Here is a 54942-nt window from a genome sequence, read left to right on the forward strand (position 1 = left end):
CCCGTCGTGCGCCACGAACTCCTCGTCCACCTCACGGACACCCTCTTCGACGCCGACCGCGCCTACAGCGAGGGCGAGGTCAACGACGCGTTCCGCACCGTCCACGACGACACGGCGGCGCTGCGCAGGTACTGCGTCACCGACGGCCTCCTCGTCCGCGAACAGGACGGCAGCAGCTACCGGCGCGTCCTCGTCGACGCCTGAGGGCCCCGCACCGACCGGTGCGGGGCCCTCAGGGTCGTAGCGCGGCGGACCGCCGGGACCGCTACGCGACGGCCGGCGGATACAGCTCCGGCGGGAGCTGGGAGGCCGCCGCGGCGTCCAGGAGCCACAGCGTCCGGGAGCGGCCGTAGGCACCGGCCGCGGGGGCCTGCACCTCGCCGGCGCCGGACAGGGCGATCGCCGCGGCGTTCGCCTTGTCCTCGCCCGCAGCGAGCAGCCACACCTCGCGGGCCGCCCGGATCGCCGGGAGCGTGAGCGTGACGCGGGTCGGCGGGGGCTTCGGCGCGCCGTGCACACCGACCACCGAGCGCTCCGTCTCACGCACCGCGGGAAGCTCCGGGAAGAGCGACGCGACGTGCGTGTCCGGGCCGACGCCGAGCATCAGGACGTCGAACGTCGGCACCGGGCCGTGGTCCTCGGGGCCCGCGGCCGCGGTGAGCTCGGCGGCGTAGATCTCCGCCGCCGCGTCCACCTCGTACGCACCGTCCGAGGCCGGCATCGGGTGCACCCGGGCCGGGTTGAGGGGCACCGAGTCGAGCAGTGCCTCCTTGGCCTGGGTGTAGTTGCGCTCCGGGTCGCCGTCGGGCAGGAAGCGCTCGTCGCCCCACCACAGGTCCAGACGCGACCAGTCGATCGCGTCCTTCGCGGGGGACGCGGCGAGCGCCGCCAGTACGCCGTTTCCGTTGCGGCCGCCGGTGAGGACCACCGACGCGTGGCCGCGGGCGGCCTGCGCGTCGACGATCTTCGTGATGAGGCGGGCCGCCGCGGCCTGCGCCATCAGCTCCTTGTCGCGGTGGACGACGAGCTGCGGGGCCGCGGTCACTTGGCCGCCGCCTTCTTCGCGGCGGTCTTCTTGGCCGGGGCCTTCTTCGGCTCGGGAGCGGCCGTGGAGTCACCGGATTCGCCGGAGTCACCGGAGTTCCGGGGGGCCTCGTCGGCCGTCTCGGTCACCCGCCCGGTGGGCGTCTGCGCCAGCCGGTCCACGCCGTACTTCAGCGCCGACGCGTAGGTGTCGTCCGGGTCGAGGCGACGCAGCTCCTCCGCGATCAGCTCCGCCGTCTCGCGGCGCTTGAGCGCCACGGCCCGGTTGGGCTGGCCCTCGATGTGGAGCGTGGCGAGCGAGCCGTCGGCCCGGTCGAGCACGATGGGGCCGCAGTCGGTCTCCATGCGCACACCGGTCAGGCCGGGGCCGGGCGACAGCGCCCGCTTCACCGGGACGTCGAGCCGGTCCGCGAGCCACATGGCGAGCAGCTCGCAGCTCGGATTGAACTCCTCGCCGTCCACCTGCACCGACTGCACCTTGCAGGCGATCTGGTCCAGGGCCGCGGCCAGCATCGAGCGCCACGGCGTGATGCGGGTCCACGACAGGTCCGTGTCGCCGGGGTGGTAGGCCTCGGCGCGCGCGGTCAGCTCGCCGATCGGGTCCTCGGCCGCGTACGTGTCCGTGACACGCCGCTGGGCCAGGGCGCCGAGCGGGTCGTTGGCCGGGTCCAGCGGGGCGTTGACCGGCCACCAGACGACCACGGGGGCGTCGGGGAGCAGCAGCGGCAGCACGACCGACTGGGCGTGGTCGATGACCTCGCCGTACAGCCGCAGGACCACCGTCTCGCCGGTGCCCGCCTCCACGCCGACCCGTACCTCGGCGTCCAGGCGCGAGGTGGTGCGGTCACGGGGCGAGCGGGCGGCCCGCTTGATGACCACGAGGGTGCGCGAGGGGTGCTCGCGGGACGCGTCGTTGGCGGCCTTCAGGGAGTCGTAGGCGTTTTCCTCGTCGGTGACGATGACGAGGGTGAGGACCATGCCCACGGCCGGAGTGCCGATCGCGCGGCGGCCCTGCACCAGCGCCTTGTTGATCTTGCTGGACGTGGTGTCCGTAAGGTCGATCTTCATGGCCGACGCCAGCTCCGTCCGTCTCGTGCGAGCATTTCGTCCGCCTCGGTCGGGCCCCAGGTGCCGGCCGGGTACTGCGCGGGCTTGCCGTGCTTGTCCCAGTACTCCTCGATCGGGTCGAGGATGTTCCAGGACAGCTCGACCTCCTCCGTGCGCGGGAAGAGGTTGGCGTCGCCGAGCAGGACGTCCAGGATCAGACGCTCGTACGCCTCCGGGCTGGACTCGGTGAAGGACTCGCCGTACGCGAAGTCCATCGAGACGTCCCGGATCTCCATGGAGGTGCCGGGCACCTTGGAGCCGAACCGGACCGTGATGCCCTCGTCGGGCTGGACGCGGATGACGATCGCGTTCTGCCCGAGCTCCTCGGTGGCGGTGTGGTCGAAGGGGGAGTGGGGCGCGCGCTGGAAGACGACCGCGATCTCCGTGACGCGGCGGCCCAGGCGCTTGCCGGTGCGCAGGTAGAAGGGCACGCCCGCCCAGCGGCGGTTGTCCACCTCCAGCTTGATCGCGGCGTAGGTGTCGGTCTTCGACTTGGCGTCGATGCCGTCTTCCTGGAGGTAGCCGACGGCCTTCTCGCCGCCCTGCCAGCCCGCGGCGTACTGGCCGCGGACCGTGTTCCTGCCGAGGTCCTTCGGCAGCCGGACGGCGCCGAGCACCTTCGCCTTCTCGGCGACCAGCGCGTCGGCGTCGAAGGAGGCGGGCTCCTCCATCGCGGTCAGCGCCATCAGCTGGAGCAGGTGGTTCTGGATGACGTCACGGGCGGCACCGATGCCGTCGTAGTAGCCCGCGCGGCCGCCGATGCCGATGTCCTCGGCCATCGTGATCTGGACGTGGTCGACGTACGACCGGTTCCAGATCGGCTCGAACATCTGGTTGGCGAAGCGGAGCGCCAGGATGTTCTGGACGGTCTCCTTGCCGAGGTAGTGGTCGATCCGGAACACCTGGTCCGGGGCGAACACCTCGTGCACGATCGCGTTGAGGTCCTGGGCCGACGCCAGGTCGTGCCCGAACGGCTTCTCGATGACCGCACGGCGCCAGCAGCCCTTCGGGGCGTCCGCGAGCTCGTGCTTCTTCAGCTGCTGGACGACCTGCGGGAAGAACTTCGGCGGCACCGAGAGGTAGAACGCGAAGTTGCCGCCGGTGCCCTGCGCCTTGTCCAGCTCCTGGATGGTCGCCTTGAGCTGCTCGAAGGCGTCGTCGTCGTCGAAGTTGCCCTGGACGAAGCGCATGCCCTGGATGAGCTGCTGCCAGACCTCCTCGCGGAACGGCGTCCGCGAGTGCTGCTTGACCGCGTCGTGGACGACCTGGGCGAAGTCCTCGTCCTCCCAGTCGCGGCGGGCGAAGCCGATGAGCGAGAAACCTGGTGGCAGCAGACCCCGGTTGGCGAGGTCGTAGACAGCAGGCATCAACTTTTTACGGGACAAATCGCCCGTGACACCAAAAATGACCAGGCCCGACGGCCCCGCGATACGCGGGAGCCGTCGGTCTGCGGCGTCACGCAGCGGATTGCTGCTTGACAAAGTGGGTCAGCCCTTCGCGGGAGCGAGGCGCTGGAGCTCGGCCTCGGTGGACTTGAGCAGGTCGGTCCAGGACGCCTCGAACTTCTCGACGCCCTCGTCCTCCAGGAGCTGCACGACTTCGTCGTAGCCGATGCCGAGCTTCTCCACGGCGGCGATCTCGGCACGCGCCTGGTCGTACGTGCCCGCGACGGTGTTGCCCGTGATCTGACCGTGGTCGGCCGTGGCCTCCAGGGTCGCCTCCGGCATCGTGTTCACGGTGTTGGGCGCGACGAGGTCGTCGACGTACAGGGTGTCCTTGTACGCCGGGTCCTTGACGCCGGTCGAGGCCCACAGCGGACGCTGCTTGTTGGCCTGCGCCTTGTCCAGGGCGGCCCAGCGGTCCGAGGAGAAGACCTCCTCGTACGCCTCGTACGCCAGGCGGGCGTTGGCGAGGGCGGCCTTGCCCTTGAGCGACTTGGCCTCGTCCGTGCCGATGCCGTCCAGGCGCTTGTCGATCTCGGTGTCCACGCGGGACACGAAGAAGGACGCCACTGAGTGGATCTTGGAGAGATCCAGGCCGCGCTCCTTGGCCTTCTCCAGGCCCGCGAGGTACGCGTCCATGACCAGGCGGTAACGCTCCAGGGAGAAGATCAGCGTGACGTTGACGCTGATGCCGAGGCCGATGACCTCGGTGATCGCGGGCAGGCCCGCCTTCGTCGCGGGAATCTTGATGAGCGTGTTCGGGCGGTCCACCAGCCACGCGAGCTGCTTGGCCTCGGCGACCGTCGACTTGGTGTTGTGGGCGAGCCGCGGGTCGACCTCGATCGACACCCGGCCGTCCTGGCCACCGGTGGCGTCGAAGACCGGGCGCAGGATGTCGGCGGCGTCACGGACGTCCGCCGTCGTGATCATGCGGATGGCCTCTTCGACGCTGACCCCGCGGGCGGCGAGGTCCGAGAGCTGCTGGTCGTAACCGTCGCCCTGCGAGATCGCCTTCTGGAAGATCGAGGGGTTGGTCGTGACGCCCACGACGTGCTGCTGGTCGATCAGCTCGGCGAGGTTGCCGGACGTGATCCGCTTGCGCGACAGGTCGTCCAGCCAGATCGCGACGCCTTCTTCTGAAAGGCGCTTGAGTGCGTCTGTCATGGAATTACATCTCCTACTTGGTCGTATATGGGCGTCAGCGCTGAGCGGCGGCGATCGATTCCCGCGCCGCCTCGGCCACCGCGTCAGCGGTGAAACCGAACTCGCGGAAGAGCACCTTGGCGTCCGCGGAAGCACCGAAGTGCTCCAGCGAGACGATGCGTCCGGCGTCACCCACGAAGCGGTGCCAGGTCAGGCCGATGCCCGCCTCGACCGCCACGCGCGCCTTCACCGACGGCGGCAGCACCGAGTCCCGGTACCCCTGGTCCTGCTCCTCGAACCACTCGACCGACGGCATCGAGACGACGCGCGTCGGGACACCCGCGGCCTGCAGCTGCTCGCGCGCCTCGACGGCGAGCTGGACCTCGGAGCCGGTGCCGATCAGCACGACCTCGGGCGAGCCGCCCTCGGCCTCGAACAGGACGTAGCCACCCTTGGCGGCGTCCTCGTTGCGCTCGTACGTCGGCACGCCCTGGCGGGTCAGCGCGAGGCCGTGCGGGGCGCCCTTGCCGAACTCCTTGGTGTAGCGCTTGAGGATCTCGCGCCACGCGATGGCGGTCTCGTTCGCGTCGGCCGGGCGCACGACGTTCAGGCCCGGGATGGCGCGCAGCGAGGCCAGGTGCTCGACCGGCTGGTGGGTCGGGCCGTCCTCGCCGAGGCCGATGGAGTCGTGCGTCCACACGTACGTCACCGGCAGGTGCATCAGTGCGGACAGACGCACGGCGTTGCGCATGTAGTCGGAGAACACCAGGAAGGTGCCGCCGTAGATGCGCGTGTTGCCGTGCAGCGCGATGCCGTTCATCTCCGCGGCCATGGAGTGCTCGCGGATGCCGAAGTGGATCGTGCGGCCGTACGGGTCGGCTCCCGGCAGCGGGTTGCCCTTCGGCAGGAACGAGGAGTTCTTGTCGATGGTGGTGTTGTTCGAGCCCGCCAGGTCGGCGGAGCCGCCCCACAGCTCGGGGATGACCGCGCCGAGCGCCTGCAGGACCTTGCCGGACGCGGCACGCGTGGCGACGCCCTTGCCGGTCTCGAACTCCGGGAGCTTCTCCTCCCAGCCCTCGGGCAGCTCGCCCGCGGTGATGCGGTCGAACTCGGCCGCGCGCGCGGAGTCACCGCTGCGCCACGAGGCGAAGCTCTTCTCCCACTCGGCCTTGGCCTCGCGGCCGCGGTCGAGCGCCTTGCGGGTGTGCGCGAGGACCTCGTCGGAGACCTCGAAGGTCTGCTCCGGGTCGAAGCCGAGGACGCGCTTGGTGGCGGCCACTTCCTCGTCGCCGAGCGCCGAGCCGTGTGCGGCCTCGGTGTTCTGCGCGTTCGGGGCGGGCCAGGCGATGATCGAGCGCATCGCGATGAAGGAGGGGCGCTCGGTCTCGGCCTTGGCGGCCTGGATCGCGGCGTAGAGCGCGGCGGGGTCGAGGTCGCCGTCCTCCTTGGGCGCCACACGCTGGACGTGCCAGCCGTACGCCTCGTACCGCTTGAGGGTGTCCTCGGAAACGGCGGTCTCGGTGTCGCCCTCGATCGAGATGTGGTTGTCGTCCCACAGCAGGATCAGGTTGCCGAGCTTCTGGTGTCCGGCCAGCGACGAGGCCTCGCCGGAGATGCCTTCCTGGAGGCAGCCGTCACCGGCGATGGCGTACACGTAGTGGTCGAACGGGGACGAGCCGTCGGTCGTCTCCGGGTCGAACAGACCGCGCTCGTAGCGGGCGGCCATCGCCATGCCCACGGCGTTGGCAACGCCCTGGCCCAGCGGGCCCGTGGTCGTCTCCACGCCCACCGTGTGGCCGTACTCCGGGTGGCCCGGGGTCTTCGAGCCCCAGGTGCGGAAGGCCTTCAGGTCATCCAGCTCCAGGCCGAAACCGGCCAGGTACAGCTGGATGTAGAGGGTCAGGGACGAGTGGCCCGCAGAGAGGACGAACCGGTCGCGGCCGGTCCAGTCGGCGTCCGCCGGGTCGTGGCGCATCACCTTCTGGAAAAGGGTGTACGCGGCGGGCGCGAGGCTCATGGCCGTACCGGGATGGCCGTTGCCGACCTTCTGTACGGAATCCATGGCCAGGACGCGGGCGGTGTCAACGGCCCGCTGGTCCAGTTCGGTCCACTCGAGGTCTGTGGTGGTCGGCTTGGTGCTCACCCTGAGTCAGGGCTCCTCTCCACATGTCGAATGCCGGCGGCGTAGATCCCACCGGCCGTTGTCGAGCCTACCGCTGCTAGAACGCTCATTTTTTCGAGTCATTCCAGACTGCCGCGACATGCGGGGATGCGCCTCCCGAAAAGAAAGTGAAGACATTCCGCAAGTGAATACGGGCTCGCTCATATGTCCGCTCAAAAGGCCACGGGTATCGCCCATTTGTCCGCTCAATGAACGCACGGTTCCGCTCATGTGGCGACCCGGGCCGCCCGGGACGCCGTTGGGCCCCGCGGTCCAACACGACCCCACCCCCGCGAAGGGCGAGGTATGGGCAACGTCTACAGTGGCGTGGTACGCGCGGGCTTTACCGGATCTTCATGTCAGAAGGTGCTGGTCGGCCTGCTGGGATGTCTCTGTCAGGGGTGTGCGTGACGGCCGTTGAATCCCGTCCAGCGGGGGTTTCCGGGACGGACCTTAGCCCGAGCCATCGGCCGTTCGGGGCTCGTGTCAAGGCGTTCGTGGCGCTGACCAAGCCGCGGATCATCGAGCTTCTGCTCATCACCACCGTTCCGGTGATGTTCCTCGCCGAGCAAGGGGTGCCCGACCTGTGGCTGGTCTTCGTGACCTGCCTGGGCGGCTACCTCTCCGCGGGGGGCGCGAACGCCCTCAACATGTACATCGACCGCGACATCGACGCGCTGATGGACCGCACGTCGCAGCGGCCGCTCGTGACCGGCATGGTCAGCCCCCGCGAGTGCCTCGTCTTCGGCATCACCCTGGCGGTCGTCTCGACGCTGCTGTTCGGCTACGCCGTGAACTGGCTCTCCGCCTGGCTCTCGCTCGGCGCCCTGCTCTTCTACGTGGTCGTCTACACGATGATCCTGAAGCGCCGGACCTCGCAGAACATCGTCTGGGGCGGCATCGCCGGCTGCCTGCCGGTCCTCATCGGCTGGTCCTCGGTCACCAACTCCATGTCGTGGGCGCCGATCGTCCTCTTCCTGGTGATGTTCTTCTGGACGCCCCCGCACTACTGGCCGCTCTCCATGAAGGTCAAGGACGACTACGCGCGCGTCGGCGTGCCGATGCTGCCGGTCATCGCCTCCAACAAGGTGGTCGCCCGCCAGATCGTCCTCTACAGCTGGGTCATGGTCGCCGTCTCGCTGCTGCTCCAGCCCCTCGGCTACACCGGCTGGTTCTACACCGCGGTGGCGCTGGTGACCGGCGGCTGGTGGCTGTGGGAGGCGCACGGGCTCCAGAACCGCGCCAAGGCCGAGGTGACGGGCGGCAAGCTCAAGGAGATGCGGCTCTTCCACTGGTCGATCACGTACGTGTCGCTGCTCTTCGTGGCCGTGGCGGTGGACCCCTTCCTGCGCTAGTCGCTCCGCGGTGAGGCGCCTTACGGGGCATGCCCAGCGCGTGGCAGATGCCACGTCGTCCGTCTGTCGCCAAGTGGGCTACCCGTCGGTAGCATCCTGCCCATGGCAGAGATCCAGCAGGTTGAGGACAGCAAGCAGGCCGCTCGTGCCGAGCGGAAGGCCGCCCGGCTCGCCAAGGAGATCGGTGCCTTCGCGCAGGCCCACGGCGGCGCCGAGGGGCAGATCGCGTACATCGGGCACGAGGGCACCCGGATCGTCCTCGTGGGCGCGGACGGCGGCTGGGGCGACCTGGTCGCGCCCACCTACGCCGTCGCGCAGAGCGCCGTGGAGAAGGCCGGAATCACCGTCCACGAGGAGTTCGCGGGGGAATTCGCCGCCAAGGTGAAGACCGGCCCCTACGAGTGGAAGCGGATGGCGGGCATCCAGATCGGCGGCCCGAGCAACGGCTGAGGCCGATGAAGGCCGAAAGCAACACCTGACACCCGGGTCACCCGTTAGGACCGTAGAAGCCAGGTCCACCGATCGGGAGTCCGGATGATCGAAACGCCGTCCCTGGTGGATCAGTACTGCCATGGCGTCCTCCGCACGGAGCTGGGCCTCGGCACCTTCGAGGCCCACCTCGGCCGGGGCGGGGGACCGCCCGCCCCCGGCACCACCTTCTTCGACACCCAGACCGGTTTCGCGGTGCGCCGCTGGTGCCCGCCGCTGCTCGGCATCGAGCCGCACTGCCCGCCGGCCCGCTATCTCGCCCGCCGCCGCGAACTGGGCGTCCTGGAGTCGGGGCGGCGCCTGCTGCGCGGCAGCGGCATCACCACGTACCTCGTCGACACGGGCCTTCCCGGGGACCTGACGGGCCCCGGCGAGATGGCCTCCACCGGCGACGCCGACGCCCGCGAGATCGTCCGCCTGGAATTACTGGCCGAGCAGGTCGCGGACACCTCGGGCACCGCCGACACGTTCCTCGCCAACCTCGCCGAATCCGTGCACGCGGCCGCCGCCGGAGCCGTCGCCTTCACCTCGGTCGCGGGCGTACGGCACCCGCTGGCCCTCGCCCCGGAACCGCCCGGACCCGGCGAGGTGCGGGGCGCGGTGGGGCGCTGGCTGGCGGACCGGCAGGTCGGCGGGGCGCTCGCCGATCCCGTACTGCTGCGGCACCTGCTGTGGATCGCGGTGGCCTCGGGGCGGCCGCTCCAACTGCATGCGGGGGCCGGGGACCCGCAGACGTACTTCGGCGAGTTCGCGCGGGCCACCGCGGGGCTCGGCACGGATCTGGTGCTGCTGCACGGCTATCCGTACCACCGCAGCGCCGCGCACCTGGCGGCCGTCTTCCCGCACGTGTACGCGGATCTGGGCCCCGCGCTGGTGCGCACCGGGGCCCGCGCGGCCGCCGTGCTCGCCGAGATCCTGGAACTCGCGCCCTTCGGCAAGCTGCTGTTCTCCAGCGGCGCCCACGGGCTGCCCGAGCTGCACGTCGTCGGGGCACATCTGTTCAGGGAGGCCCTCGGCCGGGTGCTGGGCACCTGGGTCGCGGAGGGCGCCTGGTCGCTCACCGACGCGCAGCGCGTGGCGGGTCTCATCGCCGCGGGCAACGCGCGGCGGGTGTACGGGCTGCCGGACGGGTTCTCAGACGGCCGAGAGCCGTGAGTCGTCGGCCTGGGCGGGCAGATCGGCCGTGGTGAGCGGACGCTCCCGCAGCGAGAGCAGGACGCGGATCACGGCGATCCACACCACGCACGAGCCGAGCATGTGCAGGCCGACGAGGAGCTCCGGCAGGTCCGTGAAGTACTGGACGTAACCGATCGCGCCCTGCGACAGCAGGATCAGGAACAGCTGGCGGGTGCGGGTCAGCGGGCCCCGGGGCGCGTCGACGGCCTTCAGGACGAACCACAGGGCGAACGTCAGCGTCACCACGACCCACGCGATGACGGCGTGCAGCTTGCTGACCGCCTCCCAGTCGACGCCCATCCGCGGCACGTCACTGGAGTCGCCCGCGTGCGGCCCCGCGCCCGTCACGACGGTGCCCGCCACGATCAGCACGGCGGAGACCGCGACCAGGACCCACACGAGCTGCGTTACGGGCTTGCCGACCAGCGGGCGCGGTTCGGCGTCGCCCTCCTGGACCCGCTGCCACATGACGACGGCGACCGCGATCAGGGCGGAGGAGAGCAGGAAGTGTGCCGCGACCGTGTACGGGTTCAGGCCGACGAGTACGACGATGCCGCCGAGCACCGCGTTGCCCATGACCAGCCAGAACTGGATCCAGCCGAGCCGGGTGAGGCTGCGCCGCATCGGCTTCTGCGAGCGGGCCGCGATGATCGCCCAGCCGACGGCCGCGCACAGCACGTACGTCAGCATGCGGTTGCCGAACTCGACGACTCCGTGGAAGCCCATCTCGTGGGTCGCGGTCAGCGAGTCGTCCGTGCACTTGGGCCAGGTCGGGCAGCCGAGGCCCGAGCCGGTCAGGCGGACGGCGCCACCCGTCACCACGATGAGGACCGTCATGACGAGGGAGATCAGGGCCGCCTGCTGGACGGTCCGCTGCGTGGGGGTCCAGCGCTCGGCGATGAAGGCGAGCGGGTTCCGCACGGCTTGAGCGATGTCGGCTCGGGTCACGTTTGGCACGCGCCCCATCGTAGGGGGCCGCTTGTGCACGGCTTCACGAGGGGGACGTTTCCACGCCGGCCTACTCCCAGCGGAAGAACTTCGCCGCCGCGCCGAGCCCGAGCACCGCCCACACCGCGAGGATCCCGAGGTCCCCCCACGGCATGGCCGCGCCGTGCTGCAGGACGTCGCGCAGGCCGTCCGAGAGCGCCGAGATGGGAAGCAGCCCGAGCAGCGTCCGCGCCGCGTCGGGGAACTTGTCGAGGGGGACGATCACGCCGCCGCCCATGAGCAGGAGCAGGAAGACCAGGTTCGCGGCGGCCAGGGTCGCCTCCGCCTTGAGCGTGCCCGCCATCAGCAGGCCGAGCCCGGAGAACGCCGCCGTGCCGAGCACGAGGAGCAGCAGGACGGCGAACGGGTTGCCGTGCGGCGACCAGCCGAGCGCGAACGCGATGACCGTGACGAGGACGACCTGCAGGACCTCGGTGACCAGCACCGAGAGCGTCTTCGCCGTCATCAGCCCCCAGCGCGGCAGCGGCGAGGCGCCGAGCCGCTTGAGCACCCCGTAGCGGCGCTCGAAGCCCGTCGCGATGGCCTGCCCGGTGAACGCCGTCGACATCACGGCGAGCGCGAGGATGCCGGGCGCGAGGAAGTCGACGGCCTCGCCCTTGCCCGTGTCGACGATGTCGACCGCGCTGAACAGCACCAGGAGCAGGGTCGGAATGATGACCGTGAGGAGCAGCTGCTCGCCGTTGCGCAGCAGCATCTTCGTCTCAAGAACCGCCTGCGCCGCGATCATGCGGGAGAGCGGGGCGGCGCCCGGCTTCGGCGTGTACGTACCGGCGGCGCTCATCCGCGCAGCTCCTTACCCGTGAGCTCGAGGAAGACGTCTTCCAGGGTGTGGCGTTCGACCGAGATGCGGTCCGGCATGACTCCGTGCTGGGCGCACCACGAGGTGACCGTGGCGAGCAGCTGCGGGTCGACCGTGCCGCTCACGCGGTAGGAGCCGGGGGTGAGTTCGGCGGCGGCGGAGTCCGGGGGCAGGGCCTTGAGGAGCGAGCCGACGTCGAGGCCGGGGCGGCCGGTGAAGCGCAGGGTGTTCTCGGCGCCGCCGCGGCACAGCTCGTCCGGGCTGCCCTGGGCGATGACCTTGCCCGCGTCGACGATGGCGACGTCGTCGGAGAGCTCCTCGGCCTCGTCCATGTGGTGTGTCGTGAGGATGACGGAGACCCCGTCGCGGCGCAGGTCGCGCACGAGCTCCCAGGTCGCCCGGCGGGCCTGTGGGTCGAGGCCCGCGGTCGGCTCGTCGAGGAAGACCAGCTCGGGCCTGCCGACTACGGCCATGGCGAGCGCCAGACGCTGCTGCTGGCCGCCGGAGAGGCGCCGGTAGGTGGTGCGGCCGCAGGTGCCGAGGCCGAGCCGCTCGATCAGCGCGTCGACGTCCAGCGGGTGGGCGTGGAGCTTGGCCACGTGGCGGAGCATCTCGTCGGCGCGGGCGCCGGAGTAGACGCCGCCGGACTGGAGCATCACGCCGACGCGGGGCCGCAGCGCGTCCGCCTCGCGGACCGGGTCGAGGCCGAGGACGCGGACGGTGCCGGAGTCCGGCTTCCGGTAGCCCTCGCACGTCTCGATCGTGGTGGTCTTGCCCGCGCCGTTGGGGCCGAGAACGGCGGTGATGCCGGCCTCCGCCGTCAGGTCGAGACCGTCCACCGCGGTCTTGGGGCCGTACCGTTTGACCAGATTTTCGACCTGTACGACAGGCTCGTTTCGCATGGTGAGCCAGTCTAGGGACGGACCGGAGGTCCTGGCTGCGCGGGGCGGTTCGTCGCCATCCACCGCTCCGCGTACGCCACGGCGTCCGCCACCGGGAAGAGCCGTGACTCGGCGGCGCCGACGAAGCCGCGTACGACCTCGGTGTCCTGCTCGAAGGCTTCGCCGAGCTCGGCGAAGTCCCCCTCGTCGATCGACCGCTCCCGCACGGTCTTCCAGACGCGCCCCCGGGATGTCATCGCGGCGAACGAGGTCTCCTCCTCGGGGCCGGGGACGCGGTACTCGGCCAGGTGGAACGAGGTGCACGAGCCGTAGCCCGCGCCGAGGAGGAGGACGCGGGCGCCCGCCTTCTCCAGGCGGGCCAGGGGGCTGCGCTCGCCGAGCCGGCAGTCGCGTGCGTGCCCGGCGGTGATCGTGGCGGCGGCGGGGCCGAGCGCCGCGAACGACGTCTGCGGGTGGGCGCTGCGCAGGGCGCCGGGCCAGGTGCGGACGGTCTCCGGGACGACGCCGACGCCGTAGCTGGCGGAGGTCAGCGGGTCGTACGCCGGGATCGACGCGCGGAGCTCCGGCCACCACTCCTCGGGCACGGGAGGGTTCTGCCACACCGAGGGCTCGGAGTTGTCGCCGGTGTGCGTGGGGACCACGAGCGTGCCGTCGGGGCCCAGGGCGTCCAGGAGCGCCTGGACGAGGGCGACGGCTCCGCCGCTCACCCAGCCGAGCGCGCTGAGCGAGGTGTGGGCGAGGAGGGTCTCGCCGGGGCGCACGCCGAGCCGGAGCAGCTCGCGCGCGAGGGACTCGCGCGTGCACAAAGGGCCGGTGGGAGGGGGTGTCGGCATGGTCAGGCAGTCTCCTGGACCGACCGGCCGAGCGCCACCCAATTGATCGATCAGTGATCGTTTCCGCAGGTCAGCTTAGGTTTACCTAAGTGATGCAGCGCACCGTCCGGTGATCAGGACGCGGGTTGTCAGGCTCTGAGGAATTACGCAACAATGGCGTTGTGAAAAACGTTGGCGAGGCTCCGCAGGAGGAACTCGCGACAGGTGAGCGTTCGACGCGCAACCGTGTCGCGCGGTCCATCCTGGACCACGGCCCGTCCACCGTCGCCGATCTCGCGAAGCGCCTCGGCCTCACCCAGGCGGCCGTCCGCAGGCACCTGGACGCCCTCGCCCACGAGAACGTGGTCGAGCCCCGCGAACAGCGGGTCTACGGCGCCAGAACCCGGGGCCGTCCCGCCAAGGTCTTCGCGCTGACCGACTGCGGGCGCGACGCCTTCGACCAGTCGTACGACAAGCTGGCCGCGGAAGCGCTCCGGTGGATCACCGAGCACCACGGTGAAGAGGCCGTCGTCGCGTTCGCCCGGGCGAGGATCACCGCCCAGGCCGAGACGTACAGGCAGGCGATCGACGCCGCGCCCCCCGAACAGCGCACCGAGGCTCTGGCGAAGGCGTTGACCGCCGACGGGTACGCTGCTACGGCGCGCAGCGCACCGGTCGGCGAACAGCTCTGCCAGCACCACTGCCCGGTCGCCCATGTCGCCGAACAGTTTCCGCAGCTCTGCGAGGCCGAGACGGAGATGTTCTCCGAACTCCTCGGCACGCATGTGCAGCGCCTCGCCACCATCGCCCACGGAGACGGCGTCTGCACGACGTTCATTCCGCGCAGCGGCGGCAGCGGCAGCACCACCACCAGGCAGACCACCACACCAGCATCAGCAAGCACGGCCGGGAGGAACCCCGCATGACGCTCCCCACCACGGAGACTGCCCACCCCGAACTCGAGGGTCTGGGCAACTACGAATACGGCTGGGCCGACTCCGACGTCGCCGGTGCCTCTGCCAAGCGCGGCATCAACGAGGACGTCGTCCGCGACATCTCCGCGAAGAAGAACGAGCCGGAGTGGATGACCAAGCTCCGCCTCAAGGGCCTGCGCCTCTTCGACAAGAAGCCCATGCCCAACTGGGGCTCGGACCTCTCCGGCATCGACTTCGACAACATCAAGTACTTCGTGCGCTCCACGGAGAAGCAGGCGGAGTCCTGGGAGGACCTGCCCGAGGACATCAAGAACACGTACGACAAGCTCGGCATCCCCGAGGCGGAGAAGCAGCGCCTCGTCGCCGGTGTCGCGGCCCAGTACGAGTCCGAGGTCGTCTACCACCAGATCCGCGAGGACCTGGAGGAGCAGGGCGTCATCTTCCTGGACACCGACACGGCGCTGAAGGAGCACCCGGAGCTCTTCAAGGAGTACTTCGGCACCGTCATCCCCGTCGGTGACAACAAGTTCGCCTCGTTGAACAGCGCCGTATGGTCCGGTGGCTCGTTCATCTACGTCCCCAAGGGCGTGCACGTCGAGATCCCGCTCCAGGCCTACTTCCGCATCAACACGGAGAACATGGGCCAGTTCGAGCGGACCCTGATCATCGTCGACGAGGACGCGTACGTTCACTACGTCGAGGGCTGCACCGCGCCGATCTACAAGTCGGACTCGCTGCACTCCGCCGTCGTCGAGATCATCGTCAAGAAGGGCGGCCGCTGCCGCTACACGACGATCCAGAACTGGTCGAACAACGTCTACAACCTGGTCACCAAGCGCGCCGTGGCGTACGAGGGCGCGACCATGGAGTGGATCGACGGCAACATCGGCTCCAAGGTGACGATGAAGTACCCCGCCGTCTACCTCATGGGCGAGCACGCCAAGGGCGAGACGCTGTCCATCGCCTTCGCGGGCGAGGGCCAGCACCAGGACGCCGGCTCCAAGATGGTCCACATGGCGCCGAACACGTCCTCCAACATCGTCTCCAAGTCGGTGGCGCGCGGCGGCGGTCGTACGTCGTACCGCGGCCTCGTCGAGATCGGTGAGGGCGCCGCCGGATCGAAGTCGAACGTGCTCTGCGACGCACTGCTCGTCGACACGATCTCGCGCTCGGACACCTACCCCTACGTCGACGTCCGCGAGGACGACGTCTCCATGGGACACGAGGCCACCGTCTCCAAGGTCTCCGACGACCAGCTCTTCTACCTGATGAGCCGCGGCATGACGGAGTTCGAGGCCATGGCGATGATCGTGCGCGGCTTCGTCGAGCCGATCGCCAAGGAGCTGCCCATGGAGTACGCCCTGGAGCTGAACCGGCTGATCGAGCTGCAGATGGAGGGTTCGGTCGGTTAATTCCGGCGACCATCCTCCGCAGCGACTGACTTCTTACGCAGAGAGAGAGCACGACGACAGCCATGGCTGAGGCTCAGAACATCCCGGTCGGTTCGACGACCGCCGGATCCATCGCGGTGGCCGCCGAGTCCACCGTCGCCACCCGCATGAGCGCGCCCCCGTCCTACGACGTGGACAGCTTCCCGGTCCCGCACGGCCGCGAGGAGGAGTGGCGGTTCACGCCGCTGGAGCGCCTGCGCGGGCTGCACGACGGCACGGCGGTCGCCGACGGCGGGATCCGCGTCGAGGTGAGCGCCCCCGAGGGCGTCACCCAGGAGACCGTCGGCCGCGACGACGCCCGCGTCGGCAAGGCGGGCAAGCCCGTCGACCGCGTCGCCGCCCAGGCCTACTCGTCCTTCGAGAAGGCCTCGGTCGTGACCGTCCCCAAGGACACGGTGCTCACCGAGCCCATCCGCATCGCCGTGCACGGCGAGGGCGGCACCGCCTTCGCGCACCAGGTCGTCGAGCTCGGAGCGTTCGCCGAGGCCCTCGTCGTCATCGACCACACCGGTGACGCCGTGCTCGCCGCCAACGTCGACTTCGTCGTCGGCGACGGCGCCAAGCTCACCGTCGTCTCCGTCCAGGACTGGGACGACACCGCGGTGCACGTCGCCCAGCACAACGCGCTGGTCGGCCGTGACGCGTCCTTCAAGTCCGTGGTCGTCACCTTCGGCGGCGACCTGGTCCGCCTCCACCCTCGCGTGAACTACGCGGGCACCGGCGGCGAGGCCGAGCTCTTCGGTCTGTACATCACCGACGCCGGCCAGCACCAGGAGCACCGCCTCCTGGTCGACCACAACACCCCGCACTGCAAGTCGAACGTCGTCTACAAGGGCGCGCTCCAGGGCGACGACGCCCACGCGGTGTGGATCGGTGACGTCCTCATCGAGGCCGCGGCCGAGGGCACGGACACGTACGAGATGAACCGCAACCTGGTTCTGACCGACGGCGCCCGGGTCGACTCGGTGCCGAACCTCGAGATCGAGACCGGCGAGATCGTCGGCGCGGGCCACGCCTCCGCGACCGGCCGCTTCGACGACGAGCAGCTCTTCTACCTGCAGTCGCGCGGCATCCCGGAGGAGGAGGCGCGCCGCCTCGTCGTCCGCGGCTTCTTCGCCGAGCTGGTCCAGCAGATCGGCCTGCCCGACGTCGAAGAGCGCCTCATCGCGAAGATCGAAGAGGAGCTGGAGGCGTCGGTCGCATGAGTCTCGACCAAGCCCGCTTCGTTCGGGCCTGCGGACTGAGTGAGCTGGAAGAGGACACCCCGAAGCGGGTGGAACTCGACGGCACGCCGGTCTCGGTCGTCCACACCGAGGGCGAGGTGTACGCGATCCACGACATCTGCTCGCACGCGAACGTCTCCCTCTCCGAGGGCGAAGTGGAGGACTGCCAGATCGAGTGCTGGCTGCACGGCTCCAGCTTCGACCTCCGCACCGGCAAGCCGTCCGGCCTTCCCGCGACGCGCCCCGTCCCCGTATACCCCGTAAAGATCGAAGGGGGCGATGTACTCGTTGACGTACACGCCTCCCTTTCCCAGGAGTCCTGAGGCACCCATGGCAACGCTTGAAATCAAGGACCTGCACGTCACCGTCGAGGCCGACAACGCCACGAAGGAGATCCTCAAGGGCGTCGACCTGACCGTGAAGCAGGGCGAGACCCACGCCATCATGGGCCCGAACGGCTCCGGCAAGTCGACGCTCGCCTACTCGGTCGCGGGTCACCCCAAGTACACGATCACCCAGGGCAGCGTGACCCTCGACGGCGAGGACGTCCTCGAGATGTCCGTCGACGAGCGCGCCCGCGCCGGCATGTTCCTGGCCATGCAGTACCCGGTCGAGGTCCCCGGCGTCTCGGTCTCCAACTTCCTGCGCACGTCGGCGACGGCGATCCGCGGCGAGGCCCCCAAGCTGCGCACCTGGGTGAAGGAGGTCAAGTCCGCGATGGAGCAGCTCCAGATGGACCCGGCCTTCGCCGAGCGCAACGTGAACGAGGGCTTCTCCGGCGGTGAGAAGAAGCGCCACGAGATCCTCCAGATGGAGCTCCTCAAGCCGAAGATCGCGATCCTCGACGAGACGGACTCCGGCCTGGACGTCGACGCGCTGCGCCAGGTCTCGGACGGCGTCAACCGCGTCCGCGAGACCGGCGAGGTCGGCACCCTGCTGATCACGCACTACACGCGCATCCTGCGCTACATCAAGCCCGACTTCGTGCACGTCTTCGCCAACGGCCGCATCGCCGAGTCCGGCGGCGCCGAGCTCGCCGACAAGCTGGAGGCCGAGGGCTACGAGGCCTACACGAAGGGTGGCGCATCCGCGTGACACAGCTGCCGGGCCTCCTCGACACCGAGGCGATCCGCAAGGACTTCCCGATCCTGGATCGCACGATCCACGACGGCAAGAAGCTCGTGTACCTGGACAACGCGGCGACCTCGCAGACTCCGCGCCAGGTCCTCGACGTACTGAACGAGTACTACGAGCAGCACAACGCCAACGTTCACCGCGGCGTGCACGTCCTCGCCGAGGAGGCCACGGCGCTGTACGAGGGCGCCCGTGACAAGGTCGCGGAGTTCATCAACGCGCCGAGCCGGGACGAGGTGATCTTCACCAAGAACGCCTCGGAGTCGCTCAACCTCGTGGCCAACATGCTGGGCTGGGCCGACGAGCCCTACCGCGTGGACCACGAGACCGAGATCGTCATCACGGAGATGGAGCACCACTCCAACATCGTCCCGTGGCAGCTGCTCTCGCAGCGCACGGGCGCGAAGCTGAAGTGGTTCGGCCTCACCGACGACGGCCGCCTCGACCTCTCCAACATCGAAGAGGTCATCACCGAGAAGACGAAGATCGTCTCCTTCGTGCTCGTCTCGAACATCCTGGGCACGCACAACCCGGTCGAGGCCATCGTGCGCCGCGCCCAGGAGGTCGGCGCGCTCGTCCTCATCGACGCCTCGCAGGCCGCCCCGCACATGCCGCTGGACGTGCAGGCGCTGCAGGCCGACTTCGTGGCCTTCACCGGCCACAAGATGTGCGGCCCGACGGGCATCGGCGTGCTGTGGGGCCGCCAGGAGCTCCTGGAGGACCTGCCCCCGTTCCTCGGCGGCGGCGAGATGATCGAGACCGTGTCGATGAACTCGTCGACGTACGCGCCCGCGCCGCACAAGTTCGAGGCCGGCACGCCGCCGGTCTCCCAGGCCGTCGGCCTGGGCGCGGCCGTGGACTACCTCTCGGCCATCGGCATGGACAAGATCGCCGCGCACGAGCACGCGATCACCGAGTACGCGGTCAAGCGCCTCCTTGAGGTCCCCGACCTCCGGATCATCGGCCCGACGACGGCCGAGGAGCGCGGCGCCGCGATCTCCTTCACGCTCGGCGACATCCACCCGCACGACGTGGGCCAGGTCCTCGACGAGCAGGGCATCGCGGTGCGCGTGGGCCACCACTGCGCCCGTCCCGTCTGCCTCCGGTACGGAATTCCTGCGACCACGCGAGCGTCGTTCTATCTGTACTCCACGCCCGGCGAGATCGACGCTCTCGTAGACGGCCTGGAGCACGTACGGAACTTCTTCGGCTGAGGGGCTGGCTGGGAACGTGAAGCTGGATTCGATGTACCAGGAAGTCATCCTGGACCACTACAAGCACCCGCACGGGCGTGGTCTGCGCGATGGCGACGCCGAGGTGCACCACGTCAACCCGACGTGCGGCGACGAGATCACGCTGCGCGTCAAGTACGACGGGTCGACGATCGCCGACGTGTCGTACGAGGGCCAGGGCTGCTCCATCAGCCAGGCCAGCGCGTCCGTCCTGAACGACCTGCTGGTCGGCAAGGAGCTCGCCGAGGCGCGGCAGATCCAGGAGGTCTTCCTGGAACTGATGCAGTCCAAGGGCAAGCTGGAGCCGGACGACGCGATGGAGGAGGTCCTGGAGGACGCGGTCGCGTTCGCCGGGGTCTCCAAGTACCCGGCGCGCGTGAAGTGTGCTCTGCTGAGCTGGATGGCGTGGAAGGACGCGACGGCCCAGGCGCTGGGCACCGATGCCGCCGACGTCGCTGAGAGGAAGACCGCATGAGCGAGAACGAGACCCTGACCACGAAGCCCGCTTCCGAGGAAGAGGTCCGCGAGGCGCTGTACGACGTCGTCGACCCCGAACTGGGCATCGACGTCGTCAACCTCGGCCTGATCTACGGCGTGCACATCGACGACGCCAACATCGCCACGATCGACATGACGCTCACGTCCGCGGCCTGCCCGCTGACCGACGTCATCGAGGACCAGGCGAAGTCGGCGACGGAGGGCATCGTCAACGAGCTCCGGATCAACTGGGTCTGGATGCCGCCGTGGGGCCCCGACAAGATCACGGACGATGGGCGCGAGCAGCTTCGGGCGCTCGGGTTCAACGTCTGAGGTGGTCTGAGACCGCACTGTTTCGAGGCCCCCTGGAGGATTCTCCGGGGGGCCTCGGCACGTTCAGCGGCGCAGCGCACGGACGAACGTCCGGAAGGCGCTGATCCGTTCCTCGCCGCGCAGTCCCCGCAGCGCGGCGAGGAACCCGATGAGCACGGCGAGGACAAAGACGAGCGGGACGAGGACCATGAAGATCAGGTCGGTCGACGGCATGAGGGCCCTTTCGACGGCACTTGAGGACTGGACTGACGGCGTGCTGGCCTGTCGTGCCGATCGAAGCCCCGAGCGGTGCTGCGCGGTGTGGTTCCGCCCCCTCGGAACCTTCATCTGTGCAGGTCAAACTCCATGAACCGGAATTCCGGAGCGGTCCGGGTCAGCTCCGGAAGCCACGGTCGGCGGCGCGGGCCCGGTCCTCCCGGAAGGGCTTGAACCAGTCGTCGGGAGCGAGATTCGCCATCCCGAAGTGCTGGTTGACGTCGTCGTCGGGGTTCTCGATGCCTTCCATCCAGGGCTCATAGAGCATCAGTACGTCGTGATCCTCGAAGAGCGCGTCCTTGCACGTCCACCAGTCGTAGTCATCGGGGTGGGCCGGTAGTCCTTCGGCGCATTCCTCGGCGAGAGCCGGTGTGTCCTCGGTGATGGCCGACGCGTGCTCCAGTGCCAGATGCAGGGCCATCTGCTCGCCCGTACAACGCGGCAGAGGGAGACGGTTGCCGGTGATGTCGTCCGCGAGGTCGTCGAAGCAGCGGATCATCTCCCGGCGCCAATGGGTTCCCTGCTCCCAGGTCTGGGCCGGCAGTAGGTCGAAGCAGCCGATGAAGGATTCCTCGGCGGTGACCGGGCGGTCCTCGATCTGCTTCAGGCCGTCCCGGGCCATGTCCGCCTCGATCTCCAGTGCGGCTTTCAGCACGGCCAGTGTGCGTGGAGTCGGCTGCCAAGGGGTGCCGTCTTCGTACTCCTCGTCCGGGCGGTCCAGATGCCCCTCCGGCGGCTGGACGTCGGCGAGAACCGGCTGTCGGAAGTACGCGACGGAGAGCGGATCGCCGAGCTTCGCCGCCCGCCGGTAGCACTTGTGCGCCTTCTCGTACTTGTGGCAGCGCTGGTAGAGGTTTCCCAGCAGCCGGAGGGACAGCAGGTCGCCGTGGTCGGCGGCGCGGCGGTACCAGTGCTTGGCGGATTTGGCCTGTCCGTTCCACTTGCCCTCCTGTTCGGCCTCGTCGAACAGCTTCTGCAGCGAATCGGACACCCGGCGCATGCGGTCCTGCGGTGATTCATCCGGCGAGTAGAACTTGCCGCGCCATTCGTTGAGCAGCCCGAGGGCCCGCATGGCGACGAAGTCTCCGGCTTCCGCGGCGATGACGTAGAGCCTCTCGGCCTCCTCCCGGCGTCCTTGGGTGAAGAAGACCTGAGCGAGGTTCGTGGTCGCCTCCCGGTGCCCCTGCTCCGCCGCCTTGAGGTAGAGCCTCTCCGCCTCATCGAAGTCCTGTTCCTGGTACGCGAGCAAGCCGAAGCGGAAGAAGGCGTCCGGGACTTCCGCTTCGAGCGCCAGGGCCCAGAGCCGCTCGGCCTCGTCGTGCTCTCCGCGCCCCTCGCGCAGGCTCGCGAGTTTGGCGCCCGCCTCCGGGAAGCCTGCATCGAAGGCCCGGCGCCACCATTTCTCGGCCTTCTGCGAGCGGCCCCTCCGTGAGTACCGCACACCGAGGTTGAGCATGCCTTTGGCGTTGCCCGCCTTGGCGAGGCGCAGCCACCATGCCGCCGCGGCATCCTCCTTGCCCTGGTCCAGGAGGATCGAGCCGACGTACAGCATGGAGCCGTGGTGGCCGTCGTCCGCGGCCGTCAGGAAGGAACGCAGCGCGAGGTCGATCCGGTCGGCGCGGTAGCAGGAGACGCCCACGCTGTAGCGCTCCTCCTTGGACGAGGCATGGGCGACGGCCGCCTCTCTGACCTCGTCCGGCACCGCCGGGGCGGTATCGCTGAGGGAGAGCATGTCGACGAGGTAGTCGAAGGGCCGCCACAGCTCTTCCCCGACGGGCAGCAGGAGCCGACTGACGCCGATCGGGTCCTGGCTCGCCCAGGCCAGCGCTTCGTCGAGCGGCTCCGGTGCGAGCAGGGCGTCCGATTCCCCGGCGAGATATCCGGTGTGCAGCGATGTGATCAGGCCGGTCGGGAGCGGGCCGCCCAGACCCGACCGTGCGAGGTCGACAGCGGCGGACACGAGGGCGTGACCACGCGGATTGCCGCCGACGTAACGGGAGTTGCGCCAGCGGTCCCACAGGTGTGGGCCCGCCGACAGGTACTCGGCGATGCCGTGCCGTTCATGGTGGCGCAGGGCGTCGACCAGGCGCGGATCGGTCTGCTCCTGGGTGCGTTCCAGTTCCGGTGCGCTCCACACCCGGGGCAGACCGATCGTCTCGGCGGCCTTGAGGACGGGGTCGCCGAAGTCGAGCCGGGTGTAGGCGTCGCCGCCCTTGGCGGTACGGGTCGGGCGGGGCCTGCGGCTGTTGTACTCGGCGAGGCGCATGGTCGCCAGGAGGACGGACCGACAGTCGACGAGACGTCGCAGCACGTCGGCGTCGAGCCTGCCGGACCCCAGGAAGTGCTCCAGCTCGTCCAGCCAGATCACGCACTGTCCGCCCTGCTCGGCCAGGGTGCGGGCGGTCTCGACGCAGGCGTCGAAGGAGCTTTCCGGGGGTGGGCAGAGGAGAGGGAGGTCCGGTAATACGCGCTGCATGGCCTCGAAGGCCGTACGGGTCTTCCCCGCCGTCGAATCGCCCGTGAGCAGCACCATGCCTCCGGTGCGGGACGCCGCGCGCAGAGCGTTGTCCACGACCGGGTCGATGTCTCGCGCTACGTACGGGGGCACCGGGGCGAGCCCGTCGTTCTTCCGGGCCTGGCGGACGCCGAGCAGGATCGGGTCCGCGGCCCGGACGAGCCGTTCGTCCCGGGGTGCTGGGGCCGTCCTGCGGGCAGGCGGCGCCGTGGGTTCGCAGGCGCGGTACAGGGCCTCCCACCGGCGGGGGTCGATCTGGGTGCGCGAGGCATTCGACAGCTCGCCGACGATGCTCAGGAGCGTCTGCAGCGACGCCCAAGTGGCGGGCCGGGACCTGCCGTTCTGCCAGCTGCTCAGCACGGTCCGGGAGAGGGTGACGCGGTGCCGGGCGCGGCTGGCCGCCACGATGCGGTCGAGTGTCAGACCCGACTCGCGTATGAGCCGGCGGACTGCCGCTCCGAACTCCGGATGCTGCGCATGAGCCATGGAGGGGTCCCCACTTCGACGACGTGGTCCCCATTCTGCACCGGCTTTTGTGTACGAGTGTACGCATCGATATGTACACTCGTACGCATGGGATACGCACTGCTGGCCGCGGCCATCGCGGCGGAGGTGGCCGGGACCACGGCCATGAAGTACAGCGAGGGGTTCAGCAGGCTGGTTCCGTCGCTGATCACCGTCGCGGGGTACCTGCTTGCCTTCACGCTGCTCGCGCAGACCCTGAAGACCCTGTCCGTCGGCACGGCCTATGCGATCTGGGCCGGCATCGGGACCGCCGCGGTGGCCGCCATCGGCATGCTCTTCCTGGGGGAGTCGGCCAACCTGGTCAAGGTCGCGGGCATCGCGCTCGTCATCGCGGGCGTCGTCGTGCTCAATCTGGGCGGGGCCCACTGATGGGGCGTCGTTACGATCCCGAGCGGCGGCAGCGGATCATCGACGCCGCGATCCGCGTCGTCGGGGAGAAGGGGATCGGCGGGCTCAGTCACCGCTCGGTCGCCGCCGAGGCCGACGTGCCGCTCGGGTCGACCACGTACCACTTCAAGACGCTCGACGAGCTGCTCATAGCCGCGCTGCGGCAGAGCAACGAGGGCTTCGCGAAGGTGATGGCCGCCAGTGACGTGTTCGAGGATCCGGCGGCCGACCTCTCCGATCTCGCCCGCGGGCTCGCGCGGGTCCTCGGCGAGTGGTTCGCGGGGGAGCGGGCCGGGGTCGAGCTGGAGTACGAACTCTATCTCGCCGCCGTGCGACGGCCCGCGCTGCGGCCCGTGGCCGCCGAATGGTGCGCGGGGCTCACCGACGTCATCGAGCTCCGCACCGACCCGGTCACCGCGCGCGCCCTCGTCGCGCTGATGGACGGAATCAGTCTGCACGTGCTTCTCACGGGCGGCGAGTACGACGAGGAGTATGCGCGGCAGATGCTCGGGCGGCTGCTTGTGTAGATGCGTGAAGGAATCGCTATTTGCTGACAAAGATCATTGCGTGCGCCGAGTTCCCGCTGGTAGCGTCCCGCGTGCATTGACCAAGCAATTGCGAGAACTTGGGGGAACGAGTTCATGAGCATGCGTCATAAAGGTATTTCCGTCGTGATTGCCTGCGCCTTGACCGGGGTGGCGGGAAGTGCGGCGTACGCGGCTTCGGAGCCGGCGGAGGCGACGCAGCGGCAGGCCGTCGGCGCGGACGAGATCTGTGCCGTCCTCGGGATCGGCAGCGGGGCGGCAGGCCTTGCCAAAGCGCTGGCCAAGGGGGCATCGTGGGTAGGGATCGGAGCCAGCGTCGGTTGCTACGCGTACACGAAGGCCAAGGAAGCGACGCCTGCGCAGAAGCGTGCGGCCATGATCAAGTCGTACAAGAAGTACCAGGCGATGAGTGACCTGAAGAAGCTCGACGCCCTCGGCTATTACTGCCGGAAGCAGGGCGGCGGCGGTGGTGGCGGGACCGATGTCGCCCCGGTGAATTCCACGTCGACGGTGGGGGTGATGGCAGGATGGCGGACCATCAAAATGAAGGGCGTCAAGTACTCGTGCACCGCGACAAGGGACTGAAGGGACGTCGCACCCCTGGACGGACTCCGGGAAATGGCGAGCGCTTTCTGATCTCCCTGGCTTTGGTCGCCGTGAGCCTGCTCTGGATGACACGGGAAATGGCCCAGTGGGCCGTGGCGCTGTGTGCCGTCGGTGCCGTGGCCGGGGTGGCGGGAATGGTCTATTTCGGGCTGCGTTATATGCGGGAACGCACGCAGTCGGAATGAGCAATTAGCGCGTACGCGTAATTCTCCGGCCGCAAGGTCCCGCTCCGGCACGCACATCTCAGCCGGAGCGGGACGCGAGGCCCCTGACCGTCCGCAGCGCCTCCTCGACGCTCGCCGTGACGTCCGTGATCGGGTACTGCACGTCCCGTACGGTCCGGTCGGCGTCGAGCACCAGCGTCAGCCGCTTCAGGCGGCTCACGCCCGCCGCGCGGAACGTCGGCAGGCGCAGGGCCGCCGTCAGGGCCAGGTCCGCGTCCGAGAGGAGCGGAAAGCGCAGGCCCTCCTTCTCCGCGAACTCCCGCTGCTCGTCCGGGCGTTGGGACGACACCCCGTGCACCGTGGCGCCCGCCGCGGTGAACTCCGCCAGCTGGTCGCGGAACGAGCAGGACTCCAGCGTGCAGCCGCGCGCCCCGGGGATCCGCGCCCAGCCGGGCGGGTAGGTGTCCTTGCGGGCGTACGCGCCGGGAAAGCAGTACAGGACCGTGTACGGGGTGTCCGCGGACACCGGGTCGCGCGGCTCCCCGTCGTGTCCCACGAGCCGCAGCTCCGGCAGGCGCGTGCCGCGCAGCGCGTGCACCCGCTGCGCCTCCCGTGAGGTCTCCGCCGCCGTCGCCATCGTCTCTCCGTCTCCCATCACCCAGGTGTCCCCCCAGTCCTGGAGGGCGACCAGGACGGGCAGCAGCGCGCGGCCGCGCGGCGTCAGGTGGTACTCGTGGCGCACCGGACGGTCCTGATAGGGGACGCGCGTGACGACGTCCGCCTCCACCAGAAGCTTCAGCCGCTCGCTCAACACCTTGCGGGACACGCCCAGTTCGCGCTGCATCTCGTCGAAGCGGCGCACCCCCCGCGCCGCGTCGCGCACGATCAGCAGGGTCCACCAGTCGCCGACGACGTCCAGCGCCTGCGCGATCGCGCAGTGGTCGTCGTCGAGCCGGGTCCGTTGCGCCATGACGCACATGCTGACATAGTCCGTTCCCAAAAGGAACTGACTCGGAGGGGTCGGCTCCATGATCTGCCGGGGGGCGACGTGCGTGATGTGCCGAGGACGGTGTGGCTGCTCGCCGCCGGTCAGTTCTTCAACATGGTCGTCGCCTTCACCTTCGTCTACTTCTTCGTCTATCTGACGGACGAACGCGGCCTCCCCGTCGCCCAGGCCGGACTGATCAGCGGCATCGGCGGCGTCGGCATGGTCGCGGGCAACTTCACCGGCGGCTGGTTCGGCGACCGCTCGGGCCACCGGCGCGTCCTGCTCGTCGGATCGCTGATCAGCGGTGCGGGCGTACTGGCACTGCCGTTCCTGCCCGTCGCGCTGCTGTACGTCGTGCCGCCGCTGAGCCAGTACGCGGGCGGCTGCGTGCGCGCCGCCACCGGCGCCCTCGTCGCCGTGTCCGTCCCCGAGGGGGCGCGCCGTCAGGGGTTCGCCGTCCACCGGTTCGCGGGCAACGCGGGCTTCACCGTCGGGCCACCGCTCGGCGCGCTCCTCATCGCCCACACCTCGTACACCTGGCTCTTCGTCATCGACGGAATCGGCACTCTGGTCTTCGCCGCGTACGCCGCGCGGATCCTGCCCGCCCGCGCCGCCGCGCGCTCCGGACCGGACCGCGCGGACACCGGAGAAGGACCGCGGAAGGGTGTCTTCGCGGCCCTTCGCGAGCGCCCCACCGTCCTCGTCCTGCTCGTCGCCGTCCTCCTCACCGACCTCGTCTACCGGCAGCAGTACTCGACCCTCCCCGTCGACCTCGACCGGCACGGCCTCGGCACCGGCGTCTACGGCTGGCTCCTCGCGATCAACGGCGGCGTCATCCTGCTCCTCGAACTCCCCGCCACCCTCGCCATGCGCGACCGGGCGCCGCTGCGCATCATCGGCTCCGGCCTGCTGCTCGTCGGCGCGGGCTGCGCCGTGCTCGCCCTCGGCACCGGGCTCGGCACCGCCGTGACCATGATGCTGCTGCTCACCGCGGGGGAGATCCTCTACAAGACACCGGCCACCGCGTACGTCGCCGATCACGCCCCGGCACACGTGCAGGGCCGCTTCCAGAGCCTGTACTCGGGCGTCTCGGTCAGCGGCGTCGTGCTCTCGGCACCGCTCGGCGGGGCGCTCTACTCCGTGGCGCCAGGCCTGCTGTGGCCGGTCTGCGCGGCGCTCGCGGGGGCGGCGGGATGCCTGGTCCTCGCGGCGGGGCGGGGCCGGTCGCGGCAGCCCTCCGCAGCGGTGGCCGCAGCCGTGGCCGCGGGCGGCCCGGACCTTGAGACCGGTTCGCCCACGCGGCACACCTCCGGTTAGGTTTCACCCATGACCGACACGAACGCTTCCCGCACCACCGGCGCCGTCGCCGCAGGCCTCGCCACCGTCACCGCCGACGGCACCGTTCTCGACACCTGGTTCCCCGCCCCCGAGCTCGTCGCCGAGCCGGGTCCCGCCGGCAGCGAGCGGCTGACCGCCGAGCGCGCCGTGGAGCTGCTCGGTGAGGGCGCCGCGAAGGCCATCGGGCCGGACGCCCGCCGTGGCGTGGAGATCATCGCTGTCCGTACGGTCATCGCGTCCCTCGACGACAAGCCGCTGGACGCCCACGACGTCTACCTGCGCCTGCACCTGCTCTCGCACCGCCTGGTCAAGCCGCATGGCGTGAACCTCGACGGCCAGTTCGCCTTCCTCGCCAACGTCGCCTGGACCTCGCTCGGCCCGGTCGCCGTCGACGACGTCGAGAAGGTGCGCCTCAACGCCCGTGCCGAGGGCCTCCACCTCGCCGTGACGTCCATCGACAAGTTCCCCCGCATGACGGACTACGTCACGCCGAAGGGCGTCCGCATCGCCGACGCCGACCGCGTGCGGCTCGGCGCGCACCTCGCCGAGGGCACCACGGTCATGCACGAGGGCTTCGTGAACTTCAACGCGGGAACCCTCGGCACCTCCATGGTCGAGGGCCGCATCTCCGCCGGTGTCGTCGTCGGCAACGGCTCGGACATCGGCGGCGGTGCCTCCACCATGGGCACGCTCTCCGGCGGCGGCAACGTGCGCATCGTCATCGGCGAGCGCTGCCTCGTCGGCGCCGAGGCGGGCGTCGGCATCGCGCTGGGCGACGAGTGCGTCGTCGAGGCCGGTCTGTACGTCACCGCGGGCACGCGCGTGACCATGCCCGACGGACAGATCGTCAAGGCCCGCGAGCTCTCCGGCGCCTCCCACATCCTCTTCCGCCGCAACTCGGTCACCGGCGCCGTCGAGGCCCGCCCGAACAACGCGGTGTGGGGCGGCCTGAACGACGTGCTGCACAGCCACAACTGACCGACGCCGCCGCTCAACAGGGGAACGACATGAACAGAACGGGTGTACGGGCGCTGGCCCTCGGCACCGCCGCGGTGCTCGGCCTGGTGGCCGGGTGCGGGCAGAGCGTGGGGCAGCCCCGCGACGACGCCCGCGGCGGCGCGCACCAGGTGAGCCGCGCGGCGACCGGCGACCACAGCTCCCCGCTGCGCAAGAGCGACATCCCCTGGAGCGGCAGCCCGAGCCCGTTCGACGCGCAGGTCAAGCTCGCCGACGGGCGCCGCGTGGCCATGCACTACATGCGCGGCAAGGGCCTGTTCGTGCAGGACTACAGCCCCGCGGCCAAGGGCTGGTCCAAGTCGGCCGTCGTGTACAGGACGAAGACCGACGCCTGCCAGGGCATCACGCTCAAGGCCAAGGACGGCACGGTCGCGGCCTTCGGCGACTTCGGCGTGTACTGCGCGGACGGCGAGCCGCCGACCGAGTCGGTCGCCGCGGTGGCCGTGGGCCCGCTGACCAAGTGGGACAAGCACCTCACGACGGACTTCGACGGCTGGGAGAAGATCGTCGTCGCCCCCGGAGGCAAGAAGGTCACGTTCAGCCGGGGCAGCGACACGCTGCGCTGGACCAAGGCCGGAGGGTTTCCGGCAGCGGGCTGAGTGAGGCATGCCGGAGCGGTCGTCCCTTTGGGGGCGGCCGCTTTCTTTTGTCGTGCGGGTTGTTTCGTGCGGGGTTTTCTCTTCGAGAGGCATAGCGGGAGCCGCCTGGACCCGTCCTCATCCATGCGGGAGGGCAACAGGCCCACCAGGGAGCGAAGGTGACGATGGATGCCCATGAGCAGGACAGTTTCCGGGAATTCGTGGCGACCAGATCGTCGGCGCTGCTGAAGACCGCCGTACTGCTCAGCGGGGGCGACCGGCACGCGGGCGAGGACCTGCTGCAGAACGCGCTCGTCAAGGCGGCCGGGCGGTGGCAGCGGATCGACGAGCCGGAGGCGTACGTACGCCGGATCCTGTACCGGCAGCAGGTCAGCCGGTGGCGGCTGAAGTGGCCGCGGCGCGAACTGGCCGTCGCCGAACCGCCGGAGCGTGCCGCGTCGGGGGACGGCACGGCCGCGGCGGAGCTGCGCATCGTGATGCGCGGGGCCCTCGCCAAGCTCACCGCTCGGCAGCGCACCGTACTCGTCCTGCGCTACTACGAGGACCTGCCGGAGGCGGAGGTCGCCGCCGTGCTCGGCTGCTCCGTCGGCACCGTGCGCAGCACCGCGCACCGCTCGCTCGCCCGGCTGCGCGGCCTCGCGCCCGAGCTCGCGCACCTCGACCGCTTCGACACCACGGAGCGGGCCGTTTCTCCTGAATCCGCCGACTCATCCGACTCATCCGACTCCCGTGACTTCTCGCCCATGGAGGTAACACCGTGAACGTGGCAGAACTGGTGCGCGAGTCGCTGCGGGAGCAGGCGGACCAAGGGCCGCCCGTGCCGGGGGACTTCGCCGACCGCGTGCTCGCCGTGCGCCGGCGGCGCAGGACCCGGGCGATCGTGGGCACCTCGCTGGCCGTGGTGACGGCCGCCGTCGTGGGCGTGGCGGTGCCGGCCATCGACTCGGACTCCGAGGAGCGGGGCCCGCGCCCGGCCGGCGAGCTGCGGACCGGCGACGTCATCGCGCACCCCGGCCAGACGCCACCGCGGGAGCTGATCGCCGCGGGCGGGACGGCGCTCGCCGCGTACAGCACGAGCAAGCGCGTCAAGCAGCCCGACGGTGACGCCGTCTTCACCCGCACCTACTCGCTGCTCGACCAGAAGACCGGCACCTACCGCGAGGATTCCCGCTGGTCGTGGCTGGCCGTCGCGCCCGGCATGCGGACCGCCGCCGTCCTGGAGCGCGGTCTGCCCACGAAGCGGATCGGCCTGCTGAACCTGATCACGGGCAAGGTCGAACGCTGGCTCCCGGTGGACCACGGGGTCGGAGGCGTCGCGTTCTCGCCCGACGGCAGGAAGCTCGTCGCGACGACGTACGCGGACGACCCGGACCGGCTCGACAAGGACCGGCCGATGAGCGACGGCAAGCACGAGGAGCCGGGGCCCGCCGACCCGAGCAGGACCGGCTTCTACGTCCTCGACGTGGCCTCGGGGGGCGGCGGTTGGAGCGAGGTGAAGACCAAGAGCGGCGGCTTCGGCATGTCGGACATCAACACCAGGCAGGACTTCGGCTTCAGCGAGGACGGCTCACTGGTCCGCTCGGGTCTCATCCGCGCACCCGGCCGGCAGTACTACGACTTCCAGGGGCGGAAGACGAAGACGCCCGAGCGGGAGAGGCACCTGTCGTGGTTCGTCGAGGCGCGGCTCTCCCCGAACGGGAAGCTCGCCGCAGGTGACTTCGCGGGCGGCGCCAAGACCACCGCCACCGAGATCCTCGATCCCCTCACCGGCGAGCGGGTCGCCAAGCTGCCCGGTCAGGAGCTGCTCGCCTGGGCCGACGACAAGCGGCTCATCGCCTGGGACATCGCACCCGGCACCAGCGAGTACCGCAACCGGCTCGTCCTCGTCACCATCGGGAGCAAGAAGACCGTCCCGCTCAGCGGCTACCGCTCGTCGAAGGCCGACGGCGTCGGGCGCTGGACGCCGATCTTCGCCGAACGCCGACCGATCTGATGGCGGAGGCGCGCTCCTTCAGCCACGACTCGACCGGCGCCAGGCGGAGTTGGCGCGGTTCACCGGAGATCCGCAGGGTTACGGAGATCAGCGGGGATAGCGTCGCCCGGTGCGGGTACTCGGCCATCCCAGCCAGAAGGGAGGCGGACCCCGTGACCGGGACCATGGGCGAGCAGCCGACGCGCGATCACGCGCAGCACTCGGTGGGAGAGCTCGTCGAGCGTGCCACCGCGCAGCTCTCGGAACTCGTACGCCAGGAAATGCGGCTCGCCGGACAGGAGATGGCAGCCAAGGGCAAACGCGCGGGCCGTGGCGGAGGGCTCCTCGGAGCGGCCGGCGCGGTCTCGTACGTCGGACTCATGGCGCTCGCCGCCACGGCGGTCGCGGCACTCGCGCTGACTCTGCCCGTCTGGGGCGCGGCCCTCATCGTCACCGGCGTGCTCTTCGTCGTGGCCGGGGTGCTCGCCGTGCTGGGCCGGAAGCAGCTGGCCCGCGCGGTGCCCCCCGTGCCGCAGGAGGCGATGGACAGCGTCAAGGCGGATGTCGACGAGATCAAGGAAAGGGCGCACCGATGACGGACACCCCCAAGGACGCCGAGAACGCGAAGGACGCCGCGAAGAAGGACACGGGCGCCAAGGGGCCCGACGAACTGCGCCGGCAGATCCAGGAGACCCGCGGCAACCTCGGCGAGACCGTCGAGGAACTCGCGGCGAAGGCGGATGTGAAGGCCCGCGCCCGGGAACGGGCCGCGGCGGTGAAGGACCACGTACAAGGGACGGCGGCACAGGTGAAGGACAAGGTGACGGAACAGGCGGCGCGCGCCAAGGGCAGGGCCACGGACGAGGCCGGACAGGCGAAGAGCGCCACGGCGGAGGGCGCGGCCCGCGCCAAGGGCAAGGCGGTCGAGGGCGCCGCACGGGCCAAGGGCCTGGCGGCGGAAGGCGCAGGACGCGCCAAGGGCATCGCGGCCGAGGGTGCCGGGCGCGCCAAGGGCGCCGTGCTGGAGGGCAAGGCGCGCGCGGAACAGCACCCTGCCGTGCTCCAGGCCGAGGAGAAGGTGGCCGAGGCCGCGCGCCGCGTGCAGGACGGCGCGCCCGAGCCCGTGCGGGCCGCGGCGAGCGGCGTCGCACGGATCGGCGGCCGCCACCCGCGGACGGTCGCCGCGGCCGGGGCGGGCGTCCTGGTGGCCTGGCTGCTGCTCCGCCGCGGGAAGCGGAACGGCCGCTGATGAGCGGGACGACGATCCTCTACAAGCCGCTCGGCATGGCCTTCGGCATGCTGGGCGGCGCGGTCGCGGGCGCGGTCTTCCGCCGTACCTGGAAGGCCGTGGCGGGCGAGGACGACGCGCCGGACGCGCACGACGAGGAACGCTCCTGGAACGAGATCCTCGTCGCCGCCGCGCTCCAGGGCGCCATCTTCGCCGTGGTCAAGGCCGCGGTGGACCGTGGCGGCGCGGTCGGCGTGCGGCGTATGACGGGCCGCTGGCCGGGCTGACGGCCATGCCCGTCCGGCAGGACCGGCGCGAGCGCCGACGGGCCGGACCGGCACAGAGGCCACGGCACGACGCACGAAACTGAACACGACGGCGGCGACGGCGCCGACCGGGAGGAGCGGCGCGGCACTCCGGTGACGGGCTCCTCGTCCGGCATCGGCGCCGCCGTCGCCCGCCGCCTGGCGGTGTCCGCGCCGTCGTCAACTCCGCCCGCGGCGGCGGCCGATCAGCCCCGGCAGGACCGCGTTGACGGGGCAGGACGCCCGGAGGAAGCTTCGGGCCATGGCCACGACGCAGCAGCATCCGTACGCGCGGTACGTCGCGATCGGCGACAGTCAGACGGAGGGCCTCGGGGACGGCGACGAAGTGCGCGGCTACCGCGGCTGGGCCGACCGGCTCGCCGAGATCCTCGCCGCCGGGCACCCGGACTTCACCTACGCCAACCTCGCCGTGCGCGGCCGTCGGACGGCGCTGATCAAGGCGGAGCAGCTCGGCCCCGCCCTCGCGCTGAAGCCGGATCTCGTGACCGTCATGGCGGGCATGAACGACCTGGTGCGGCCGGGCTACGACGCGGCGCGCGTCGCCGCGGACACCGAGGAGATGTTCACCGAGCTCACCGCGGCGGGCGCGCGCGTGGCCACCGTCACCTTCCCCGACATCGGGCGCGTCTCGCCGCTCGCACGGCGCGCGCTGCCCCGCGTCCTGGACCTCAACGCCCGGATCCGCGCGGCCGCCGACCGGCACGGCGTGATCGTCTTCGACACGTTCCCGCACCGCATCACCACCGATCCGCGGCTGTGGAGCCGCGACCGCATGCACGCGAGCCCGCTCGGCCACGCCCGGATCGCCGCGGGCATGGCGGAAGCCCTCGGCCTCGCCGGGCACGAGAGCTGGCTGAGCCCGCTGCCGCCGCTGGCCCCCGTGTCGGTGCTCGGGGCGGTGACGGCGGAGGCGCGCTGGTTCGCCGGGTTCATGGGCCCCTGGCTGTGGCGCCGCGTGCGGGGACGCTCATCGGGTGACGGCCGGGAGGCGAAACGTCCGGCGCTGGAGGCGGTGACGGCGGCACATCACGAACGGGCTTGACCTCGACCTTGGTTGAGGTCGGAGGGTGGTGCGTGCACCGAGCGGTCACCCGCTCCGGCATTCGACCTCGACCGATACGGACGGATCACGCCATGCCCGCGATCACCACCCTCAGCACCGGCAGCCTCCCCGACCCGGCCCGCGCCGACGGAGGCCTCACCTTCATCAGCACGTGGAGCACCGGCTCACCGGAGCGGCTGCGGGCCACCCTGGACGCCCTCACGAAGGCCTGGGAGACCCGCCCCTGGCCGCACGAAGGGCTCCTCTCGTACACGGTGTACGCCGGCTCCGACGGGTCGACCCTCCTGCATTACTCGCAGTGGCGGGACGAAGAGGCGTACCAGGACTTCTTCGCGAGCGTCGGCAACGGCAGGGACGCCAGGAACTCCGAGATCGACGCGGCCGTGCCGGGCATCGAGCGGCTCGGCCTCAACAAGACGCGGCTTTACCGCAGTTGGACCGAAGGCCGGACAGGTGAGGCCCGTGAGCCCGGCACGGTGGCGATCACCCTGACCGACTTCGAAAGCCCCGACCCCGAGGGGCAGCGCGCCTGGGCGGACGGGGCGGTCGCAGCCCTGGACGGGGGCACCGCCGACACCCCCGGCCCCTGCGCCGCGCACTTCCACCTCACCCTGGACGGCAAGCGCGTCGTCACCTACACGGAGGGCGGCGGAGCGGGCGCCCGGTACCGCTTCGCGTACGGCTTCGTACCGAGCAAGGCGTAGATTCTCCCCGCCCCGCACCGCCGACCGCCCCGCTCTCCTGGACAGCCCCTGGAGGCGGCGGGACGGTGGAGCCATGAGCGGGGACGGGAGGGCCGGCCGGGGCAGGCCGCGCAGGCGCAGGCCCGGCAAGGCGGAAGCCGTCGGCAGCGCCGCCGCGACGGGCGGGAACGGCGGCACGGGCATGGCCTTCGAGATCGTCCGGGAACTGGAGGTCGAGGGCTCCCCGGCCAGGCTCTGGGGCGCCCTCACCACCGGCACCGGCGGCTGGCTGTGGCCCATGAAGTACGAACCCCGCGAGGGCGGCGCCGCCCCCTCCGGCGGCACCGTCACCCGCTGGGACCCGCCCCACCGCCTCACCGCCCGCGTCGAGGACCCGGACGGCATACCCGGCCAGAGCCTCGACGAGCTCGACCACGTCATCGAGGCGCGCGACGGCGGCCGCCGCTCCTGGCTGCGCCACGTGCACAGCGGCATCTTCACCGGCGACTGGGACACGCAGTACGACGGCGCCGTGCAGCACACCGACTTCCACCTGCACACCCTGGGCCAGTACATGGCGTACTTCGAGGGCCGCCCCGTCGCCTACTCGTCCCTGCACGGCCCGCGCGCCTCCGCCGCCCCGGACGCCTTCGTCAGGCTGGCCAGGGCGCTCGGCCTGCCCGACGACGCCACGGACGGCGCGCGCGTACGGGTGCAGGCCGCGGGCGGGGAGCTGGACGCGGTGATCGACTTCCGCAGCCGGTACTTCATCGGCCTGCGCGCCGACGAGACGCTGCACCGCTTCTACGGCCGCAACCACTTCGGCGCCCCGGTCGGCGTCAGCGTCCACGACTTCGGCGCGCACGCCGACGCCAAGGGCACCGAACTGGCCTGGCAGGACTGGCTGGACCACCTCTACGGCTGAGGCGGCCCGGCCGGCCCGCCCCGCATCAGGGCCTGAAGCGCAGCACCTGCGGGTCGTGGTCGCTGTTCTGCTCCGCGAACTCCGCGTTGATGTGCACGCTGTCGAAGCTGACGTCGTCCGCGTCACCCACCCCCGGGCTGGTCAGGATCTGGTCGAGGACCTGCGAGTTGCCCTGGTAGACGTACGAGTAGCGCTCGCTCCTCGGCAGCGACCCGACCGCCGAACGCAGCGCGCCGCCGTCCTCAAGGGCCTTGGTGGCGGCCGAGAACTCGAAGTCGTTGATGTCGCCGAGCACGACGACGTCGGCGTTCCGCTGGACCTTGCGGATGTCCTTCACGAAGCCGTTCACCGCCTGCGCCTGCAGCAGCCGCTTGGCCTCGGAGGAGCGCACCGGCGGCTGGTGGTGCGAGGTCAGCCCCTCGTCGCCGCCCTTGGACCCGAAGTGGTTGGCGATCACGAAGACGGTGCGGCCACGGAAGGTGAACTCACCGGCCAGCGGCTTGCGGCTGTCCGCCCACGCCGCGTTGCCCGGGTCGACGCGCCCGGGGGAGTGGCTCAGCGCGGCGCGGCCGCCCTCGCGCACCACCTCGGTGGGCGTCGTCGCGTCGCCGGGCGCGCGCTCGGTGAACGAGACCCGCTCCGGGTTGTAGAGGAAGACCTGGCGGATGTTGCCGCCGGGCTCGCCGCCGTCCTTGTTGTTCTGCGGGTCGACGGACCGCCACGCGTAGCGCGGCCCGCCCGCCGCGACGATCGCGTCCGTGAACTTCTTCAGCGTCGCCTCCGCGGAGACCGTGCCGTCGTTCTTCGCCCCGTTGTCGTCCTGGATCTCCTCCAGGGCCACGATGTCGGGCGAGGAGAGGTTCGCGACGACCGCGCCCGCCAGCGCGTCGAACTTCTTCTGCGGGTCGGTCGGGTCGAGGTTCTCGACGTTGTACGTGGCCACGGCGAGCTCGCCCTTGGCCTGCCGCCGCGTCTTCTCCCGCTTGAGGCCCTTGTCGACGACGTCGCCGAGCTCGCGCGCCACCAGGGTGTAGCCGCCGAACTGGTTGAAGTCCAGGGGGCCCGCGGCGCCGCCGCGCAGCACGTCACCGACGTTCGCCTTCGGGAACGGCTGCTCGGAGACCGGGGCGAGCTGCTGGATCTGGAGCCGCCCGCCGTTCTGCGCGCCGTACGAGCCGTAGACGGTGCCGCCGCGCCGGTTCGGGTTCTCGTGCTTCTTCACCGTTACCCAGAGCTCGTTGTACGCGTCGGTCGCACCGACCACGCGGGAGCCGCCGATCCGTACGTTCATGCCCTCCAGCGACTCGTAGAGGTCGAGGGCGTACGAGCGCGGCTTCAGCGGCAGCGCGTTGATGCTGCCGCCCTGCGCGGGGTCGCCCGCAGGCGCGTAACGACCGGGCACGGACTTGGCGGTGACCGCGACCGGGGCGGGCAGCGCGTTGCCGGAGGACTCCACGGTCACCGTCGGCTTGGTGATCTGCGTCAGGGACTGGTTGCCGGATCCCGCGCCCCCGGGAACGTACTCGCCGACCGTGCCCGAGACCCGTACCGCGTCACCCGTCCTGACCGTGAGCGGCGCGGAGCCGGTGAAGACGAAGACGCCCTCGCTGGTGGCCGCGTCGTCATCGGCCGCGCCCTTGGCGGACTGGATCCAGAAGCCCTTCGAGCCGTAGCCGCGCACGCCCGTCACGATGCCGGGCACATCGCTGACCTGCTGCCCCACCAGGGGCGACGTACGGGTGGTGCCCTGGATGTCGTGGATGCGGACCCCGTCGGCCGAGGCCGGGGACGAGGCGGCGGCGAGCAGTCCCGCCGCCAGGGCGGCGGCGACTACGGCACCGACTGCGGCGGAACCCGGCAGGCGGGGCGACGATATGTGAGGCATCTGGGAACTCCGGATGAGGGTGAGGGAACGAAGCTGCGGCGCAGGGCCGATCGGGCGCTCTACGCGCGTCAATCTCTTGTGTGACCAGGGGAGTTGTCAAGGTTCTCCGGGTGTTCCCGCGCTGTACGTTTCCTGACAGGGACATGAACCGGGCGGCATGGTCCCAAATCCGTCTAGGCTTGCCCACTGCAGAGCCCGCCCCTCCGGAGGAGAACCAGCCGATGTCCGTAAGCCCCGCCACCCTGCCGCCGGTGCTGCTGCACTCCGAAGCGGAACTCGCGCGGGCCGCGCTCGCCACGCCGCTGCTCTCCCGCGCCGTGCGCCTCGCCCGCTGGGCGGGACCCGAGACCCGCGTCGGCGCGGGCGGCGAGCTCGTCGACGCGCAGCTTCCCGCTGCCGCGGCCGAGCTGGGCCTCGCGGCGGACGACCCGGACGCGGCCGCGTACGCGAGCGAGGCGTGGCGGGTCGCGGTGGACACCGGTCTCCTCGACGTCACGGACGCCGAGGAGGACGGTGCGGAGGGCACCGTCACCCAGGGCGAGGACCTCGCGCTGCTCTCCGAGGGCAGCCCGCAGGACGTCCTCGGCATCTGGCTCGGCGCCCTCGACACCGTGTACGCGGACGCGACCGTGCCCGACATGGAGAACCTCCTCGACGTCCTCGAGGAGAACGGCGAGGTCGACTTCGACGAGCTCGGCTGGGACCCGCAGGTCGAGGCCGACTTCCTCGACGGCGTCCTCGGCAACCTCTACCTGCTCACCGTCGGCGACGCCGCGGGCGGCGAGAGCCCGGTGCCGCTGCCCGCGCTCGCCGCCTCGATGATCGTCCCCGACGACATGGGCGAGCCCACGGACGACGTCCTGGAACAGGTGTCGGACGCGATGATGAAGCTCGACGACCAGTTCCGGCTCTTCGAGCCGCTCGGCCTCGTCGAGTACCAGCCGGTCGATGAAGCGCTCATGGCCGACATCGACGACGAGACGGCTCCGCCGGAGCCCGCACCCGTCGACGACGAGGACGTCAGCCGCTACGGCATGGTCCGGCTCACCCCGCTCGGCCTGTACGGCGTCCGCGCCCGCATGCTGGAGGCCGGCGTCGACGCGCCCGCGGTCGGCGACCTCGCGGACAAGGGTGCGGACGTGTTGCTCGACGGCACCTCCGGCTTCCCGCAGCACGCCGCGCAGGCGGAGATCGAGCAGTGGCTCGGCCGGCACGAACCGCTGGCCGCCGCACGGGAGTTGCTGGCCGCGGCCCGCGGTGCCGACGAGGGCGCGCCGCTGCGCAGGCTCCGCTGCCAGCAGGCGCTCTCCCTGGTCGGTGACGAGGCGGAGCCCGCGCTGCGCGACGTCCTCGACGACCCGGAGCTCGGCGGCCTCGCCCGGGTGTGGCTCGCCGAGCACGGTGCCACGGACGTGCCCGCGCCGTCGGAGGCGCTCATCTTCTGGCTGACCATCGACACGCTCGCCGCGCAGCTCTCCGCCGAGGGCAACTCGGACGAGCTGCAGGGCCTGGTCGAGGGCCTCGCCCAGCAGCACAGCGGCTTCTTCGCCACGGCGTGGCGCGTCGAGCACCCCGCCACGGCCGACGTCCTGGAGGCGATGGGCCGCCTGCACCCCGACAAGAAGGTGGCGAAGGAGGCCCGCAAGGCGGCGTTCAAGGCGCGGAACCTCTGACCCGAGCGCACGAACGGCAGCACCCCGGGCGGGCCCGAAGGTCCGGGCCCACCCGGGATCCGCTCACCTCAACACTCGTACCGCGTCGTGTGCTTGAACGACGACGCCGCGCCGTCGAACCCGTACGTCCCCCGGTACGCCGGAGGATTCTGGTACTCGCCCACGATCGTGATCGTGTTCGCGCACGACCCCTGCCCGGCGCGCTTCGCGTCGAGCCGCATCGTCTCGCCGATCGAGCCGCCCGTGATGTCCCACGGCGCGCCGCAGATGCCGGACGTGATCTGCCCGCCCGTCACCACGTGCGGATAGGTGTTGGGGTTGTACTTGACCTCGATGGCGAACGTGACCGCGCCCGCGTGGAGCGTCAGCCTGCACTCCGCCGACAGGGCCTCGGCCGACACCTCGGCCATCGGTGCGGCGAACGCCTCGTCGCGCGTCTTGACCTCGGCGCCCTGCGGATTGTGGAAGCGGTGCTCCGACGTCCGCGACGGGCCGCCCTTCTGCCTACGTGCCTGAGTGGTCATGGAAAACCCTCCTCCCGTCCTGACCGTCAGGCCAGCAGCTCGGCGATCTCCACGCGCAGCAGCGCGCGGACGTTCTCGATGTGGTTGACGATGGTCGCGACCGACGAACCGGCGAACAGCAGACCCACCGCGACGTCGTCCTGCGACGTGACCAGCGAACCGGAGTCGCCGCCCGCGGAGATGTTCGTCGTGACGATCTGGTCCTTGAAGCGGGCCGTGCCCGCCGTGCCGTAGTTCACGTCGACCGTCGCGTCGACCGCGATGATCCGGCCGAAGCTGATGTTCGTCGTCCTGCCGGACTTCTTCACCAGGTCACCGACGGCCACGTTGGCCTTGCGCCGCCAGGCCCGCGGGGCGCCGCTGAAGTACTGCTCGCGCGTCGCGTCCTGGAAGTCGACCGCGCCGAGCGCCGCGTCCACGATGTTGTTGTGCCGCTCCAGCGGGATCTGCGGGGCGAACTGGATCGTGATGAACCGCTCCAGGGTCGCGATGCGGTCGGCGGGGTCCTGACCGCCGTCGAAGACGCCGGGCTGCACGATCGCGCTGCCCGGCTGCGCCCGGTTGGAGTCGGCGAGCACGTGGTTGTTGGACAGGATGTAGAACTTCGCCGGTGTCCCGAGACCGGCGCCGGGCGGGTCGACGGAGGCGCCGGGCAGGAAGTCGTAGACCACGCTGCCGAGCGTGCCCGCGGTCACCCGGACGTTGCCGACCGAGAAGCCCGAGGGGCACGGGCGCATCCGGCGCTTCAGGAGCTGCGGCTCGAACGCGCCGCGTCCCGCGAGCTCTTCGAGCTGCGGCTGCCCGAGGCCCGCGAGCTGCTCGCTGACGCTGCCGTCAGGACCGTACGTCACCGAGGCGCGGTCGTCGGCGCGCCGACCGCCCGCGCGGCCCTGCTGGCGCTGCGCCGCGATGTGGCCCACCGCGACGACGTCGGTCGGGGTGCCGTCGTCCATCTGGCGCGGGACGACGTCCCGCTCCGGGAGCATGGACTCCGGGACCTTCTGGGTGACGAACACGACGACGGCGGGCTCGCCCGTGGGCTCCCCGTCGGTCCACTTCACACCGTGGCCGAAGCCGACCACGTTGGCGAGCGGCTGCTGGGGCCGCAGGAAGTCGGACATCGCCTGCTGGCGGGAGCTGTCGCTCAGCTGACCGCCGGTCGGTCCTCGCATCAGTTCGGGCTGGCTCACCACGCCAGACCACCTCTTCCCCTTCGAAGGGTGGGAGTTCCGGTCCGCCGGGCGCCGCTCTCGCTACGCCCCGCCGTTCTGGGCGTCGACCTCGCCGATGGCGAGTACGCGTACGGGGACGCCTTCGAGCGTGTCCGGAACCACGTCTGCGTCACGGAGCCGGTCACGGGGCACCAGATGGGTGACAAAGACGACGATCACGTCCTGACTCGAGTGTTCGTCCCTGCCGGTGCCGACTCCGGTGACATTGGCCAGCCTCATCAGCCGGCCCTCATGGAGGCTGCGTGCCTGATGTGCGTCCACTCGGCTCGCCTCCCCGTGCGGGTGGTGCAGCACTGCACGTAGGTGATGTCTATTGCGGTGTGCATCGCGGGTCAAGGTGTTCTGCGGTGATTCTTGGCTTTACGTATGATCCGCGCCCGTTGACCTTGTTTACGGAACCTCGTCACGTACGCCCTCCACGCGCCTTCCGCGCGCCTCTCGTACGCCTCACGTACGCAGGTGCGAGGCGCCGTTGAGGTCGAGCACCGCGCCCGACGCCCACTCGGCGACCGGGGACGCCAGCCACAGCACGGCCGCCGCGATCTCCTCCGCCGTGCCCGCACGCCCGAACGGGCTCTGCGCGCGGATCGCCTCGCCCTCCGCCCCGCTCAGCCGGTGCGCCACCCGCTCCGTCCCGAAGAACCCGGGCGCCACCGACGCCACCGCGATCCCGTGCGGCGCGAGGGAGACGGCGAGGGACTGGCCGAGCGCGTGGACCGCGGCCTTCGTCGCGCCGTACGCCGGGTGATCCGGCTCGCCGCGGAACGCCCCGCGCGAGCCGATGTTCACGATCCGGCCGCCCGTGCCCTGGTCGATCATGCGGCGGGCGGCGAGGTGGCTGAGGTTCGCCGTGGCGAGCAGGTTCACAAAGACGTGCCGCTGCCACAGGGCCGCCCACTCCTCGTACGGCGTGTCGGCGAGGGGGTGCGGGAGGTTCACGGCGGCGTTGTTGACCAGGACGTCGATGCCGCCGAGCGCCCCGGCCGCACGTTCCGCGATGTCCGCCGCGCCCGCCGGATCCGACAGATCGCCGCCCACCAGCACGTGCCCCTCGCCCTCCAGCGAGTCGAGCGTCGCCCGCGCGTCGTCCTCGCGCGAGCCGTAGTGCACCGCGACCCGGTCGCCGTTCCCGGCGAAGGCGCGGGCGACGGCACGGCCGAGGCCCCGGGAGGCGCCGCTGACCAGGACGCGACGGCCGGTGTCTGACAGGTGCGCGGGCAGGTTCACGGAAGGGGGCCCTTCGACGTCGGACGGTGTTCAACCGCTGTTTATACGCGAGCGGGACGGTGACGCCGACAGCAGCCCGGTCGTACGCAGTCACCTTCGCGCCCCAGGAGAAACGATGTCGCTCACCCGCAGGGATTTCGCCAGACGCTCCGCGATCACCGGTGCGGGGGTCGCCCTGGCCGGCAGCGTCGGCGCACTCGCCACGGCCCCCGGAGCCCTCGCCGCGACGGAGACCGAGGAGGTCGACGGCGCCCCGGACAGTGCGGACGCCGCACGCCACGGCCACCACGGCCCCGGCTACGGCCCCCTGCTCCCCGACCCCGAGGGCCTCCTCGCCCTGCCCGCCGGATTCTCGTACCGCGTCCTCACGCACAGCGGGAAGACCAAGCTGGAGAGCGGCGAGTTCACGCCCTCCAACCACGACGGCACCGCCACCTTCCGCGGCCCGCGCGGCACCACGCTCCTCGTCAACAACCACGAGCTGGGCGGCCCCCGCCGCAAGTGGAAGCACCCCGTACCGCTCGCCGACGGCCTCGTCTACGACCCCGCGGCGGCCGGCGGCTGCACCGTCGTCGAGGTACGCCCCGACGGGCGCGTCGCCGAGTGGGTCGGCATAGCCGGCACCGCCACCAACTGCGCGGGCGGCAGCACCCCGTGGGGCACCTGGCTCACCTGCGAGGAGACCGAGGACCGGGCGGGCCGGAACGGCATGACCAAGGACCACGGCTACGTCTTCGAGGTCGACCCCCTGGACAGGCGCGCCAACCGCGCTCCCAAGCCCATCAAAGCGCTGGGCCGCTACGCCCACGAGGCCGTCGTCGTCGACCCCAAGCGCGGCCACCTCTACCTCACCGAGGACGCCTCGGGGCCGAACGGCCTCCTCTACCGCTGGACCCCGCCGCACGGCTTCGCGCACGGCCGCGGCAAACTGCGCACCCTCGCCGACGACGCGGGCGTCCTGAAGGCCCCCAAGTGCTACGACTCCGGCGGCCGCTTCGTCGACGACCTGTCCCGCGCCACGAAGATCGGCACGGTCTACGGCGTGGACTGGGTCGAGGTCCCCGACCGCGACGCGCGGACCGTGCCCGTGCGCGAGCAGTTCGATGACGGCGACATCACACGCGCCCGCAAGCTCGAAGGCATGTGGTGGGGCGACGGCGGCGTCTACGTCGTCGCGTCCTTCGCCCGCGGCGAGAGCCCCGTCCCGCACGACGGGCAGGTGTGGTTCTACCACCCGGGCCGCCGCACCCTCACCCTGAAGGTGCTCCTCGGCGTGAACCGGGACCCCGGCAAGGACGACGCCTTCGACGGCCCCGACAACATCACCGTCTCGCCCTACGGCGGCCTCGTCATCGCCGAGGACGGCGACGGCGTCCAGCACCTCTTCGGCGCGACGGAGAGCGGCCGCACGTACCCGATCGCCCGCAACGAACTCAACGCGGGCACGGCGGAGAAGCCGGAGTACAGCGAGTTCACCGGAGTCACGTTCTCCCCCGACGGCCGGACGCTCTACGCCAACATCCAGACGCCCGGCATCATGCTCGCGATCACCGGCCCGTGGAAGCGGCAGCGGCACTGACCGGTGATGGGGGGTTCGGGCGGACGCGGCGGGGCCGTCATGGCGCGTTGACCGCCCGCAGGGACGACGTACCGATCCTGGCGTACCAGCCGTTCCCGTCGGCGGCGAGCCAGGTGACGGCCTCGTCCACGGGCCACTCCTTCAGCGTCCTTCCCGTACGCAGACTCAGCGCCCGGCACACCTGCCCCGCCGTGACGTAGGCCGTGCCGCCCCCGATGGCGGGCGGGCAGGCGGCGACGGCGTCGAACGACGTCCGCCACAACGGCCGCCCGCCGTCGGTGAGATCGAGCGCCTGCAAGGTCCTGGCGTCCAGCCAGTTCAGCAGGACCCCGTCCCGGGCGACGGGCCCTCGTCTGCCGCCGCCGGGCAGCGGCGGCCACCCGGTGTCGAGTCCGGCGGTCGGGTGGCTCCACAGCCGCTTGCCGCTCCCGGGGTCGAACCCGACCAGGTCCTCCCCGGCGGCGAGCACCAGACCGGTGCCGGCCGCGTGCCCGAGCGCCGTGGCGCCGTTCCCCGCGGTCAGCCGCAGCGGCTCCTTGCGCAGCGGGTCACCCGTGCGGACGTCGATGAGGTGCAGTTCGTCGGCTTCGCTCAGCACGGCGAAGCGGTCGCCGTCGCCGTTGCTGTTGCTCGGCGCGGGCAGGGTGACCGGGGCTGTGCGCGCCCGGCCGTCCTTGCCGAGCCCCTCGTACGTCCACGGCTCGCGGCCCGTGACCGCGTCGAGGCAGACCACGCGCGGGTCCAGCGCGTCGGTGTCCGGCACGAGGAGCAGCCTGCCGCCCGAGACCGCGGGCGCCCGCCAGTCCCGCGTGTCCTCCTTGGCCCGCGTGCGGGGCGAACCTCCCGAGGGCAGCGTGCGGGTGTGCAGCACGCGGTCGTCGGATGACCCGCCGCCGGTGTCCAGCGTGAGCAGCCGCCCGGCCGCGACGGCGAACCACTTCACGGTGCCGGGCCACGGCCGCTCCGGCGGCCAGGGGTCGCCGGACGCCAACGCGTAGGCGGTGTCCATCAGTTCGGGTGCGATCAGCAGGCCGCTCTCCACACCCCAGAGCGGTTCGCGGGCGACCGTCACGGGAGCCTTTCCGTGCTGCCAGCGGCTGGTGCCCTCCCCGGCTTCGACGGCGCGGACCACGCCCTGCGAGGCGGCGAACTCCGTGCTCGCCCCGTGCACCAGCACCGTGTCCCCGGCGAGCAGAGCGGTCAGGACGCCGCCCCCGCCGCCCTCCGCGCCGGTCAGCTCCCAGCGCTGCCGGCCCGGCCGCTTCGACCCTTTCCGCAGCACGGGGCCGTCCTGCTCCGAGTCCACGGCCGGAGACCCGGGCGCGCGGGCGACGGCCCACACGGCGAGTCCGGCGAGCCCGGCGCCGCCGGTGGCGAGGAGGGCGCGGCGCGTGAGGGGGCGCGGGCGTGCGGTGCCGGGGGCGGCGGGTGTCGCCGGAGCCGGGGCGGAGGGGGAGGTGAGGGAGTCGAGCGCGGGCCGTGTGCGGACGCCGGCGGTCGCTCCGCCCCCTTGCCCCGCACCCGCGATCACCGACCTCAGCGGCTCCTCCCGCCACCACAGCGGCGCGTCCGGAGCCGAGGTCAGGGCCAGCACCCTCGCCACAGGGGGGCGTTGCCGAGGGTCCTTGTGCAGGCAGTCGGCGACGAGCGCGCGCAGGCCCGCCGCCTCCGGGACGTCGGCGAGGTGGGGCTCCTCGTGCGTGGCGCGGTAGAGCAGCACGGCGACGGGCGCTGCCCCGAAGGGCTGCTCGCCGGTCGCGGCGAAGGCGAGGACCGCGCCGAGGGCGAACACGTCGGCGGGGGGCCCGACGGCGCCGTCGCCGACGATCTGCTCCGGGGCCATGAACCCGGGCGTGCCGATCATCGCTCCCGCCTCGGTGAGCCCGGGGTCCCCGGTGGCGCGCGCGATGCCGAAGTCGATGACGCGCGGGCCGTCGGCGGTCAGCAGCACGTTGGACGGCTTGAGGTCGCGGTGCACGATGCCCGCGGCGTGGATGCTCGTCAGGGCCTCGGCGAGACACGCCCCGAGCGACCGTACGGCGGCGGCGCCCAGCGGTCCGCCCGCCGCCACGGCGTGGCGCAGGGTGACACCCGGCAGGAACGCCGTCGCGAGCCAGGGCACGGGGGAGTCGGGGTCCGCGTCGAGCACGGCGGCGGTGTGCGCCCCTGTGACAGCACGCGCGGCGGTCGCCTCGCGCCGAAAACGCTCACGGTAACGCGGGTCGGCGGCGAGGTGCTCGTGAACGGTCTTGACGGCAACGAGCCGCCCACCCGGACTGCGCCCCAGATAAACCCGCCCCATACCCCCCGAACCAAGCCGCCGCAGCACACGGTGCCCGCCGAGGCGACGGGGGTCGCCGGGGAGCAGGGGGGTGCCGGGGCGGAGGGGGTCGTCGGGGAGCAGGGGAGTACCGAGGCGGTGGGGGTCACCGGGAGACGGGGGAGCGTCGGGTCGACGGGGGTTGTCGGGAGGCTGGGGGGTGCCGGAGTGACGGGGGTCGTCGGGAGGCTGGGGGCTGCTGGCGTGACGGGGGTCGCCAGGAGGCAGGGGGGTGCCGGGCGGGAAGGGGTCCCGGGAGGCCCCGGGCGTCTCGGTCACGGGGCCACGTCACGGGGACGCGAAATCTCTTCGCTCCACTCACCGTGGGCGGCAGGGGCTCCCGGTCCGCCTCCGGTTGCCCCGACGCCGACGCCGAAGCCGACGCCGGCTTCGACTTCCGTCCCCGCATGGGCTTCGGCACCGGCACCGGCTTCGGTTCCGGCCCTGGCACGGGTTCCGGCCCCGTCCCCACCCCCGGCCTCGGTCAGGGCTCCGGCCCCAGCCCTGGCCCCAGCCAGGGCATTGGCGCGGGCTGCGGCCCCGGCCCCGGCGCCGAAGGTGACCTGAGGGACGGGTGTGTGTGGGGGCTTCGGTGGGAGCAGGGGGTCGTGGTCGCAGCCGTGCAGGTGGCCGGGATCGGGGGTGTGCGTGGTGGGGCGTTCTGGGGTGGGGGGCGTCATGGCCGGGGCCTCGGGCCGCGCAGTGTGTGCAGCGTGCGGCCCGCGCAGACGTGGAACAGGCCGTCGCGCGCCGCCGCCAGGTTCATGCCGGACGCGGAGGCGACGGGCGCCGCCCACACCGAGTCGCCCGTCCGCGCGTCCAGCGCGTACACCCCCCACGACCCCGCCGCCCCGCCCGGCTCCGGACCGGAGACCAGCACCAGGCCGCCCGAAGCCGGTGGCGGCGCGCCGTCCTCGATCCAGCGGAACCCGGGCCGCGACCAGCGTGTCCTGCCCGTACGGGCATCCAGCGCCCCGACGCCGTCCGCCAAGGACGCGGACACCACGCCGCCCGTGGCCCGCGCCGCGACCGCCGCCACCGTGCCCGCGGGCCGGTCCCACACCGTGCGGCGGGACGCCAGGTCGACCGCCTCGATCCGTTCCTCCGACGCGAAGAAGCCGACGCCCTCGGCGCCCGGGTGGGCCTGGGGCCGGCGCGCACCGTTCTCGACCACCCGCTCCACGGCGCCGTCGGACGCCTTCAGCACGACCAGTGGATCGTCTCCCGCGTACCGGTCCGTACCAGGGGCGCCCGACGTCTCGGACGCGGCGGCCACGGCGACGCGGCCACCCGCGCCGTCCACACCGATCACACCCGCCGCGCGCCCCTCGTGGAACCAGAGCTCACGCCCCGTACGCGCGTCGAAGCCGTACGCGCGCCAGGGCCGGTCCCACGTGCTGCGCCGCTCCCACCGCGTGCCGTACGGCGTGGAGGTGAACAGGCAGGCCACATCGCCCGACACGGTGAACAGGCCGTCGCCGCCCTCCAGTTCACTGGCCGGCGCGTCAAGGGGCCGGGGCGGGCGGTGTCTGTTGCGGGACAGGACGCCCGAGGTCCACGCCTCCCGGCCGCCCGCCACGCGCAGGGCGATCAGCTCGGGATCCGACAGGCCCTCCCGCAGTACGTAGACGAGGCCGCCGTGCGTGTCGACGCTCCGCAGGTTCTCCTGCGGATAGGTCCAGCGGACCGTGTTCGTCTCCGCGTCGAGGCGGGTCAGGCCCTTGTCGTCGAGTACGTAGAGGTCCTTGCCGTCGCGCAACAGGGCGCCGCCGTACTCGACTTCGCCGATGTCCCGGGTCCAGACCACCTCACCGGCCGGCGGCCTGGTCTCCTCGCGCCGCCCCGCGCCGGACGAGCCGCCGTCGCCGCCGCCCTCGTTGAGGACGACGGCCGCCGTGGTGCTCCCCACGGCCGCGAGCACCGCACCGCCCCATCCGAAGAGCCGACGCCGGGAGGTCCGGCGCGGAGGCGGCGCCTCCACCACGCCCCCATCCGTGCCGTCGTCCTTCAGCCCCTTCTCCGCACCCTTCTCGGCCCGGTAATCCTGTTTCTCCTCCGCCTCCACCCCCGCGCTCAACAGCGCCGCCACGTCTGCCTCCTGGCGGCGGATCAGGTCGGCCACCGGGTTCCGTTCCCACCACGGCTCGTCCGCCGCGCGCTCGGCGCACCAGGACAGCGCCTCGGCGACCGTGGGGCGGGCCGCCGGGTCCCCGGCCAGGCAGCGGGCGAGGAAGTCCCGCCACTCCGGGGTCGGCACGCCCACGAGGTCGGGCTCCTCGTGCAGCGTGCGGCGGAGGACCTCGGGGGCGCTGCCCGAGCCGAAGGGGCCGCGCCCCGTCGCCGCCACCACGAGGACCGCGCCGAGCGCGAACACGTCGGTGGCGGGCCCGGGGCGGCCGCCCCGCGTCAGCTGTTCGGGGGCGATGAAGCCGGGGGAGCCGATGGCCTCGCCCTCGGCCGTGAGGCTCTCGTCGGCGGCGCTCTTGGCGATGCCGAAGTCGATGATCCTCGGGCCGTCGCGCGTGACGACGACATTGGACGGCTTCACGTCGCGGTGCACGATCCCCGCGGCATGCACCGCCGCGAGGGCCTCGGCGAGCGCGGCACCCAGCGCGGCGAGCTCGCCGGGACCGAGCGGACCGTGCGCGGCCGCCGCCTCGGACAGGCCGGGGCCGGCACAGAACTCGACGGCCAGCCAGGGCTGTTCGGCGTCCGGGTCCGCGTCGAGCACGGCGGCGGTGTACGGACCGGTGACCGCACGCACGGCGGCCGTCTCACGGCGGAAGCGCTCCCGGAACTCCGGCTCCACGGCGAGGTGCGCGTGGACCGTCTTGACGGCGACCGGCCGCCCGGACGCGGACCGCGCGAGGTGGACGCGGCCCATGCCGCCCTCGCCGAGCAGCGCGACGATCCTGTACCCGCCGACCTCCACGGACGCTCCCTCCGTTGCCCCCGACGGTCTGTGCGACGCCTGTGGGCATCGTACGGTTGCGCCCGCCGTGAGATCGGAGGAGCGGGAGAGGGCGGCGGGGGACAGCGGAGGCGGGGGAAAAACCTTTGGCGTTTTGCCAGTGGGCCCTCCTAAAGTGATGCACGTCCAGGTGCGAAGGCAGGACCTACTTCCACTCCTAATGGGGAGGCCGCGGGTTCGATTCCCGCCGCCGGCACTCACGCGCCGGTGTAGCTCAGTGGCAGAGCACCATCGTCGGTTCCGCCGAAATGAACTCTGGACACCACAACTTCATGGTTTTCCTGCACCTCCCGGTGCGCCGGCAGCGGCTCCTTCCTTTCCAGAATCACGCCGCCGCCACCTTGATCTCGGGAGGCAGCAGCTGGTGTGTGCCCGGTGCGCAGGCAACGGTTACTTCCTGGATCGGACGGCTGCGGGTTCGAGTCCCGTCATCGACTTCGGGTCGGTGTAGCTCAATTGGGTAGAGCATCTGGCATAAGTCCGTCGCCGACTTCGAACTCGGGCACACTCCTGCCGCCTGTCTCCCCCTCACTTCCGCACTCCTTGCGCGTAACGAAAGACGCAACGAATTCGGGGGAATTCTCATGGCGCGTTTCAACACCAAGTCCGTCAAGGCGCGGGTCACTTCCGCGGTGAAGTCGACCGGCCGCACCACCCGTACGCACGAGGGCGGCCGCGGATATCTGCGTGACGCCCGGTCCGAGCTCTTCCTGCTCTCCGTCGCGAACTTCGTCTCCCAGCAGACCTTCTACGAGACCGGCGACCGCCGGGACGACCGGTTCGCCGGACTCGTGCGGCGCCTCGCCGTCGAGGACCCGGAGTGGACCGCGGGCCTGCTCGGCTGGCTGCGCGGCGACGGCAACATGCGCACGGCCTCGATCGTCGGCGCCGCCGAGTACGTCAAGGCGCGCCTCGCCGCCGGTGCCACCGGCGTCCCCACGAGCCGCCAGGTCGTCGCGTCCGTGCTGCGCCGCCCCGACGAGCCCGGCGAGTTCCTCGGCTACTGGACGTCGACGTACGGCCGGGCGATCCCGAAGCCCGTCAAGCGCGGCATCGCCGACGCCGTACGCCGCCTCTACACCGAGAAGTCCCTGCTCAAGTACGACACGGCGGGCAAGGGCTACCGCTTCGGCGACATCCTCAACCTCGTGCACGCGTCGCCGGACCCGGCCAAGCCGTGGCAGGGCGACCTGTTCCGGTACGCGCTCGACCGTCGCCACCACCCGGAGACCGCGGTGCCGCCCGAGGGCGCGCGCGTCCTCACCGCGCACCGCGACCTGATGGCGCTGCCCGTCGGGGAGCGTCGCGCGGTGGTCACCGGCGAGGGCGGCGCCGAGCGGCTCGCCGCCGCGGGCATCACCTGGGAGGCGCTCGCCGGCTGGCTGCAGGGGCCCATGGACAAGGCGGCCTGGGAGGCCGTGATCCCGTCGATGGGCGCCATGGCGCTCGTCCGCAACCTGCGGAACTTCGACGAGGCGGGCGTGTCGGACGAGGTGGCGGCGACCGTCGCCGCGCGGCTCGCCGACCCGGCAGCCGTCGCGAAGTCGCGGCAGTTCCCCTTCCGCTACCTCGCCGCGTACCAGCACGCGCCGTCGCTGCGCTGGTCGTACCCGCTGGAGCAGGCGCTCGGCCACTCGCTCGCGAACGTACCGTCGCTGCCGGGCCGGACGCTGATCCTGGTCGACCGCTCGGGCTCGATGTGGTCGCCGCTGTCGGACCGCTCGCAGCTCAACCGGGCCGACGCGGCCGCGATCTTCGGCACGGCGCTCGCACTGCGGGCCGCCGACGCGGACCTGGTCCAGTTCGGCACCGGCAGCCGGCCGGTGACGTACGGCGCGGGGGAGTCCGTCCTGAAGATCCTCGACCGTTTCGGTGACCTCGGAGGCACGAACACCACCGAGGCGGTGCGCCGCTCCTACAAGAAGCACGACCGGGTGCTGATCGTCACCGACGAGCAGGCGACGTACCACTACCAGGGCGACCCGACCGAGCAGGTCCCGGCGGACGTCCCCGTCTACACCTGGAACCTCGCGGGGTACCGCGCGGGCCACGGCGCGTCGGGCGAGGGCAACCGGCACGTCTTCGGCGGCCTCTCGGACGCGGCGTTCCGGATGGTGCAGCTGCTCGAGGCGGGGGAGAGCGCCGACTGGCCGTGGACCGTCGGCTGAGTCCCCCGTTCGGGTCGTATCCGCACCGTCGTCGAGGACGCACACACCGTGACTTGTGTGTCTGTTCCATACCGATGTGAGGGCAGTGTCAGTACAGAGCATGGTGCCGCGGGCTCCCGAAGGCCCATACTGCGAATATGACGAGGCCCCCCGGCTCGCGCCGACACCTGCCGAACAGTCCCTTCAACGTGCCTGCCCCGCCCGCTCCACCCGTGGAGCACTTCGAGGTGGGTGACAGGGTCTCCCACGACCAGTACGGCCTGGGGAGGATCGTGGGCGTCGAGGGAGAGGACGCGGTCGTCATCGACTTCGCGGGCCGCCAGGGGCGGTTCCTGAGTCCTTATCCGAAGCTGGCCAAGCTCTGACGCCGACGCTGTTGCTGCCGACGTTGTCGATGTAGATGTTGTGATCCGAACCGCTTGAGGGGCGGCGGGCCGCTGGTGCGGACCGCCGCCCCTCAGCGTGTTTCCGGACGGCGTCTCGGAGTCTCAGAGCGCCTGCGCCGCCGGCTTCACCATGCCGCGCACCGTGCGGGACTTGACGAACTGCCCCATACCGGTCATTTCCCACTCGCCGGTGAACTGCTTGATCAGCTTCGCCATCATGACGCCCGTCTGCGCCTCGGCGTTGGTGAGGTCGAAGCGGACCAGCTCTTCGCCCGACGCCGCGTCGATCAGGCGGCAGTACGCCTTCGCGACCTCCGTGAACTTCTGGCCGGAGAACGAGTTCACCGTGAAGACCAGGCCCGTGACGTCCTGCGGGAGACGGCCGAGGTCGACGACGATCACCTCGTCGTCACCGCCGCCCTCACCCGTGAGGTTGTCGCCGGAGTGCTTGATCGCGCCGTTCACGATCGACAGCTTGCCGAAGTAGCAGCTGTCGACGTGGTTGCGCTGCGGGCCGTACGCGATCACGGACGCGTCGAGGTCGATGTCCTTGCCGCGGAACGCGGGCTCCCAGCCGAGGCCCATCTTGACCTGTGAGAGCAGCGGACGGCCGCCCTTGACCAGGGACACCGTCTGGTTCTTCTGGAGGCTGACGCGGCCCTTGTCCAGGTTGATCTTTCCGGCGCCGGGCGCGGGCGCGGCGGGGGCGGCCGGAGCGGCGGGCGCGGCCTGGCGCGGGTCGGCGACCGGCGGGGGCGGGCCCTGCACCGGCTGTCCCACCGGGGGAGCCGGCGGGGCGGGCGGAGCCACGGGCGCGGCGGCCGGGGCCGGGGCGGGCTCCTCCACCGAGACGCCGAAGTCCGTCGCGATGCCCGCGAGACCGTTGGAGTACCCCTGGCCGACCGCGCGGGCCTTCCACGCGCCGTTGCGCAGGTAGATCTCGACGATCACGAGGGCGGTCTCGGTACCGAGCTGCGGGGGCGTGAAGGTGGCGAGCACCGAGCCGTCGTCGGCGTTGCGGATCGTGGCGGTCGGTTCGATGCCCTGGAAGGTCTGGCCCGCCGCGTCGGGGCTCGCGGTCACGACGATCTTCTCGATGCCGGGCGGTACGGCGGCCGTGTCGACGGTGACCTTGTCGGGGGTCGTGCCGCCGCCCGACTGGTAGGTCACGCCGGGCCCGGAGGGCTGGTTGAAGAAGATGAAGTCGTCGTCGGAGCGCACCTTGCCGTCGGCGGTGAGCAGCAGGCCCGATACGTCGAGCCGCACCGGAGCGGCGACGTCCACCGCCACGCGGGCGGCGGTCAGCGGGATGTTCGAGCCGGGGGTCATAGCTGTCATGCCAGGGGTAACGAACGATCCCGCTTTGCCGTTCCCTTACCCGACGAAGGTTTTTCCGAGCGTCTTCCGGCCCTGCGCGCGGTGGGTCTCAGCCGCGGTTGCGCGGGTGCGCGCGGGCGGCGCGTTCGTTGCCGCGCTTGTAGTTCCCGGTCCATCGGGCCATCACCAGCTGCGGGTCGCCGCCCGCCACCTCGCCGAGGAACTCCTCGGCGCGGCCGCCGCGCAGTGTTCCCGCGGCCCGCCCGCCATGGGTGATCAGGACGGTCCCGTCGGCGCGCTCTTCGTACGTGAATCCATGAGGTCTCGGCATGGCCGGGAGCGTAGGTCCCGGCCCGCCCGCGCGGTACCGAATTACGGCACGACCACGATCTTCCGTCCCACCCCGGCGGCGAACCGGTCGAGCGCCTCCGGGTACTCCGTGAGCGGCAGCCGGTCGCTGATGAAGACGTCGGGGTCGAGGACGCCGGCCGCGAAGAGCTCCGCCGCCCGCTCGTAGCTGTGCAGGACCGCCATCGAACCGGTGATGGTGATCTCCTGGTTGTAGATGCGGTACGGGTCGATCTTCACGCGAGTGGCGTAGTCGGCGACGCCGAACTGAAGGAACGTGCCCGCCTTGGCGACCCGTTCGAGACCGTCCTGGATCGCGGCCGCGTTGCCGGTCGCGTCGATGACGACGTCCCAGCCCTGTGGACGGTCCAGCTCGTCCGCGCCGGCCGCCGACCCCGAGACGCCGAGGCGCTGCGCGGTCGCGAGCCGGTCCGCGTTCAGGTCCACCACGTCCACGCTCGCCGCGCCGGTGCGCTTGGCGAGCTCCAGCATCATCAGGCCCATCGTCCCGGAGCCGTAGATCAGGACGTGTGCGCCGAGCCGGGCGCGCAGCACGTCGTAGCCGCGCACCGCGCAGGACAGCGGCTCGATCAGAGCGGCGTCCTGGGTGCGGACGTGGTCGGGAAGCCGTACGCAGTTGGCGGCGGGCGCGAGCGCGTACCGGGCGGCGCCGCCCGCGGTGGTCACGCCGATCGCGGCCCACCGTTCACAGAGGTTGCCCCGGCCGTCCCGGCAGTAGCGGCACTCGTGGCAGTGCAGGGAGGGGTCCACGGCGACCCGGTCGCCGACGGCGAGCGTCCGGACGTCGCTGCCGAGCGCGACGACCTCCCCGGCGAACTCGTGGCCCGGCACGACCGGCAGGGTCGGCGCGAACTCCCCCTGGAGGATGTGCAGATCGGTTCCGCACAGGCCGCACGCGGCGACCTCGACGACGACGTCACGGGGGCCGGGCGTCGGGTCCGGCACTTCCCCGACGACGGCCTTGCCGACGGACTCGATGATGGCGGCCTTCACTTGACGGCTCCCAACGACAGGCCCTGGACCAGCTTGTCCTGGGCGGCGAACCCCGCGGCGAGCACCGGCAGGGAGATCACGAGCGACGCGGCGCACACCTTCGCCAGGAACAGGCCCTGGCTGGTGATGAAGCCGGTCAGGAAGACGGGCGCGGTCTGGGCGACGACGCCCGTCAGGACCCGCGCGAAGAGCAGCTCGTTCCAGCTGAAGATGAAGCAGATCAGGGAGGTCGCGGCGATCCCGGGGAGCGCGATGGGCGCCACCACGCGCGTGAGGATCGTGGGCAGCCGCGCCCCGTCGATCTGCGCGGCCTCGATGACGGGCTTCGGCACCTCGGCGAGGAACGACTGCATCATCCACACCGCGATCGGCAGGTTCATCGAGGTGTAGAGCAGGACGAGCAGCCAGATGTTGTCCAGCATGCCGGTGTTCTTGGCGAAGAGGTAGATCGGCAGGAGACCCGCCACGACCGGCAGCATCTTCGTCGACAGGAAGAAGAAGAGCACGTCCGTCCACTTCTTCACGGGCCTCAGGGACAGGGCGTACGCGGCCGGCAGCGCCAGGACGAGGACCAGCAGGGTCGAAGCGAGTGACGCGACCGTCGAGTTGATCAGGGACGGCCAGGGACTGGCGCCGCCGCCCGTCCCGAAGAAGTCCCGGTAGCCGTCGAGGGTGAGCGGGGCGGCGAGCGAGGGCGGGTTGGTCGCGGCGTCCTCCTCCGAGTGGAAGGAGGTCAGGACCATCCAGGCGATGGGCAGGAAGAACAGGATCCCGGCGAGCCAGGCGGTGAGCCCCAGGCCAATTCCTTTGCCACGCGAGTGCTTCATCAGCGGGACGCCTCCTCACGGAACAGGGACGAGACGACCCGCAGGGCGAAGGTCGCGATGATGATCGAGCCGATGACGACGAGCACGCCCGCCGCGGAGGCCAGACCGTTCT

56 protein-coding genes (2 of these 56 only partly in view) are annotated in these 54942 nt (G+C 71.3%); 31 read left to right on the forward strand and 25 right to left on the reverse strand.

All coding sequences use genetic code 11. From position 1 onward, the window contains the following. Positions 1–204 carry the 3' portion of a DUF2087 domain-containing protein gene (locus AC07DO_RS06110; RefSeq protein ID WP_479057392.1) on the forward strand. Its footprint begins 291 nt before the window's first position, so only the last 204 of its 495 coding nucleotides appear in the window; the start codon falls outside the window, past its left edge; it ends in the stop codon at positions 202–204. Between the two features lie 61 nt (positions 205–265). On the opposite strand, the gene pgl is transcribed toward AC07DO_RS06110, so the two are convergent. From pgl to tkt, 5 genes are read right to left on the reverse strand one after another with little or no spacing between them, the layout of a single operon-like run. Continuing rightward, entirely contained in the window at positions 266–1045 is a 780-nt protein-coding gene (pgl, locus tag AC07DO_RS06115; protein ID WP_150183481.1) for a 6-phosphogluconolactonase, read from the reverse strand. After that, positions 1042–2112, reverse strand: coding sequence for a glucose-6-phosphate dehydrogenase assembly protein OpcA (gene opcA, locus AC07DO_RS06120; protein ID WP_479057393.1), 1071 nt, complete (start codon positions 2110–2112; stop codon positions 1042–1044). The genes pgl and opcA overlap by 4 nt, the downstream gene beginning before the upstream one ends. Continuing rightward, positions 2109–3632, reverse strand: coding sequence for a glucose-6-phosphate dehydrogenase (zwf, locus tag AC07DO_RS06125; protein WP_479057394.1), 1524 nt, complete (start codon positions 3630–3632; stop codon positions 2109–2111). Before zwf ends, opcA begins: the two co-directional genes overlap by 4 nt. Positions 3633–3638: 6 nt before the next feature. Next, complete coding sequence (gene tal, locus AC07DO_RS06130; RefSeq protein WP_479057395.1) at positions 3639–4757, reverse strand: transaldolase; 1119 nt, start codon at positions 4755–4757, stop codon at positions 3639–3641. Between the two features lie 34 nt (positions 4758–4791). Further along, a complete protein-coding gene (tkt, locus tag AC07DO_RS06135) occupies positions 4792–6879 on the reverse strand; it encodes a transketolase (RefSeq protein ID WP_479057396.1) in 2088 nt (695 codons plus the stop codon). A 419-nt stretch (positions 6880–7298) separates the two neighbouring features. On the opposite strand from tkt, the gene AC07DO_RS06140 reads away from it, so the two are divergent. The 3 genes from AC07DO_RS06140 (at position 7299) to AC07DO_RS06150 (ending at position 9896) form a co-directional block, all read left to right on the forward strand. After that, complete coding sequence (locus AC07DO_RS06140; RefSeq protein WP_479057544.1) at positions 7299–8252, forward strand: heme o synthase; 954 nt, start codon at positions 7299–7301, stop codon at positions 8250–8252. A 102-nt stretch (positions 8253–8354) separates the two neighbouring features. Continuing rightward, positions 8355–8702: a hypothetical protein gene (locus AC07DO_RS06145; RefSeq protein ID WP_479057397.1), complete on the forward strand. Its 348-nt coding sequence runs from the start codon at positions 8355–8357 to the stop codon at positions 8700–8702. Positions 8703–8786: 84 nt separating this feature from the next. Continuing rightward, positions 8787–9896: an amidohydrolase family protein gene (locus AC07DO_RS06150; RefSeq protein WP_479057398.1), complete on the forward strand. Its 1110-nt coding sequence runs from the start codon at positions 8787–8789 to the stop codon at positions 9894–9896. Here AC07DO_RS06150 and AC07DO_RS06155 read toward each other — a convergent pair. Genes AC07DO_RS06155 through AC07DO_RS06170 form a run of 4 tightly spaced genes read right to left on the reverse strand, consistent with a single transcriptional unit; the run spans position 9876 to position 13459 of the window. Further along, positions 9876–10883, reverse strand: a complete 1008-nt coding sequence (locus AC07DO_RS06155) for a COX15/CtaA family protein (protein ID WP_479057399.1) — start codon at positions 10881–10883, stop codon at positions 9876–9878. The two genes, AC07DO_RS06150 and AC07DO_RS06155, sit on opposite strands and share 21 nt — an antisense overlap. A 52-nt stretch (positions 10884–10935) precedes the next feature. Then, a complete protein-coding gene (locus AC07DO_RS06160) occupies positions 10936–11706 on the reverse strand; it encodes an ABC transporter permease (RefSeq protein ID WP_479057400.1) in 771 nt (256 codons plus the stop codon). Next, positions 11703–12626, reverse strand: a complete 924-nt coding sequence (locus tag AC07DO_RS06165; protein WP_479057401.1) for an ABC transporter ATP-binding protein — start codon at positions 12624–12626, stop codon at positions 11703–11705. Before AC07DO_RS06165 ends, AC07DO_RS06160 begins: the two co-directional genes overlap by 4 nt. An 11-nt stretch (positions 12627–12637) precedes the next feature. Then, positions 12638–13459: an AAC(3) family N-acetyltransferase gene (locus tag AC07DO_RS06170; RefSeq protein WP_479057402.1), complete on the reverse strand. Its 822-nt coding sequence runs from the start codon at positions 13457–13459 to the stop codon at positions 12638–12640. A gap of 161 nt (positions 13460–13620) precedes the next feature. Between AC07DO_RS06170 and AC07DO_RS06175 the strand changes: the two genes are divergently transcribed. The 8 genes from AC07DO_RS06175 to AC07DO_RS06210 all read left to right on the forward strand — a co-directional run bounded on the left by AC07DO_RS06175 (position 13621) and on the right by AC07DO_RS06210 (position 20223). Then, positions 13621–14364: a helix-turn-helix transcriptional regulator gene (locus tag AC07DO_RS06175; RefSeq protein WP_479057403.1), complete on the forward strand. Its 744-nt coding sequence runs from the start codon at positions 13621–13623 to the stop codon at positions 14362–14364. Beyond that, on the forward strand, positions 14361–15785 hold the full coding sequence (gene sufB, locus AC07DO_RS06180) for a Fe-S cluster assembly protein SufB (RefSeq protein WP_479057404.1): 1425 nt from the start codon (positions 14361–14363) through the stop codon (positions 15783–15785). The genes AC07DO_RS06175 and sufB overlap by 4 nt, the downstream gene beginning before the upstream one ends. 62 nt (positions 15786–15847) lie before the next feature. Continuing rightward, a complete protein-coding gene (sufD, locus tag AC07DO_RS06185) occupies positions 15848–17029 on the forward strand; it encodes a Fe-S cluster assembly protein SufD (protein ID WP_479057405.1) in 1182 nt (393 codons plus the stop codon). Beyond that, positions 17026–17370: a bifunctional 3-phenylpropionate/cinnamic acid dioxygenase ferredoxin subunit gene (locus AC07DO_RS06190; protein WP_055566801.1), complete on the forward strand. Its 345-nt coding sequence runs from the start codon at positions 17026–17028 to the stop codon at positions 17368–17370. Before sufD ends, AC07DO_RS06190 begins: the two co-directional genes overlap by 4 nt. Positions 17371–17377: 7 nt before the next feature. Beyond that, a complete protein-coding gene (sufC, locus tag AC07DO_RS06195) occupies positions 17378–18142 on the forward strand; it encodes a Fe-S cluster assembly ATPase SufC (RefSeq protein ID WP_055566802.1) in 765 nt (254 codons plus the stop codon). After that, the gene (locus tag AC07DO_RS06200; protein ID WP_479057406.1) at positions 18139–19395 is read left to right on the forward strand and encodes a cysteine desulfurase; all 1257 of its coding nucleotides are present in this window, start codon (positions 18139–18141) and stop codon (positions 19393–19395) included. The genes sufC and AC07DO_RS06200 overlap by 4 nt, the downstream gene beginning before the upstream one ends. Positions 19396–19411: 16 nt before the next feature. Beyond that, a complete protein-coding gene (gene sufU / locus AC07DO_RS06205) occupies positions 19412–19888 on the forward strand; it encodes a Fe-S cluster assembly sulfur transfer protein SufU (RefSeq protein ID WP_479057407.1) in 477 nt (158 codons plus the stop codon). After that, the gene (locus AC07DO_RS06210) at positions 19885–20223 is read left to right on the forward strand and encodes a metal-sulfur cluster assembly factor (protein ID WP_030358830.1); all 339 of its coding nucleotides are present in this window, start codon (positions 19885–19887) and stop codon (positions 20221–20223) included. The genes sufU and AC07DO_RS06210 overlap by 4 nt, the downstream gene beginning before the upstream one ends. 63 nt (positions 20224–20286) lie before the next feature. On the opposite strand, the gene AC07DO_RS06215 is transcribed toward AC07DO_RS06210, so the two are convergent. Both AC07DO_RS06215 and AC07DO_RS06220 read right to left on the reverse strand, forming a co-directional pair. Further along, the gene (locus AC07DO_RS06215; RefSeq protein ID WP_479057408.1) at positions 20287–20436 is read right to left on the reverse strand and encodes a hypothetical protein; all 150 of its coding nucleotides are present in this window, start codon (positions 20434–20436) and stop codon (positions 20287–20289) included. A 160-nt stretch (positions 20437–20596) separates the two neighbouring features. After that, entirely contained in the window at positions 20597–23479 is a 2883-nt protein-coding gene (locus AC07DO_RS06220; protein WP_479057409.1) for a tetratricopeptide repeat protein, read from the reverse strand. Positions 23480–23566: 87 nt separating this feature from the next. On the opposite strand from AC07DO_RS06220, the gene AC07DO_RS06225 reads away from it, so the two are divergent. The 4 genes from AC07DO_RS06225 to AC07DO_RS06240 all read left to right on the forward strand — a co-directional run bounded on the left by AC07DO_RS06225 (position 23567) and on the right by AC07DO_RS06240 (position 25241). Then, positions 23567–23887, forward strand: coding sequence for a DMT family transporter (locus AC07DO_RS06225; protein ID WP_466137848.1), 321 nt, complete (start codon positions 23567–23569; stop codon positions 23885–23887). Then, the gene (locus AC07DO_RS06230) at positions 23887–24432 is read left to right on the forward strand and encodes a TetR/AcrR family transcriptional regulator (RefSeq protein WP_479057410.1); all 546 of its coding nucleotides are present in this window, start codon (positions 23887–23889) and stop codon (positions 24430–24432) included. The genes AC07DO_RS06225 and AC07DO_RS06230 overlap by 1 nt, the downstream gene beginning before the upstream one ends. Positions 24433–24546: 114 nt before the next feature. After that, on the forward strand, positions 24547–25035 hold the full coding sequence (locus AC07DO_RS06235; RefSeq protein ID WP_479057411.1) for a hypothetical protein: 489 nt from the start codon (positions 24547–24549) through the stop codon (positions 25033–25035). After that, a complete protein-coding gene (locus AC07DO_RS06240; RefSeq protein ID WP_479057412.1) occupies positions 25014–25241 on the forward strand; it encodes a hypothetical protein in 228 nt (75 codons plus the stop codon). The genes AC07DO_RS06235 and AC07DO_RS06240 overlap by 22 nt, the downstream gene beginning before the upstream one ends. A gap of 58 nt (positions 25242–25299) precedes the next feature. Here AC07DO_RS06240 and AC07DO_RS06245 read toward each other — a convergent pair whose 3' ends face one another. Then, positions 25300–26190: a winged helix-turn-helix transcriptional regulator gene (locus AC07DO_RS06245; protein ID WP_479057413.1), complete on the reverse strand. Its 891-nt coding sequence runs from the start codon at positions 26188–26190 to the stop codon at positions 25300–25302. A gap of 132 nt (positions 26191–26322) precedes the next feature. Between AC07DO_RS06245 and AC07DO_RS06250 the strand changes: the two genes are divergently transcribed. The 11 genes from AC07DO_RS06250 to AC07DO_RS06300 all read left to right on the forward strand — a co-directional run bounded on the left by AC07DO_RS06250 (position 26323) and on the right by AC07DO_RS06300 (position 35359). Beyond that, a complete protein-coding gene (locus tag AC07DO_RS06250) occupies positions 26323–27525 on the forward strand; it encodes an MFS transporter (protein ID WP_479057545.1) in 1203 nt (400 codons plus the stop codon). 9 nt (positions 27526–27534) lie between these two features. Further along, the gene (gene dapD / locus AC07DO_RS06255; protein ID WP_479057414.1) at positions 27535–28524 is read left to right on the forward strand and encodes a 2,3,4,5-tetrahydropyridine-2,6-dicarboxylate N-succinyltransferase; all 990 of its coding nucleotides are present in this window, start codon (positions 27535–27537) and stop codon (positions 28522–28524) included. A 29-nt stretch (positions 28525–28553) separates the two neighbouring features. Then, a complete protein-coding gene (locus AC07DO_RS06260; RefSeq protein ID WP_479057415.1) occupies positions 28554–29162 on the forward strand; it encodes a hypothetical protein in 609 nt (202 codons plus the stop codon). 164 nt (positions 29163–29326) lie between these two features. Further along, positions 29327–29923 (forward strand): SigE family RNA polymerase sigma factor, encoded by a 597-nt coding sequence (locus AC07DO_RS06265; protein WP_479057416.1) that lies wholly within the window; start codon positions 29327–29329, stop codon positions 29921–29923. Then, the gene (locus AC07DO_RS06270; protein WP_479057417.1) at positions 29920–31155 is read left to right on the forward strand and encodes a WD40 repeat domain-containing protein; all 1236 of its coding nucleotides are present in this window, start codon (positions 29920–29922) and stop codon (positions 31153–31155) included. Before AC07DO_RS06265 ends, AC07DO_RS06270 begins: the two co-directional genes overlap by 4 nt. Positions 31156–31307: 152 nt before the next feature. Beyond that, positions 31308–31730 carry a phage holin family protein gene (locus tag AC07DO_RS06275; protein ID WP_479057418.1) on the forward strand — a complete coding sequence of 141 codons (423 nt, stop codon included), beginning with the start codon at positions 31308–31310 and terminating at the stop codon, positions 31728–31730. Next, entirely contained in the window at positions 31727–32383 is a 657-nt protein-coding gene (locus AC07DO_RS06280) for a DUF3618 domain-containing protein (protein WP_479057419.1), read from the forward strand. The genes AC07DO_RS06275 and AC07DO_RS06280 overlap by 4 nt, the downstream gene beginning before the upstream one ends. Next, positions 32383–32649: a DUF4235 domain-containing protein gene (locus AC07DO_RS06285; RefSeq protein ID WP_479057420.1), complete on the forward strand. Its 267-nt coding sequence runs from the start codon at positions 32383–32385 to the stop codon at positions 32647–32649. Before AC07DO_RS06280 ends, AC07DO_RS06285 begins: the two co-directional genes overlap by 1 nt. A gap of 280 nt (positions 32650–32929) precedes the next feature. Then, positions 32930–33730, forward strand: coding sequence for an SGNH/GDSL hydrolase family protein (locus AC07DO_RS06290; RefSeq protein ID WP_479057421.1), 801 nt, complete (start codon positions 32930–32932; stop codon positions 33728–33730). Positions 33731–33822: 92 nt separating this feature from the next. Further along, complete coding sequence (locus AC07DO_RS06295; RefSeq protein WP_479057422.1) at positions 33823–34455, forward strand: antibiotic biosynthesis monooxygenase; 633 nt, start codon at positions 33823–33825, stop codon at positions 34453–34455. 181 nt (positions 34456–34636) lie between these two features. After that, positions 34637–35359 (forward strand): SRPBCC family protein, encoded by a 723-nt coding sequence (locus tag AC07DO_RS06300; protein ID WP_479057546.1) that lies wholly within the window; start codon positions 34637–34639, stop codon positions 35357–35359. Between the two features lie 25 nt (positions 35360–35384). On the opposite strand, the gene AC07DO_RS06305 is transcribed toward AC07DO_RS06300, so the two are convergent. Continuing rightward, positions 35385–37244, reverse strand: a complete 1860-nt coding sequence (locus AC07DO_RS06305; protein ID WP_479057423.1) for an endonuclease/exonuclease/phosphatase family protein — start codon at positions 37242–37244, stop codon at positions 35385–35387. 221 nt (positions 37245–37465) lie between these two features. Here AC07DO_RS06305 and AC07DO_RS06310 point away from each other — a divergent pair, with 221 nt between their 5' ends. After that, positions 37466–38917 (forward strand): hypothetical protein, encoded by a 1452-nt coding sequence (locus AC07DO_RS06310; protein ID WP_479057424.1) that lies wholly within the window; start codon positions 37466–37468, stop codon positions 38915–38917. Between the two features lie 68 nt (positions 38918–38985). Here the strand turns inward: AC07DO_RS06310 and AC07DO_RS06315 are convergent, their stop codons facing one another. The 4 genes from AC07DO_RS06315 to AC07DO_RS06330 form a co-directional block, all read right to left on the reverse strand. Further along, a complete protein-coding gene (locus AC07DO_RS06315) occupies positions 38986–39441 on the reverse strand; it encodes a hypothetical protein (protein WP_479057425.1) in 456 nt (151 codons plus the stop codon). A gap of 26 nt (positions 39442–39467) precedes the next feature. Then, positions 39468–40631: a chymotrypsin family serine protease gene (locus AC07DO_RS06320; protein ID WP_479057426.1), complete on the reverse strand. Its 1164-nt coding sequence runs from the start codon at positions 40629–40631 to the stop codon at positions 39468–39470. A 63-nt stretch (positions 40632–40694) separates the two neighbouring features. Beyond that, a complete protein-coding gene (locus tag AC07DO_RS06325; RefSeq protein WP_479057427.1) occupies positions 40695–40892 on the reverse strand; it encodes a hypothetical protein in 198 nt (65 codons plus the stop codon). Positions 40893–41120: 228 nt separating this feature from the next. Beyond that, complete coding sequence (locus AC07DO_RS06330; RefSeq protein ID WP_479057428.1) at positions 41121–41900, reverse strand: SDR family NAD(P)-dependent oxidoreductase; 780 nt, start codon at positions 41898–41900, stop codon at positions 41121–41123. A gap of 115 nt (positions 41901–42015) precedes the next feature. Here AC07DO_RS06330 and AC07DO_RS06335 point away from each other — a divergent pair, with 115 nt between their 5' ends. Then, entirely contained in the window at positions 42016–43479 is a 1464-nt protein-coding gene (locus tag AC07DO_RS06335; RefSeq protein ID WP_479057429.1) for an alkaline phosphatase PhoX, read from the forward strand. A gap of 37 nt (positions 43480–43516) precedes the next feature. Here AC07DO_RS06335 and AC07DO_RS06340 read toward each other — a convergent pair whose 3' ends face one another. From AC07DO_RS06340 to AC07DO_RS06350, 3 genes are all read right to left on the reverse strand, one after another. Next, complete coding sequence (locus tag AC07DO_RS06340) at positions 43517–45808, reverse strand: protein kinase domain-containing protein (RefSeq protein WP_479057430.1); 2292 nt, start codon at positions 45806–45808, stop codon at positions 43517–43519. A gap of 667 nt (positions 45809–46475) precedes the next feature. Continuing rightward, positions 46476–48731 carry a protein kinase domain-containing protein gene (locus AC07DO_RS06345; RefSeq protein WP_479057431.1) on the reverse strand — a complete coding sequence of 752 codons (2256 nt, stop codon included), beginning with the start codon at positions 48729–48731 and terminating at the stop codon, positions 46476–46478. A gap of 236 nt (positions 48732–48967) precedes the next feature. Continuing rightward, a complete protein-coding gene (locus AC07DO_RS06350; protein ID WP_479057432.1) occupies positions 48968–49099 on the reverse strand; it encodes a hypothetical protein in 132 nt (43 codons plus the stop codon). Positions 49100–49354: 255 nt separating this feature from the next. On the opposite strand from AC07DO_RS06350, the gene AC07DO_RS06355 reads away from it, so the two are divergent. Next, complete coding sequence (locus AC07DO_RS06355; protein ID WP_479057433.1) at positions 49355–50938, forward strand: TROVE domain-containing protein; 1584 nt, start codon at positions 49355–49357, stop codon at positions 50936–50938. A 137-nt stretch (positions 50939–51075) separates the two neighbouring features. Then, positions 51076–51303, forward strand: a complete 228-nt coding sequence (locus AC07DO_RS06360; RefSeq protein ID WP_055564387.1) for a CarD family transcriptional regulator — start codon at positions 51076–51078, stop codon at positions 51301–51303. A gap of 123 nt (positions 51304–51426) precedes the next feature. Here AC07DO_RS06360 and AC07DO_RS06365 read toward each other — a convergent pair whose 3' ends face one another. From AC07DO_RS06365 to AC07DO_RS06385, 5 genes are all read right to left on the reverse strand, one after another. Then, a complete protein-coding gene (locus AC07DO_RS06365) occupies positions 51427–52653 on the reverse strand; it encodes a TerD family protein (RefSeq protein ID WP_479057547.1) in 1227 nt (408 codons plus the stop codon). Between the two features lie 97 nt (positions 52654–52750). Beyond that, on the reverse strand, positions 52751–52972 hold the full coding sequence (locus AC07DO_RS06370) for a hypothetical protein (RefSeq protein WP_479057434.1): 222 nt from the start codon (positions 52970–52972) through the stop codon (positions 52751–52753). 41 nt (positions 52973–53013) lie between these two features. Further along, positions 53014–54003: a zinc-dependent alcohol dehydrogenase family protein gene (locus tag AC07DO_RS06375; RefSeq protein ID WP_479057435.1), complete on the reverse strand. Its 990-nt coding sequence runs from the start codon at positions 54001–54003 to the stop codon at positions 53014–53016. Further along, on the reverse strand, positions 54000–54830 hold the full coding sequence (locus AC07DO_RS06380; protein WP_479057436.1) for a carbohydrate ABC transporter permease: 831 nt from the start codon (positions 54828–54830) through the stop codon (positions 54000–54002). The genes AC07DO_RS06375 and AC07DO_RS06380 overlap by 4 nt, the downstream gene beginning before the upstream one ends. After that, positions 54830–54942: the end of a carbohydrate ABC transporter permease gene (locus AC07DO_RS06385; protein ID WP_479057437.1), read on the reverse strand. It continues 859 nt past the right edge of the window; the window shows 113 of its 972 coding nt (coding positions 860–972); its start codon lies beyond the right edge, outside the window; it ends in the stop codon at positions 54830–54832. The genes AC07DO_RS06380 and AC07DO_RS06385 overlap by 1 nt, the downstream gene beginning before the upstream one ends.

Source organism: Streptomyces sp. NPDC045678 (assembly GCF_056432085.1).

Bases quoted from the DNA above. Each gene is read 5' to 3' on its own strand.
- AC07DO_RS06250 (WP_479057545.1), top strand. From the start codon at position 26,323: ATGGTCGTCGCCTTCACCTTCGTCTACTTCTTCGTCTATCTGACGGAC.
- AC07DO_RS06355 (WP_479057433.1), top strand. From the start codon at position 49,355: ATGGCGCGTTTCAACACCAAGTCCGTCAAGGCGCGGGTCACTTCCGCG.
- dapD (WP_479057414.1), top strand. From the start codon at position 27,535: ATGACCGACACGAACGCTTCCCGCACCACCGGCGCCGTCGCCGCAGGC.
- AC07DO_RS06235 (WP_479057411.1), top strand. From the start codon at position 24,547: ATGAGCATGCGTCATAAAGGTATTTCCGTCGTGATTGCCTGCGCCTTG.
- AC07DO_RS06265 (WP_479057416.1), top strand. From the start codon at position 29,327: ATGGATGCCCATGAGCAGGACAGTTTCCGGGAATTCGTGGCGACCAGA.
- AC07DO_RS06260 (WP_479057415.1), top strand. From the start codon at position 28,554: ATGAACAGAACGGGTGTACGGGCGCTGGCCCTCGGCACCGCCGCGGTG.
- opcA (WP_479057393.1), bottom strand. From the start codon at position 2,112: ATGAAGATCGACCTTACGGACACCACGTCCAGCAAGATCAACAAGGCG.
- AC07DO_RS06335 (WP_479057429.1), top strand. From the start codon at position 42,016: ATGTCGCTCACCCGCAGGGATTTCGCCAGACGCTCCGCGATCACCGGT.
- AC07DO_RS06220 (WP_479057409.1), bottom strand. From the start codon at position 23,479: ATGGCTCATGCGCAGCATCCGGAGTTCGGAGCGGCAGTCCGCCGGCTC.
- AC07DO_RS06325 (WP_479057427.1), bottom strand. From the start codon at position 40,892: ATGAGGCTGGCCAATGTCACCGGAGTCGGCACCGGCAGGGACGAACAC.
- sufC (WP_055566802.1), top strand. From the start codon at position 17,378: ATGGCAACGCTTGAAATCAAGGACCTGCACGTCACCGTCGAGGCCGAC.
- AC07DO_RS06280 (WP_479057419.1), top strand. From the start codon at position 31,727: ATGACGGACACCCCCAAGGACGCCGAGAACGCGAAGGACGCCGCGAAG.
- AC07DO_RS06365 (WP_479057547.1), bottom strand. From the start codon at position 52,653: ATGACCCCCGGCTCGAACATCCCGCTGACCGCCGCCCGCGTGGCGGTG.
- AC07DO_RS06145 (WP_479057397.1), top strand. From the start codon at position 8,355: ATGGCAGAGATCCAGCAGGTTGAGGACAGCAAGCAGGCCGCTCGTGCC.
- AC07DO_RS06300 (WP_479057546.1), top strand. From the start codon at position 34,637: ATGGCCTTCGAGATCGTCCGGGAACTGGAGGTCGAGGGCTCCCCGGCC.
- AC07DO_RS06155 (WP_479057399.1), bottom strand. From the start codon at position 10,883: ATGGGGCGCGTGCCAAACGTGACCCGAGCCGACATCGCTCAAGCCGTG.
- AC07DO_RS06190 (WP_055566801.1), top strand. From the start codon at position 17,026: ATGAGTCTCGACCAAGCCCGCTTCGTTCGGGCCTGCGGACTGAGTGAG.
- AC07DO_RS06290 (WP_479057421.1), top strand. From the start codon at position 32,930: ATGGCCACGACGCAGCAGCATCCGTACGCGCGGTACGTCGCGATCGGC.
- AC07DO_RS06370 (WP_479057434.1), bottom strand. From the start codon at position 52,972: ATGCCGAGACCTCATGGATTCACGTACGAAGAGCGCGCCGACGGGACC.
- sufD (WP_479057405.1), top strand. From the start codon at position 15,848: ATGGCTGAGGCTCAGAACATCCCGGTCGGTTCGACGACCGCCGGATCC.
- AC07DO_RS06360 (WP_055564387.1), top strand. From the start codon at position 51,076: ATGACGAGGCCCCCCGGCTCGCGCCGACACCTGCCGAACAGTCCCTTC.
- AC07DO_RS06380 (WP_479057436.1), bottom strand. From the start codon at position 54,830: ATGAAGCACTCGCGTGGCAAAGGAATTGGCCTGGGGCTCACCGCCTGG.
- AC07DO_RS06225 (WP_466137848.1), top strand. From the start codon at position 23,567: ATGGGATACGCACTGCTGGCCGCGGCCATCGCGGCGGAGGTGGCCGGG.
- AC07DO_RS06165 (WP_479057401.1), bottom strand. From the start codon at position 12,626: ATGCGAAACGAGCCTGTCGTACAGGTCGAAAATCTGGTCAAACGGTAC.
- AC07DO_RS06150 (WP_479057398.1), top strand. From the start codon at position 8,787: ATGATCGAAACGCCGTCCCTGGTGGATCAGTACTGCCATGGCGTCCTC.
- AC07DO_RS06285 (WP_479057420.1), top strand. From the start codon at position 32,383: ATGAGCGGGACGACGATCCTCTACAAGCCGCTCGGCATGGCCTTCGGC.
- AC07DO_RS06315 (WP_479057425.1), bottom strand. From the start codon at position 39,441: ATGACCACTCAGGCACGTAGGCAGAAGGGCGGCCCGTCGCGGACGTCG.
- AC07DO_RS06295 (WP_479057422.1), top strand. From the start codon at position 33,823: ATGCCCGCGATCACCACCCTCAGCACCGGCAGCCTCCCCGACCCGGCC.
- sufB (WP_479057404.1), top strand. From the start codon at position 14,361: ATGACGCTCCCCACCACGGAGACTGCCCACCCCGAACTCGAGGGTCTG.
- AC07DO_RS06230 (WP_479057410.1), top strand. From the start codon at position 23,887: ATGGGGCGTCGTTACGATCCCGAGCGGCGGCAGCGGATCATCGACGCC.
- AC07DO_RS06160 (WP_479057400.1), bottom strand. From the start codon at position 11,706: ATGAGCGCCGCCGGTACGTACACGCCGAAGCCGGGCGCCGCCCCGCTC.
- AC07DO_RS06245 (WP_479057413.1), bottom strand. From the start codon at position 26,190: ATGGCGCAACGGACCCGGCTCGACGACGACCACTGCGCGATCGCGCAG.
- AC07DO_RS06310 (WP_479057424.1), top strand. From the start codon at position 37,466: ATGTCCGTAAGCCCCGCCACCCTGCCGCCGGTGCTGCTGCACTCCGAA.
- AC07DO_RS06170 (WP_479057402.1), bottom strand. From the start codon at position 13,459: ATGCCGACACCCCCTCCCACCGGCCCTTTGTGCACGCGCGAGTCCCTC.
- AC07DO_RS06215 (WP_479057408.1), bottom strand. From the start codon at position 20,436: ATGCCGTCGACCGACCTGATCTTCATGGTCCTCGTCCCGCTCGTCTTT.
- AC07DO_RS06210 (WP_030358830.1), top strand. From the start codon at position 19,885: ATGAGCGAGAACGAGACCCTGACCACGAAGCCCGCTTCCGAGGAAGAG.
- tal (WP_479057395.1), bottom strand. From the start codon at position 4,757: ATGACAGACGCACTCAAGCGCCTTTCAGAAGAAGGCGTCGCGATCTGG.
- AC07DO_RS06305 (WP_479057423.1), bottom strand. From the start codon at position 37,244: ATGCCTCACATATCGTCGCCCCGCCTGCCGGGTTCCGCCGCAGTCGGT.